The sequence below is a fragment of the Hyphomonas jannaschiana VP2 genome (assembly GCF_000685215.1).
GTDB lineage: Bacteria > Pseudomonadota > Alphaproteobacteria > Caulobacterales > Hyphomonadaceae > Hyphomonas > Hyphomonas jannaschiana.
In genome coordinates, this window is record NZ_ARYJ01000016.1 from 1 (window position 1) to 55010 (window position 55010).

At 60.8% G+C, this 55010-nt stretch carries 57 protein-coding genes, 2 tRNA genes and 2 pseudogenes (1 of these 61 running past the window's edge); 25 read left to right on the top strand and 36 right to left on the bottom strand.

All coding sequences use genetic code 11. The features are described 5' to 3' along the window. Positions 1-329 precede the first annotated feature (329 nt). Together HJA_RS18245 and HJA_RS16295 are read left to right on the top strand one after the other, a co-directional pair. Positions 330-659 carry a YkgJ family cysteine cluster protein gene (locus HJA_RS18245; protein ID WP_051597808.1) on the top strand — a complete coding sequence of 110 codons (330 nt, stop codon included), beginning with the start codon at positions 330-332 and terminating at the stop codon, positions 657-659. A gap of 59 nt (positions 660-718) precedes the next feature. Continuing rightward, positions 719-1339 (top strand): hypothetical protein, encoded by a 621-nt coding sequence (locus tag HJA_RS16295; protein ID WP_035584337.1) that lies wholly within the window; start codon positions 719-721, stop codon positions 1337-1339. Between the two features lie 145 nt (positions 1340-1484). Here HJA_RS16295 and HJA_RS16300 read toward each other — a convergent pair whose 3' ends face one another. From HJA_RS16300 to HJA_RS16330, 7 genes are all read right to left on the bottom strand, one after another. After that, on the bottom strand, positions 1485-1967 hold the full coding sequence (locus HJA_RS16300) for a nuclear transport factor 2 family protein (protein ID WP_035584340.1): 483 nt from the start codon (positions 1965-1967) through the stop codon (positions 1485-1487). Between the two features lie 3 nt (positions 1968-1970). Beyond that, positions 1971-2417, bottom strand: coding sequence for a phage tail protein (locus HJA_RS16305; RefSeq protein ID WP_035584343.1), 447 nt, complete (start codon positions 2415-2417; stop codon positions 1971-1973). A gap of 121 nt (positions 2418-2538) precedes the next feature. Then, positions 2539-2763: a SlyX family protein gene (locus tag HJA_RS16310; protein ID WP_035584345.1), complete on the bottom strand. Its 225-nt coding sequence runs from the start codon at positions 2761-2763 to the stop codon at positions 2539-2541. 223 nt (positions 2764-2986) lie between these two features. Beyond that, positions 2987-4255, bottom strand: a complete 1269-nt coding sequence (locus tag HJA_RS16315) for an AAA family ATPase (protein WP_081814773.1) — start codon at positions 4253-4255, stop codon at positions 2987-2989. 37 nt (positions 4256-4292) lie between these two features. Further along, positions 4293-6236: a phosphomethylpyrimidine synthase ThiC gene (gene thiC, locus HJA_RS16320; RefSeq protein WP_035584351.1), complete on the bottom strand. Its 1944-nt coding sequence runs from the start codon at positions 6234-6236 to the stop codon at positions 4293-4295. Continuing rightward, positions 6233-6667: a DUF1801 domain-containing protein gene (locus HJA_RS16325; protein ID WP_035584354.1), complete on the bottom strand. Its 435-nt coding sequence runs from the start codon at positions 6665-6667 to the stop codon at positions 6233-6235. Before HJA_RS16325 ends, thiC begins: the two co-directional genes overlap by 4 nt. Further along, a complete protein-coding gene (locus tag HJA_RS16330; RefSeq protein ID WP_051597809.1) occupies positions 6664-7392 on the bottom strand; it encodes a hypothetical protein in 729 nt (242 codons plus the stop codon). Before HJA_RS16330 ends, HJA_RS16325 begins: the two co-directional genes overlap by 4 nt. A gap of 218 nt (positions 7393-7610) precedes the next feature. Between HJA_RS16330 and HJA_RS16335 the strand changes: the two genes are divergently transcribed. Next, positions 7611-8420, top strand: a complete 810-nt coding sequence (locus tag HJA_RS16335; RefSeq protein WP_051597810.1) for an arylamine N-acetyltransferase family protein — start codon at positions 7611-7613, stop codon at positions 8418-8420. 42 nt (positions 8421-8462) lie between these two features. On the opposite strand, the gene HJA_RS16340 is transcribed toward HJA_RS16335, so the two are convergent. Then, the gene (locus HJA_RS16340; protein WP_035584357.1) at positions 8463-9458 is read right to left on the bottom strand and encodes a hypothetical protein; all 996 of its coding nucleotides are present in this window, start codon (positions 9456-9458) and stop codon (positions 8463-8465) included. A gap of 238 nt (positions 9459-9696) precedes the next feature. Here HJA_RS16340 and HJA_RS16345 point away from each other — a divergent pair, with 238 nt between their 5' ends. Then, entirely contained in the window at positions 9697-10503 is an 807-nt protein-coding gene (locus HJA_RS16345) for a hypothetical protein (protein ID WP_051597811.1), read from the top strand. A gap of 3 nt (positions 10504-10506) precedes the next feature. On the opposite strand, the gene HJA_RS16350 is transcribed toward HJA_RS16345, so the two are convergent. The 6 genes from HJA_RS16350 to HJA_RS16375 all read right to left on the bottom strand — a co-directional run bounded on the left by HJA_RS16350 (position 10507) and on the right by HJA_RS16375 (position 14064). Continuing rightward, complete coding sequence (locus tag HJA_RS16350; RefSeq protein ID WP_035584360.1) at positions 10507-10875, bottom strand: MmcQ/YjbR family DNA-binding protein; 369 nt, start codon at positions 10873-10875, stop codon at positions 10507-10509. Positions 10876-10885: 10 nt separating this feature from the next. Next, positions 10886-11281, bottom strand: coding sequence for a hypothetical protein (locus HJA_RS16355; RefSeq protein WP_155840086.1), 396 nt, complete (start codon positions 11279-11281; stop codon positions 10886-10888). Positions 11282-11434: 153 nt separating this feature from the next. Then, on the bottom strand, positions 11435-12193 hold the full coding sequence (locus HJA_RS16360; protein WP_035584367.1) for an SDR family oxidoreductase: 759 nt from the start codon (positions 12191-12193) through the stop codon (positions 11435-11437). Between the two features lie 168 nt (positions 12194-12361). Then, a complete protein-coding gene (locus tag HJA_RS16365; RefSeq protein WP_035584370.1) occupies positions 12362-12844 on the bottom strand; it encodes a GNAT family N-acetyltransferase in 483 nt (160 codons plus the stop codon). Between the two features lie 5 nt (positions 12845-12849). Continuing rightward, entirely contained in the window at positions 12850-13203 is a 354-nt protein-coding gene (locus HJA_RS16370) for an ArsC/Spx/MgsR family protein (RefSeq protein ID WP_035584373.1), read from the bottom strand. 102 nt (positions 13204-13305) lie between these two features. Next, entirely contained in the window at positions 13306-14064 is a 759-nt protein-coding gene (locus HJA_RS16375; protein WP_035584376.1) for a phosphodiester glycosidase family protein, read from the bottom strand. 376 nt (positions 14065-14440) lie between these two features. Here HJA_RS16375 and HJA_RS18645 point away from each other — a divergent pair, with 376 nt between their 5' ends. After that, on the top strand, positions 14441-14857 hold the full coding sequence (locus tag HJA_RS18645; RefSeq protein WP_051597813.1) for a PadR family transcriptional regulator: 417 nt from the start codon (positions 14441-14443) through the stop codon (positions 14855-14857). A gap of 83 nt (positions 14858-14940) precedes the next feature. Continuing rightward, entirely contained in the window at positions 14941-16437 is a 1497-nt protein-coding gene (locus HJA_RS16385) for a tryptophan halogenase family protein (RefSeq protein WP_162177086.1), read from the top strand. On the opposite strand, the gene rlmN is transcribed toward HJA_RS16385, so the two are convergent. Continuing rightward, positions 16438-17610 (bottom strand): dual-specificity RNA methyltransferase RlmN, encoded by a 1173-nt coding sequence (gene rlmN / locus HJA_RS16390; RefSeq protein WP_035584382.1) that lies wholly within the window; start codon positions 17608-17610, stop codon positions 16438-16440. Between the two features lie 172 nt (positions 17611-17782). Here rlmN and HJA_RS16395 point away from each other — a divergent pair, with 172 nt between their 5' ends. Next, entirely contained in the window at positions 17783-18421 is a 639-nt protein-coding gene (locus tag HJA_RS16395) for a YiaD family glycine zipper/OmpA-like lipoprotein (protein ID WP_035584479.1), read from the top strand. A 162-nt stretch (positions 18422-18583) separates the two neighbouring features. Further along, positions 18584-19210 (top strand): 1-acyl-sn-glycerol-3-phosphate acyltransferase, encoded by a 627-nt coding sequence (locus HJA_RS16400; RefSeq protein WP_051597815.1) that lies wholly within the window; start codon positions 18584-18586, stop codon positions 19208-19210. A 4-nt stretch (positions 19211-19214) separates the two neighbouring features. Here HJA_RS16400 and HJA_RS16405 read toward each other — a convergent pair whose 3' ends face one another. From HJA_RS16405 to HJA_RS16420, 4 genes are all read right to left on the bottom strand, one after another. Continuing rightward, positions 19215-19736 (bottom strand): invasion associated locus B family protein, encoded by a 522-nt coding sequence (locus HJA_RS16405; protein WP_035584484.1) that lies wholly within the window; start codon positions 19734-19736, stop codon positions 19215-19217. Between the two features lie 197 nt (positions 19737-19933). Beyond that, positions 19934-20434, bottom strand: coding sequence for an RNA methyltransferase (locus tag HJA_RS16410; RefSeq protein ID WP_035584385.1), 501 nt, complete (start codon positions 20432-20434; stop codon positions 19934-19936). 4 nt (positions 20435-20438) lie between these two features. Further along, positions 20439-20759, bottom strand: a complete 321-nt coding sequence (locus tag HJA_RS16415) for a hypothetical protein (protein ID WP_035584388.1) — start codon at positions 20757-20759, stop codon at positions 20439-20441. Further along, on the bottom strand, positions 20756-21625 hold the full coding sequence (locus tag HJA_RS16420) for an isoaspartyl peptidase/L-asparaginase family protein (protein WP_035584391.1): 870 nt from the start codon (positions 21623-21625) through the stop codon (positions 20756-20758). The genes HJA_RS16415 and HJA_RS16420 overlap by 4 nt, the downstream gene beginning before the upstream one ends. 96 nt (positions 21626-21721) lie before the next feature. On the opposite strand from HJA_RS16420, the gene HJA_RS16425 reads away from it, so the two are divergent. The 3 genes from HJA_RS16425 to pip are packed head-to-tail and all read left to right on the top strand — an operon-like array spanning position 21722 to position 24294. After that, a complete protein-coding gene (locus tag HJA_RS16425; protein ID WP_034765367.1) occupies positions 21722-22714 on the top strand; it encodes an NADPH:quinone oxidoreductase family protein in 993 nt (330 codons plus the stop codon). A 26-nt stretch (positions 22715-22740) separates the two neighbouring features. Continuing rightward, positions 22741-23322 (top strand): DUF2199 domain-containing protein, encoded by a 582-nt coding sequence (locus tag HJA_RS16430; RefSeq protein WP_162177087.1) that lies wholly within the window; start codon positions 22741-22743, stop codon positions 23320-23322. Positions 23323-23337: 15 nt separating this feature from the next. Further along, positions 23338-24294: a prolyl aminopeptidase gene (gene pip / locus HJA_RS16435; protein ID WP_035584394.1), complete on the top strand. Its 957-nt coding sequence runs from the start codon at positions 23338-23340 to the stop codon at positions 24292-24294. A gap of 79 nt (positions 24295-24373) precedes the next feature. On the opposite strand, the gene dnaK is transcribed toward pip, so the two are convergent. Next, a complete protein-coding gene (gene dnaK / locus HJA_RS16440; protein WP_035584397.1) occupies positions 24374-26278 on the bottom strand; it encodes a molecular chaperone DnaK in 1905 nt (634 codons plus the stop codon). 362 nt (positions 26279-26640) lie between these two features. Between dnaK and HJA_RS16445 the strand changes: the two genes are divergently transcribed. Both HJA_RS16445 and HJA_RS16450 read left to right on the top strand, forming a co-directional pair. Then, positions 26641-26865 carry a DUF2061 domain-containing protein gene (locus HJA_RS16445; protein WP_035584400.1) on the top strand — a complete coding sequence of 75 codons (225 nt, stop codon included), beginning with the start codon at positions 26641-26643 and terminating at the stop codon, positions 26863-26865. A gap of 22 nt (positions 26866-26887) precedes the next feature. After that, entirely contained in the window at positions 26888-27730 is an 843-nt protein-coding gene (locus tag HJA_RS16450; RefSeq protein ID WP_035584403.1) for a protein phosphatase 2C domain-containing protein, read from the top strand. Here HJA_RS16450 and grpE read toward each other — a convergent pair. The 5 genes from grpE to HJA_RS16475 form a co-directional block, all read right to left on the bottom strand. Further along, positions 27727-28287 (bottom strand): nucleotide exchange factor GrpE, encoded by a 561-nt coding sequence (gene grpE, locus HJA_RS16455; protein WP_155840088.1) that lies wholly within the window; start codon positions 28285-28287, stop codon positions 27727-27729. The genes HJA_RS16450 and grpE overlap by 4 nt on opposite strands. Further along, the gene (gene hrcA, locus HJA_RS16460; protein ID WP_035584409.1) at positions 28284-29372 is read right to left on the bottom strand and encodes a heat-inducible transcriptional repressor HrcA; all 1089 of its coding nucleotides are present in this window, start codon (positions 29370-29372) and stop codon (positions 28284-28286) included. Before hrcA ends, grpE begins: the two co-directional genes overlap by 4 nt. A gap of 42 nt (positions 29373-29414) precedes the next feature. Beyond that, positions 29415-30128 carry an SdpI family protein gene (locus tag HJA_RS18255; RefSeq protein ID WP_051597818.1) on the bottom strand — a complete coding sequence of 238 codons (714 nt, stop codon included), beginning with the start codon at positions 30126-30128 and terminating at the stop codon, positions 29415-29417. Continuing rightward, positions 30125-30421 (bottom strand): autorepressor SdpR family transcription factor, encoded by a 297-nt coding sequence (locus HJA_RS16470; protein ID WP_035584412.1) that lies wholly within the window; start codon positions 30419-30421, stop codon positions 30125-30127. The genes HJA_RS18255 and HJA_RS16470 overlap by 4 nt, the downstream gene beginning before the upstream one ends. Before the next feature lie 73 nt (positions 30422-30494). Beyond that, on the bottom strand, positions 30495-32165 hold the full coding sequence (locus HJA_RS16475) for a formate--tetrahydrofolate ligase (RefSeq protein WP_035584415.1): 1671 nt from the start codon (positions 32163-32165) through the stop codon (positions 30495-30497). An 89-nt stretch (positions 32166-32254) separates the two neighbouring features. Here HJA_RS16475 and rph point away from each other — a divergent pair, with 89 nt between their 5' ends. Beyond that, positions 32255-32980 carry a ribonuclease PH gene (gene rph / locus HJA_RS16480; RefSeq protein ID WP_035584418.1) on the top strand — a complete coding sequence of 242 codons (726 nt, stop codon included), beginning with the start codon at positions 32255-32257 and terminating at the stop codon, positions 32978-32980. A gap of 11 nt (positions 32981-32991) precedes the next feature. Here rph and HJA_RS16485 read toward each other — a convergent pair whose 3' ends face one another. Genes HJA_RS16485 through HJA_RS16495 form a run of 3 tightly spaced genes read right to left on the bottom strand, consistent with a single transcriptional unit; the run spans position 32992 to position 34143 of the window. Next, the gene (locus HJA_RS16485) at positions 32992-33369 is read right to left on the bottom strand and encodes a lecithin retinol acyltransferase family protein (RefSeq protein ID WP_035584422.1); all 378 of its coding nucleotides are present in this window, start codon (positions 33367-33369) and stop codon (positions 32992-32994) included. A 2-nt stretch (positions 33370-33371) separates the two neighbouring features. Further along, complete coding sequence (locus tag HJA_RS16490) at positions 33372-33611, bottom strand: helix-turn-helix domain-containing protein (RefSeq protein WP_035584424.1); 240 nt, start codon at positions 33609-33611, stop codon at positions 33372-33374. Between the two features lie 10 nt (positions 33612-33621). Next, positions 33622-34143 (bottom strand): DUF2975 domain-containing protein, encoded by a 522-nt coding sequence (locus tag HJA_RS16495; protein WP_051597819.1) that lies wholly within the window; start codon positions 34141-34143, stop codon positions 33622-33624. 134 nt (positions 34144-34277) lie between these two features. On the opposite strand from HJA_RS16495, the gene rdgB reads away from it, so the two are divergent. Both rdgB and hemW read left to right on the top strand, forming a co-directional pair. After that, positions 34278-34883 (top strand): RdgB/HAM1 family non-canonical purine NTP pyrophosphatase, encoded by a 606-nt coding sequence (gene rdgB / locus HJA_RS16500; protein WP_155840090.1) that lies wholly within the window; start codon positions 34278-34280, stop codon positions 34881-34883. Then, the gene (gene hemW / locus HJA_RS16505; protein ID WP_035584427.1) at positions 34880-36055 is read left to right on the top strand and encodes a radical SAM family heme chaperone HemW; all 1176 of its coding nucleotides are present in this window, start codon (positions 34880-34882) and stop codon (positions 36053-36055) included. Before rdgB ends, hemW begins: the two co-directional genes overlap by 4 nt. Positions 36056-36067: 12 nt before the next feature. On the opposite strand, the gene HJA_RS16510 is transcribed toward hemW, so the two are convergent. Continuing rightward, on the bottom strand, positions 36068-36655 hold the full coding sequence (locus HJA_RS16510; protein WP_035584430.1) for a thymidine kinase: 588 nt from the start codon (positions 36653-36655) through the stop codon (positions 36068-36070). A 20-nt stretch (positions 36656-36675) separates the two neighbouring features. Next, a complete protein-coding gene (gene ggt, locus HJA_RS16515) occupies positions 36676-38505 on the bottom strand; it encodes a gamma-glutamyltransferase (RefSeq protein WP_035584433.1) in 1830 nt (609 codons plus the stop codon). Positions 38506-38585: 80 nt separating this feature from the next. On the opposite strand from ggt, the gene HJA_RS16520 reads away from it, so the two are divergent. The 4 genes from HJA_RS16520 (at position 38586) to HJA_RS18685 (ending at position 41240) form a co-directional block, all read left to right on the top strand. Continuing rightward, on the top strand, positions 38586-39587 hold the full coding sequence (locus HJA_RS16520) for a P1 family peptidase (protein WP_035584436.1): 1002 nt from the start codon (positions 38586-38588) through the stop codon (positions 39585-39587). Between the two features lie 29 nt (positions 39588-39616). Further along, positions 39617-40624, top strand: a complete 1008-nt coding sequence (locus HJA_RS16525) for a S1 family peptidase (RefSeq protein WP_155840092.1) — start codon at positions 39617-39619, stop codon at positions 40622-40624. A gap of 86 nt (positions 40625-40710) precedes the next feature. Further along, positions 40711-40787: transfer RNA gene (locus tag HJA_RS16530), tRNA-Arg, on the top strand. A 54-nt stretch (positions 40788-40841) separates the two neighbouring features. Further along, positions 40842-41240 (top strand): hypothetical protein, encoded by a 399-nt coding sequence (locus HJA_RS18685; RefSeq protein ID WP_035584441.1) that lies wholly within the window; start codon positions 40842-40844, stop codon positions 41238-41240. Positions 41241-41425: 185 nt separating this feature from the next. Here HJA_RS18685 and HJA_RS18795 read toward each other — a convergent pair whose 3' ends face one another. The 3 genes and pseudogenes from HJA_RS18795 to HJA_RS16550 all read right to left on the bottom strand — a co-directional run. After that, a complete protein-coding gene (locus tag HJA_RS18795) occupies positions 41426-41770 on the bottom strand; it encodes a hypothetical protein (protein WP_035584444.1) in 345 nt (114 codons plus the stop codon). A gap of 43 nt (positions 41771-41813) precedes the next feature. Beyond that, positions 41814-42367, bottom strand: a pseudogene (locus tag HJA_RS18800) (transposase); the annotation flags it as partial. 107 nt (positions 42368-42474) lie between these two features. Further along, a pseudogene (locus tag HJA_RS16550) lies at positions 42475-42645 on the bottom strand (transposase); the annotation flags it as partial. 394 nt (positions 42646-43039) lie between these two features. On the opposite strand from HJA_RS16550, the gene HJA_RS18445 reads away from it, so the two are divergent. Both HJA_RS18445 and HJA_RS16560 read left to right on the top strand, forming a co-directional pair. Further along, on the top strand, positions 43040-47788 hold the full coding sequence (locus HJA_RS18445; RefSeq protein ID WP_081814776.1) for an RHS repeat-associated core domain-containing protein: 4749 nt from the start codon (positions 43040-43042) through the stop codon (positions 47786-47788). Between the two features lies 1 nt (position 47789). Further along, entirely contained in the window at positions 47790-48176 is a 387-nt protein-coding gene (locus HJA_RS16560) for a hypothetical protein (protein WP_035584452.1), read from the top strand. Between the two features lie 970 nt (positions 48177-49146). Here the strand turns inward: HJA_RS16560 and HJA_RS16565 are convergent. Both HJA_RS16565 and HJA_RS16570 read right to left on the bottom strand, forming a co-directional pair. Next, complete coding sequence (locus HJA_RS16565; protein ID WP_051597820.1) at positions 49147-50238, bottom strand: glycosyltransferase family 2 protein; 1092 nt, start codon at positions 50236-50238, stop codon at positions 49147-49149. 1 nt (position 50239) lies between these two features. After that, positions 50240-51517 carry a glycosyltransferase gene (locus HJA_RS16570; RefSeq protein ID WP_035584455.1) on the bottom strand — a complete coding sequence of 426 codons (1278 nt, stop codon included), beginning with the start codon at positions 51515-51517 and terminating at the stop codon, positions 50240-50242. 190 nt (positions 51518-51707) lie between these two features. On the opposite strand from HJA_RS16570, the gene HJA_RS16575 reads away from it, so the two are divergent. Both HJA_RS16575 and HJA_RS16580 read left to right on the top strand, forming a co-directional pair. Further along, positions 51708-52886: a glycosyltransferase gene (locus HJA_RS16575; RefSeq protein WP_051597821.1), complete on the top strand. Its 1179-nt coding sequence runs from the start codon at positions 51708-51710 to the stop codon at positions 52884-52886. A 23-nt stretch (positions 52887-52909) separates the two neighbouring features. After that, positions 52910-54415 carry a lipopolysaccharide biosynthesis protein gene (locus HJA_RS16580; protein ID WP_035584458.1) on the top strand — a complete coding sequence of 502 codons (1506 nt, stop codon included), beginning with the start codon at positions 52910-52912 and terminating at the stop codon, positions 54413-54415. A gap of 52 nt (positions 54416-54467) precedes the next feature. Here the strand turns inward: HJA_RS16580 and HJA_RS16585 are convergent. Further along, positions 54468-54544: transfer RNA gene (locus HJA_RS16585), tRNA-Arg, on the bottom strand. Between the two features lie 141 nt (positions 54545-54685). On the opposite strand from HJA_RS16585, the gene HJA_RS16590 reads away from it, so the two are divergent. Then, positions 54686-55010, top strand: partial view of a TraB/GumN family protein gene (locus HJA_RS16590; RefSeq protein ID WP_051597822.1) — the 5' end (the start) only. The gene runs 674 nt beyond the window's last position; only the first 325 of its 999 coding nucleotides appear in the window; it begins with the start codon at positions 54686-54688; the stop codon falls past the right edge of the window.

The following is a 55010-nucleotide window of genomic DNA, read 5'->3' on the forward strand; positions in this document are numbered from 1 at the left end:
AAGTAGCGTTGGAGGTCAGGATGCATGCCTCATAAAGTGGAGGCGCGTGCTGTCAGACGAATTGGGACCACCCCCGATGTGTCATCCCGGAACTTGCGGAGCAAATATCCGGGACCTTGTTTCTGGTGTGCGCATTACAGGAACAAGGTCCCGGATAAACGCTTCGCGTTTTCCGGGATGACATGGGATGAGTGTGGGAGAGACGGCGGCATGTCCGCCCGCACTGTTGAAAATCCCGCTTGCGGGACAGGCAATTCAGACGTAAATCCCGCGCGCCGCCGACCGCTGCGACAGGCACAAACGGGCGGCCGGAGCCTACTGCACCCTACATGTCCGATCCGTCGTTTGACTGTGTGTCCTGCGGCGCCTGCTGTTTCAGCAGGAACCCGCGCTATCTGCAGCTCTTGCCCTGGGATGCGTCCCGCAGCCTGCCGCCGGAGAGCCTCTTCACCGAAAGCGGCTGCACCTATGTAAAGTTCGAGGGCGGTCATTGTGTCCATCTGGACCTGTCGAACGGCAAGGCCGCCTGCCAGGCCTATGAAGACCGCCCCGAGGCCTGCCGTGCCTTCCGGGCGGGCAGCTTCGAATGTGTGAAGGCGCGCCGCGCCAATGGCATCATGGGGGAGAAGGTCCGCCGCCCGGTCAACACACCCGCTTGACGATGCTCCCTGTGGCTCGCATTGAAACGTCTGGAATTTATTGCTCCGGGGGACATTTCATGACGCGTGCTTTTCTCTGTGCCTGCCTGCTGGCGGGCCTGTTTTCAGGACCAGCCCTGGCACAGGAAGATTACACTTCGCCGCTGGCGGGCATCAAATCGATCGACGATCTGGTCAATGGCGCAGGCGCCCCGGAGGAAGCAAACGAAGATGACGGCGCCTTTGACGGCCTCTGGTTCGATGATGCCGGGTCCGACGGCGCGCAGCAGCGTGCCGCCGCACTGGTGGAGGCGGCGGGCTGGGTCTGTGATGCCTGGCCGATGGAAGGCGGGGACCCGATGCGCACGCAGATGTTCGCTGCCTTCATGGACAATGGCGACCTGTTCATCCGCGAAGAAAATTTCGCGTCGATGGACGGCCAGACCCTCCAGGTGACCATCGAATACACGGCCGATGTGGTGACCGATGAGACGGAGACGGAGGTTACCGTCGGCACCAAGTCCAGCAAGGTAACGGGCGTGACGGGCCTGCCGGAGGGCGTGTCGCTGAACGACCCGGGTCCGGTGGAGCTGACGTTTCAGGTCGCACCCGCCGACAACCCGATGGACGGTTACGTCATCCAGGGCTTTTCCGAAGCTGGCGGGGAAACCTCCATGCTCACCTGCATCCCGGGGGAGTAGGGCGCTTTAATCGGTGAAGCACACTTCCGTGCCGTCGCCCTGATCATAGCAGTCGCGGCGGCATCCTTGCGGGCCTGTTCCTTTGCGGCCTGGTAATCCTTGTCTCAGCCCTTCTTGGCCGCTGCGTTGGCCTTGCGCGGGGCTTTTACTCTTCCGCGCCGTCGTCCGGCAGGAAGGCGACCGTCGTCGCGCGGACCTTCCACGCTCCCTCCACACGCACCAGATAGTCCGTCCCGGCATAGCGCACCGTGCGGGGCGAGCCGTCGGCTTCCATCAGGGATTCGGTGGCGTTGAAGCGGGCGAGCGCCGTATCGCCGAGCACGGTGATGTCGGCGAACTCCGCCTCATAGCTGACGACGCTGGCGCCGCCGTCAATATAGTCCCGCACCAGCTGCATGTGCGGGGCCTTGGCGCGGGGCTCGGTCTGGCCGGCGAACCAGACCGTCCAGTCGTCATGATATTCAGACGCCCAGGCCTCGAAATCTGTCTCGATCCCCATCGGCCCGTTGGAGAGAAGGTCAGCGATGGCCTGCTGGTCGGCGGACCAGCCCTGCTCGCTGGCGAGGGCGGGCAGGGTGGCGAGTGTCAGGGCGGCGGAGAGTCCGGCGATTTGAAGGAAGCGTTTCATGATTTAGTTCCTTGACGGATAAATTCCCTGCGTCACGATGCATTGCTTCAGGGCGATGTAAGGCAGCGGCTCGCCGCTGGCGGGCCTGGCGCCCGGTGCGCCGTTCTTGCCATTGTTGGACTGGCTCCCGGCGGTGCCCGTCTGGCCAATCGTATAGTTTGGCAAGCCCGGGCCTTGCCCCGCGCCGATGATTGTGCGCCCGCGCAGATCCGGCAGGGCAAAATTCGTCCGCCTGTCACCGCCATACTGGGTGCCGAAGAGGGAGAAGAGCGCCTGGTTTTGATTGATCGGCAACAGCCGCCCATCCGCCTCCAGCGTGCCGCGCGGGCAGAAATTGAAGCCCACCGTGACGATTTCGCCGATATATTCCTCCGGCCCGGCATGGGCCGCAGGCGCCGCCGCAAGAAAAGCCCCGGTGAGCGCAGCCGTGATGACAGATGTCCGTCGCATCGCGTGTCCTCCCTTTTTTGTACGGAAGACCCTAGAGCCTGGGGCCGGAGAGGCAAGGGCAGACCCGTGCGCGGCGGAGCCGTCCCTTCTGGCGCCGGCCGGAAGGCCTAATCATGCGGCTCTAATAGTGAGGGGGAGGCCGGTCCACGGGGGCGGCCTGGCCGGCGGACTGTTCGGCGTCAGCGACGCGCTCGGCAAGGTGCTGGACCTGACGCTCCAGCCGGTCGATCAGCTTCCATTGCGCCGTGATGGCCTCGTTCAGCTCCTCAATCGTCTGGTCCTGATGGACCACACGCATTTCAAGCTCGTCGAGGCGGGCGGAGTCCGGTGAAGCGCTGTCAGTCATGAGGGAGGGATTAGCGCTGCTGGCGGGACGTGGCAATGACTTAGGAACGTTGAAACGTGGCGGGGTAGGGTGGGTTGAGGCAACGCCGATACCCACCATCCGGACCCGCCGCAGACATCGCCCGGTGGGTATCGCTCCGCTCAACCCACCCTACGCTTGCGATACGACAAAGTCATGTGCGGTAAAACGATGCGTGCGGTTGCTAGAAATTGGACAGCTGTGGCTAAGGCTGCGCGTCTCTGCGTCGCTTCTTAAGGTCGGCGATGAGAAGATCCAGCCGTTCAATCTTCTCGCCAGACTCCAACAATGACCCCCTAATGCAGATTTTCATTTTAGGGCTGACAAATCGGTAAGTATCGCCCCTCGGAGACTTTCGAATGATGGGATGAGGATCTGCAGCAAGTTCGCTTAGTATTTGGCTGACATTGAGCGTTTTCTGGTCAGTCGTGTTCGGAAACAGGCGCCTCACTTCTGTCTCTACGTCACGATAACTAAAGTCTCCCTTCTCGAACTGAGACATAGCGAAAATCACCTGATTTCTGCGTCCGACTTTCGTCGACTTTGAGTTCATTTTGCTGAGCATCGCAGTATGATCAGAGGTGAATGACGAGCTTATCCAATCTCCAACAGCAAATTTGAGATCCGATTCAGTTATTTTCTCTTTGTCCTCTGCCTTGAGTTCCACGGCTATTGCCAAATTAAGTCCAAGCTCATGAATGTATTGGGGGATATAGTCCGTGTACTCGGCAATCTTCTCTAAAGTGACGCCTGTAGGCTGCAGACCTAATTGTTCGACCAAACCTTTCCGCAAGAGTTCAACTGCATCGCTTTCTTCGAGGCGGGCAACCTCCGGAATTTCTACTATGCGATTCGAGATGGTTTGTGCATTTTTGGTCTGAGAGAAATACGACTGCATATCATTCGGAACACCAACGATCAGAATACGGACATTATACTTTGCGTAATCGTCGTCATCCAAAAGAATTAGGATGTCTGATACTTGGTTGACCAACTTTTGATTGCCGAGAATGGCTTCCATGTTTTCGAAGACCAAGAAGCTGGGCTTGCCATCTTTGTCAGCCACCGCTTCCAAAAGTTGTTCAAATGGTTCCTTTCGAAGCCTCTCAATCTCCTCAATCTCCTCAGCGCTCACGCTTAGAAAGCCAATGCTCCCTTTGCCGCCACCTTTGGAGGTCACCTTGCGGACTACCTCTGTTTTTATCGAAGCGAATTTATCCGCTAAAGCTGCGTTCACATCATTAAATCGTGCGGCCACAGCCATATTTACAGCTGTAAAAGGTACGCCTTCTTGAGAAAAGACGTGCTTATATAGCCAACTTTTTCCAGATCCGCTTTCTCCGTGAATCAGCAGGTGTTTATTTGTGCTGAGATTTGTAACCAGTGCGTACTCCTGAACTACACGACGGATGTACATATCCGCATTCACTTCTGGTGAGCGAGGTGTGAAAACATCATGCGCTTTAAATTTCATGAGAGCAGTCCGGTTTGCAAAAGTTTGATCGTCGGTTTTATGCCTTATCCAAATAAATCTCCCCGCCTTTTGATTTAAACTCAAGCGATTTTTCTTCCATCCCCTTGCGCGCCTCGGCGGCCTGCTTCTCCAGGTCCAACCGTTCGTTCTCGCTCATACCCGCCGCATACTCCCGCACTTCGGCGGTGATCTTCATGCTGCAGAATTTGGGGCCGCACATGGAGCAGAAGTGGGCCACTTTATGTGCTTCCTTGGGAAGGGTCTGGTCGTGGAAGTCGCGGGCGGTTTCGGGGTCGAGGGAGAGGTTGAACTGGTCTTCCCACCTGAACTCAAAACGCGCGCGTGAGAGGGCGTCGTCGCGCACCTGCGCGGCGGGGTGGCCCTTGGCGAGGTCTGCCGCGTGGGCGGCGAGGCGGTAGGTGACGACACCGACTTTCACATCGTCCCGGTCCGGCAGGCCCAGATGTTCCTTGGGCGTCACATAGCAGAGCATGGCCGTGCCATACCAGCCGATCATCGCCGCGCCGATGCCGGAGGTGATGTGGTCGTAGCCCGGCGCAATATCCGTGGTGAGCGGCCCGAGGGTGTAGAAGGGGGCTTCGCCACATTCGCGCAGCTGTTTTTCCATGTTCACCTTGATCTTGTGCATCGGCACATGGCCGGGCCCTTCGATCATCACCTGGCAGCCCTTGGCCCAGGCGATCTTCGTCAGTTCCCCGAGCGTTTCCAGCTCCGCGAACTGGGCCGCATCATTGGCGTCTGCGATGGCGCCGGGGCGGAGGCCATCGCCGAGGCTGAACGAGACATCATAGGCGCGCATGATGTCGCAGATTTCCTCGAAATGCGTGTAGAGGAAGCTTTCCGTGTGATGCGCCAGCATCCATTTCGCCATGATCGAGCCGCCGCGGCTGACGATGCCGCAGACGCGGTCTGCCGTCAGGTGGATATAGGCGAGGCGCACGCCGGCATGGATGGTGAAATAGTCGACGCCCTGTTCGGCCTGTTCGATCAGCGTGTCACGGAAGACTTCCCAGGTGAGGTCTTCGGCGACGCCGTTCACTTTTTCCAGCGCCTGATAGATCGGCACCGTGCCGATTGGTACCGGCGAGTTGCGGATGATCCATTCGCGCGTGTTGTGGATATTGCGCCCGGTCGAGAGGTCCATGACATTGTCCGCGCCCCAGCGGATCGCCCACACCATCTTGTCGACTTCTTCCTCCACCGAGGAGGCGACGGCCGAGTTGCCGATATTGGCATTGATCTTCACAAGGAAGTTCCGGCCGATGATCTGCGGTTCCAGCTCCGCATGGTTGATATTGGCCGGGATGATGGCGCGGCCCGCGGCGATTTCCTGGCGCACGAATTCCGGCGTGATGTATTCCGGAATATGCGCGCCGAAGCTTTCGCCCTCGGCGATGCGTTCCGCGGCGCCTTCGGCGGCTTTCGCCCGGCCGAGATTCTCGCGCGTGGCGACATAGATCATCTCTTTGGTGATGATGCCGGCCTTGGCGTATTCGTACTGGGTGACGAGGGGCTGGCCACGGTCATTCAGTGGCGGGTCCAGATCCATCGAGCAGGGGGAGGAGGCGACCTCCGTCTTGTCGATACGCGCCATGCCGCGCAGCGGGCGGTGCTTCACCGGGAATTCGCGGGCGAGGTGTTTGCCGCTGGCGCCGCCATTGTCTTCCGGCTTCACGTCGCGGCCGTCATATTCCTCGACGCCGCCGCGTTCCAGCACCCAGTCACGCCGCGTGCGGGCGAGGCCTTTTTCGACGTCGATGGTCACCGACGGGTCCGTATACGGACCGGACGTGTCATAGACCGGCACCGGCGGCTCATTGGCGCTCGGGTGCAGGTCGATCTCGCGGTGCGGCACGGCGAGGTCCGGCAGGGGGTGGGTGTACACCTTGCGGGAGGCGGGCAGCGGCCCGGTCGTGACCTGCGGGGTGGCGAATTCGGACTGGCTGGAAGGCTTGTTCATGATGCAGGCTTTCTCTGGTGGTAGGTCAGCGCCATGGCGAGGCAATGGCGGATGGGGTCTGCGGGAAGTGTTTCGCCGACGGGCAGGCGGATTTCGCGGTGGCCGACAAGGTCAAGCACGCCGCCGTAAAGGCCGCGCCACGCGTCCAGCAGTGTCGTCTGGCAATTAACGAAAATGCCGACAGTTTTTGGACGCTTCGGCGACCAGGCGAGGCGGATCGTCGTGCCGCTTTTCGGGGCGCTGGTCAGGTAAGCCGGCTCGCCCCATTTGAGGGTTTCGGTGATACGGCCCGCTTCGGGCAGGGCAGCGGCAGTCTCAAAGATCATGTCGCGGATGGCGAGCAGCAGCTTGCGTGCCGGAGCCGGATAAGCGGCGTACACGTCGGCAACATCGGCGGGCAGAGCGGGGGCGGGGAGGCTGGCCGTCTTCATGACACCAGATTTCCCGTCTGTTCCGGCGTCAGCTCGATCCACAGCGTGTCGGCCTGCGCCAGCAATGTGCCGTCTGCGGCGTAGAGGGCGGTGCCGGCAAAATGCTTCCGTCCTTTGCTCCACTCATGCCAGGCATGAATGATCACCGGCGCGCCGGTCGGCACGGGCCTGTGCTGCGCCGCAACCATTTCCCCCAGCAGATAGGTCGTCTCGATCTCCGGCAGGGCAAAGCCGCCGGGGCAGTCGAGCGCTGCCCAGACATATTCCGGGCGGACATGGCCATGCCCGTCATCGAAATTGGCATGCGGGGTCCAGACGGCGGCGGCTTCCAGCTTGTCGCCGAGCCGGCCGCAATGGATGTGCAGGCCTTCGCCTTCCTTGCGGTTCCGTCCGCAGACGAAGCAGGTGGAGACGCCGCCTGCGCCGAAATAGGTCGGGTTTTGCCCGGCTTCCTGCGCGGCCTCCATGGAGGGTGGGGCAGGCGGGGTGAGTGTCACGCCGCCGGGGCGGGCGGTGAGGATGGGCATGCCGCCGGAGGTCGCGACCAGCTTGTCGTCCTGCCGGGTCACGGCCAGGGCTGTGTCCAGCGGGATCGGCGCAGAGATGCGGACAATATGCGGCGCCTCGAACAGGCGCGACAGCACGCCGGCCGCATAGCCGCCATTGCCCGAAGAGGGCGGGCCGTTAAAGGCAGAAGCAATGGTGATGTCGCCGACCGGCTGCATGGTTTCCGCTCCGTCCCTCGCGCCGGCCACGCCGCTTGTCGCGGCATTCCCCGGATCAGGTTCAAAGGGTAAAGTCTCAGCCCTGCCGGCTCATTCCGGTCAGGACACCCCTCGGATGGCGCCACCCTAGTGAATCTGACCGGACTTGGAAAGGGTGAAGCCGTATTGACGGAAGGCGTGCGCGTCCCGACATATCCCTTCTTTGACGAGCATGTGTCATGCATCTGAAAGCCTATTTCGCGCGGATCGGATATGACGGAACGCCAGCCGCGGATCTGGAAACCCTTCGGGCGCTAAGCCACCTGCACCCGCGTGCCATTCCATTCGAGAATCTCGATGTGCAGCTGAAGCGCCCGGTCAGCATGGCGCCGGAGGTAGTGTTTGACAAACTGGTTACCCGGCGCCGTGGTGGCTGGTGTTACGAGATGAACGGCCTGTTGGGCTGGGCGCTCGGTGAGATCGGCTTTGATGTCCGGCGGGTAGAAGGCGGCGTTATGCGGGAGGTGAGGGGCGACGAAGCGTTCGGCAATCATCTCTGTCTTGCAGTCCGGCTGGACGGGAGGGACTATCTGGTCGATGTCGGCTTTGGCGGCAGCCAGACCGCGCCGATGGTGATTGCGCCGGGCAGCGACGCGCAGGTGCCGTTCGACCTGGAACTAGTCCCGCTGGAGAATGGCTACTGGCGCATGGTTCAGTACACGCTGGGCAAGCCGTTCTCGTTCGACTTTCACCCTGACCGTTGCAACGAAGCCTTGCTGGCCGACAAATGCAACTGGCAGCAGAGCGATCCGGCGTCGGTTTTTGTCCAGAACCTCGTGGCTCAGAAGCGGACCGGAGATGCCCATGTCACCTTGCGCGGACGGGTCTTCACCCGGCTCGAATCCGGCGCAGAGGAAACGCGCCTGCTGCAGTCAGGCGCTGAACTTGTGGACGTGCTGAACGACGAGTTCGACATCAATGAGCCGGAAGCGGAAGCCTTGTGGCCCGCCATCTGTGCGCGGCACGAGGCATTGTTTCCGCAAGCCTGAGGGCAAACTCAAGCAGCGCGCCACCCTCCGGTGTCCATTCGTCTATTCCGCTGCTTCGGAATCGAGTTTTTTGACCGCCTTGTCCCAGTCCCGGACCTTGTCCAGTTGGCCATTGTAAATCCGGATCTGGTCGTCCGGCGTGTGCATCAACACGTCGATATGGGACCGGGCTTTGTCAGCCAGCGGGCGGGCGATGGCCTCCAGTTCGGCCTTCTTCTCTTTCATTTGCGAGTCATCGTCATAGGTTTTTTGCGGCAGGGCCGGATTGGTCCAGATCCAGCCGCCATTCCCGAAATTGATATTCTCCAGATAGACATGTTCCCAGCGGGTCAGGCGTTCGACTTCCTGGCCGTAGAGACGGGCCAGGTAGAATTCGATCTCCAGCTTGTGGGCGGGGCAGGCGGCGTAAAGCGACTCGAGGCGGTTGCCGGCCCAGCCGAAGCCCGGATGATCGTATTTCGTCCTGATCGTACGGTCCCACAGGTTCGCTTCTTCCTGTAGCCGGAAGTTTGCATGGTCGGCAAAGGGACAGGCTTCATAGGCCGCGCCTGAAATCGCCGGATGGATGCGGCCTGCTTCGGCCAGCCGGATCATGTAGGGCAGGGCGTATTTGAGCAGCGACGTGGTCGCGGCGTTGTAACCGAAATAGTTCTGCTCGCTGCCGTCCGGCTGTTTCAGCACGCTCGGCGTCTGTTTCGTGTTCCACGCGTAATCGTTCTGCGTGATCGCGGTCAGCGCCAGCGTGATGTATCGCTCCAGCGTGTCCAAATCCGTGGCAGATCCCATGACAGCGCTGGACAGGGTCGAGGCGATGGCCTGCGCATCCGGCCGGTCCGGGCAGGTTTCGACCGCCCATTCCGCGAGTTCGAGGATCGCGGCCAGATCCGTCTGCGTGCCCTGACGGATGGCCATTTCCATGTCGTAGAGTGTCTGCTCGGCATCGGCCGGACAGGTGGCGGCAGGCTCTGCCAGGGCAGGCGCCCCGAGAAGTGCTGCGATGGCGAGCGAGGCTGCGGCAAAGATCCGTTTGAGATGCATGGCGGTGCTGGAAATTCCTCAGGCGTGGTGGGAGGGGGGGTGAACGGTGGCTGCGTATCCTCCTGCTATTCCATCCGGCCTGCCTCCCCGCAACAGGGGAGGCCGCTGTATTTCATGCAGAATGCCGCCGGCGCCTCTGCACAGGATTAACAGCCTGCGCAGTTCCATTAACCTTCTGTCGACACGATTGGTCCAAGTCTGGGGGCAGACACTGAACACCCGGACGGGAGACCCGCCCATGGCCTTCGATGCTGCCCTTGCCGCCGCCCCAAAGACCGAGACGAAGCCGACCAAATGGCAACGTTTCAAGGTCGATCTGTGGCTGACAGACCTGAACCTGACCGAAACCGGTATCATGAAGCATACTCAGCATGAGGCTGAGTCAGACCAGTTCACCAAGGATATGGAGATCATCGGCCAGATCCGCGAAGACGGGAAACGCTCCGGCATCGTCGCCTACCGCAAGGAGTTGTGGAAAGACGGCAAGGACATGAAGCGCCGGCTGGTGATCAAGCTGTTCTCGGAGAACATGCGCTGGCGCGGCACGATGGAACTGATGATGGGCCGTTCGCTGCAACTGTCCATCGGCGCACGCGGCGTGCCGGTCACGGCCTTCTCGATGAATTTGTCGCGGTCGAAACAGCTGATCCAGCTGGAACGTTCGGCGCAAAAATGGCCGCTCTTCCCGGAAAAGTTTTCCTTCTTCATCGAAACCTCGCGGGGGCCGCGCTTCTACCGCCTGCGCCGCAATGTGATCGGTATCGGCGCGGACTACACGCTCTATGACGACAAGAACCGGAAGATCGGTTCGCTGGATCACCGGATCATCAATCTCGGCGGCAGCTGGAAGGTGAAGCTCGATGCGGCGCATTCCTATGCGGCGCTGGAATCGGTGCTGCAGATGTTCTGTACCATGCTGCGCTTCAACGGGGCCGTGCGCCGTCATGTGTCGCATGAAGTGGAAATGGTCAGCCGCGGCCGCGCCGTGCGCGAACTCGACCATCAGGAGTCGGACCTTTACCAGAATCCGCGCCGCCGGCGCTGAGGCCTATTTGCCGTCCTTCAGGAAGCCCAGCTCCCGCTGCAGCTTTTTTGTAAGCCCTGCGGCCACCAGCTGGTAGGAAGCTTCGATATAGGCTTTGAGGTCATCGTCGGAGAGGGTTTCGGCACTGTAGCGCTGGATCCATTTCATCCCGCGTGAGGCGAGATAGGGCGCGGGCTGGCAGCCGGGCTGCTCCTTCAATATGTCGTAGCTCATTTCCGACACCTTGAACGAGCAGACCATCTCGCCGTCTTCTTCCCGGCCCATGACGAAGACCTTGCCGCCAATCTTCCAGACCGTCGCCTCACCCCACTGGATGACACTGGTCGTGTGCGGAAGACTGCCGCAGAACTTGTTGTAGGTCTTTAGATTCATGGCTTGAAAATCAGAGCCCCTTGGCCTTGTCGCACATATTGGACACAAGCGCTTCGGCGAAGGGCCGGGGCTGGTCCTTGCCGCCGAATTTGACACGGGAGAGTGACAACTCATCCCGCGCCTGATCGTACAGGACTTCCAGCGTCGCCGCCGTATTCACGCCGACATAGAGGATCTCGCCTTCGGCCGTGACGCGCACCGTATCCGGATCGTCCGTGCCATAGGCGGTCCACAGCGTCTTCGCGTCGAAATCATTTATGAAATAGCCATTGACGATCTTGCCCAGCGACTGGCCCGGGCATTCGGGCAGATAGGCATCCTTGGCATCGTCGATCACCGAATGGCCCCCGCATGCGGAGAGTGTGCAGGCAAGAAGGCCAATCGTGAAGCATGTTTGTATTTTCATCATTCCCCCCGGAACTGACTGGTCGATTGATCACGGAGTATAGGGCCGGAGTCGAGAGCTTGGCCAGACAGAAGACGGATCGCACCGCCTGGTTGTTTGCGGGGAAGGGGATTCCCGCCGGGAAGGGGAAGGCCCGGCGGGAAGACAGGCAATTCAGCCCTGGTAGGAGTCGTTCAGCATCTTGAAGACCTGATCGAAATTGCCACTGGCTTCGGCGCCCCGCAGGAGTTTCGCGCGCTGGACGCAGACTTCCGCGGGCGTGTCCTCGATGCCGAAGCTTTCCATCGTTTCAGCGATGAAATCTGCCAGCGGCATGTAGCCTTCGCGGGTCTCCTGGCCTGGGGTCAGGCCGGTCTGGACGCCAGGCGGCGCAAGCTCGATCACTTCGACACTTGTATCCTGCAGCTGATAACGCAGTGATTGCGTCCAGGCATGCATGGCCGCTTTCGAGGCGCTGTAGGCCGGCGTGTGGGCCAGCGGCACGAAGGCCAGACCCGATGTCACGTTGACGAGACGCGCGGCGGGCTGTGCGCGCAGGTGCGGTAGAAGGGCGGCCGTCAGGCGCATCGGTCCGAGAATGTTGGTTGCCACGGTCGCTTCGGCGACGGACAGGTCCACCGGGTCTGCCAGCCAGTCTTCCTTCGCCATGACACCGGCATTGTTGAAAAGGACGTTGAGTTCCGGGAAGTCCGCAATGAGCGCCTTTGCGAAGCGGGCGATGTCGTCACCGTCCTGAACGTCGAGCGTGCGGGCGTGCATGCCTTCGCGTCCGGCAATTGTTTCATCGAGGCTGGAAGCGGTGCGCCCCGCAACGATCACCGTATTGCCGAGAGCGTGGAATTCCCGGGCGAGCTCACGGCCAATGCCTGACCCGCCGCCTGTCATCAGAATTGTGTTGCCTGAAGTTTTCATGGTCTCTCTCCTCGTCCGCGGGATCGTCCCGTCGCGGGTAGATAGGTCGCTTCCTTGTGTTCGGAAGGGGCGGGTAACGATTTCCGGGATCACAATAAAAGTGATTGGACACGCTGAGTCGAAGCGCCCTTCAGGATTGCGGCGCATTCGATTTGTATACTGAGAAAATCAGAGGGCTTTCTCGAAGAACAGCGCCTGACCCTTGTCCGGATCGAGCTCATAGGCGCGGTAACCGGCGGCTTCGTACACGTCCCGGGCACGCGTATTGCCGGACAGGACTTCCAGCGTAAGCTTGCAGCAGCCACGGCGGCGCGCTTCGGCTTCGGCCGCGTCCAGCAGAAGCTTGCCGATGCCCTTGCCGCGATGGTCCGGATGTACGGCAATGTCATGCACGTTGAGCAGCGGCTTGCAGGCAAAGGTGGAGAAGCCTTCGAACGCGTTCAGCACGCCCGCCGGCACGCCGTCTGCGAAGGCGAGGAACGAGACGGCATAGGGGCGGGCCGCCAGCTCTGCGGCCAGGTGTTCGCGCGTGTGGGCGCTCAGCGGTTTGCCGCCGCCCATCGGGTCGCGCGCATAGACGTCCAGCAGGCCGGTCAGTGCAGCGGCGTCTGCAGCATCGGTATAGTCGGCCTGGCGGACGTGAGTGTTCATAACGGTCAGCCGAGCAGGACGCCCTGCACGTCCTTACCCCAGCCGACATGGACATCGCCGCCAGCTTCGATGACCGGGCGTTTGATCAGGGTCGGATGCTTCGCCAGCAAGGCTTTTTCGCCATTGGTGCCGGCCTTTGCCTTTTCGGCATTGGTCAGATTGCGCCAGGTGGCGGAGCTCTTGTTCACCAGCTTGTCGGGCGCCGCCTTCAGCCAGACAGGCAGCTTCGCCGCAAGGTCGGCTTCGTCGCGGATGTCGACAAATTTCACCGGTGTACCGGAGGCTTCCAGCTCGCGTTTCGCTTTACGGCACGTGTCGCAATTCTTCAGTCCATAAAGGGTCAGCGCCGGTCCGGGCATGGTCTGTCTCCGGTTAGAAAGAGGCGCGTTCCTATCCCCAAAGGCGAGTGGGCACAACCGGACAAAGACGCTGCGGCGCAGCACCGGGCGGGTTTTCTCAGATCAGGGTGCGGCGCGGGCAGGCCTGCGCACAATTGCGACGATCGGGCCCATATCCGTGCCGCCATCGTCCCGGTCGAGGACGGGCGCATAGAGGCGCGAAACGGTCCCGTCGAGATAGAGCGCATCTGTGGCGCCGAGCTGATCGCGGAAGAGGCGGGCGAATGTATCGAAGTTCACCGGTACATCGCTGATCGCGAACCAGAGCGTTTCCCCGTCTGCGGAGAGGCCGACGCCGTTGCGCCGTTTGCGGCTTGTGCCGTCCGGATTGAAGGCCGGGTGCAGTGCGCCATCGATGACCAGCATCGGGCCGGACTGGGTGGCGTAGCGTGCTTCGGGCGCCAGTGCCTCATAGGCCAGCGTCTCGGTGACATGGGCGGCGCCGTCCGCATCAATCCAGAACACACCGTTCGGCAACAAGCCGAAATTGCCGGGCCCGGCGCGCGTCACCAGGCCCGCCTGCTGCCCGCCATCTTCGATATAGAGCCCGACCGGCCGGCGGTCGTCATGATACATGCCGGCATTCATGGCGAAGACCAGCTCGCCGCCATCGGCTGCAATCGTTTCGGCCAGCCGGCTGAAATCCGCAAAGGGGGCGCCGTCGGGATGCGTGCGGAACAAGGCGAGCCCCGGATCGTCCGCCGCGAACCGGCAAACCGTGAAGGGCTGCTCGTCAAACCGGATAGCTTCGCACGCCTGCGCCGTTTCCTCCCGGCAGCCGGGAAGCAGGCAGAGAATTAGCAGGGGAAGCATGGCGCGCATGGATGTAGCCTAGCTGGCCGCCTGCCTGCCTTCCAGAGCGGTTGTCAGCCTTCCAGATATGTTTCGATATATCTATAACTTGCATATTCGATATATCTAAACTATATGAAGTTCAGATATATCGAAAGGAAAGAAAATGAGATATCGAAACAGACATTCAGATCGCGGTGCCGCCAGGCACTTCTTTGCCGGACAAGGCGAGGATTGCACCGGCGGCTGCATGGAGCGGAAAGGCAGAGGTATGCACCAGGGACGAGGTGGACATGGACGTGGTCAGGGCAGGGGCCCGGGACGCGGAGAAGGAAGGGGACGCGGACGGGGCCATGGCCGCCGCCGCCCGCTGGATCATGGCGATCTACGCCTCCTGATCCTGAAATTGATCTCGGAAGAGCCGCGCCACGGCTATGACATCATCCGCGAGATCGAGGCCCGCACGGGCGGTGCCTATGTGCCGAGCCCCGGCGTGATCTATCCGGCACTTGAAGCGCTGCTGGATCTCGGCTGGGTCGAGGCCGAGGCGGATGGCGCGCGCCGTTCCTTCAAGCTGAGCAAGGAAGGCGAAGCGGAACTGGAGGCCGAGGCGGAAACGCTCGCGCGGATCGAACAGCGGCTGGCCGACCTGCTGGACAGTGACCGGCCGGAAGACCCGCAGGATGTGCGCGGGGCGATGTGGCGCCTGCGCCATGCCGTTCAGGAAGCCGTCCGTGCCCAGCCGGACGACCTGGACCGCCGCAAGGCCGTCGCCGACATCCTGACCGAGGCGCAGGAAAAAATCGCCGGCCTGAAGGACTGATACCCACCGGCTGAGCCTTGCAATTGACCCGCCCGCTGATCCTGTGAAAACTGAAAATGGGAATTCCGGAACAGAGGGCGGGCATGGTTCAGTCAATCCTGGTCGTGGGCGGCGGCAGTGCCGGCTGGATCACGGCCAATCTTCTCAACGCGCATATTCGCCGCGCCGGCCGGCCGACGACGGTCACGCTGGTCGAATCTCCCGACATTCCCACCATCGGCGTGGGGGAGGCGACGGTTCCGACCATCCGGCGGACGCTCAGCGATATTGGCCTGCCGGAACAGGACCTGCTGACTTCGGCGGAGGCAACGTTCAAGACGCTGATCCGGTTTCGGGACTGGAACCCGGGAGAGAGCTACGACCATCCATTCGACCGGCGCCAGCGCCCGCATACGGATGCGGCGGTCAGGGGCTGGACGGCACAGAATGGCCAGGCCTTCGACCGGGCCTTTTCAACGCTCACCCAGCTGGCAGACTTCAACATCGCCCCGAAATCCCCGCACGCGCCGCCATATCGCGGCAATTTTCCGTATGCCTACCACCTCGATGCGATCAAGCTGGCGAAACGTTTGTCGAAATTCGGACAGGCGCGCGGCATCCGCCACAAGCTTGCCAATATCACGGAGGTGAAAGTGTCCCCTGAAGGGCAGATCTCCTCGGTGGAGACAGATCAGGGCGAGACGCTGACGGCAGATCTCTATGTCGATTGCACCGGCTTCCGCTCCGCCCTGCTGGGCAAGGCGCTGGACGTGCCGATGAAATCCTACGCCAAATATCTCCTGTGCGACCGCGCCGTAACGATGCGTGTGCCTTATGAGGTCTACAAGCCGGAGCGGATCCTGACCTACACGCTCGCCACCGCGCGCGAGGCGGGCTGGCAATGGGACATCAACCTGCAGTCCCGCCGCGGCATCGGCTATGTCTATTCCAGCCAGTTTCTCAGCGACGATGCGGCCGAAGCAGCGCTGCGCAGATATGAGGGTCCGCATAGCGACACGCTGGAAGCGCGGCATATCAAGTTCACCAGCGGCAAACGCGAGATGAGCTGGAAGGGCAATTGCGTGGCCGTGGGGCTCAGCGATGGTTTCCTCGAGCCGCTGGAATCGTCCGGCCTCTACTTCATCGAATTTGCTGCCCTCGCTGTCGCCAGTATGCTGGAGGATTATGCTGCCGCGCCGGAGGCGACGGTGCGTTACTACAACCGGATCAGCAATGAACTCTTCCAGGAGATCCTGGGCTTCATCAATTTGCACTATGTGACATCCAAGCGCCGGGACACGCCGTTCTGGCAGGCGGCAACAGCCGACGAGGCGGTCCTCGATGATCTGCGCGACCGGCTGGAACTGTGGAAGCGGCGTTCCCCGACGCAGTTCGACTTTCCGGGTGCGGACAGGCTGTTCGCGCAGGACAGCTACGAGTTCATCCTGCATGGCATGAAATACGTCGAAGGGCCTGCGGGCACTGCGCCGATGCCGCCGGATCTCAGCGGCATGGTTGCAAAAAGCCGGAGCGAATTGCCCGAACACGAGGCATTTCTGGCGCTGGTGCAGAAAGCAGCGGCTGCGCGCCCTGCGGGGTGATCAGCCCGCCTTGCCGCCTGCTTCTGCGGCAAGCGCTTCGCGGCGTTTCTCGGCGGCGGATTTCTTCACGCTTTCCGAACGTAGCTGGCCGCAGGCGGCGAAGATGTCCCGGCCGCGCGGTGTGCGGATGGGGCTCGCATAGCCCGCCCGGTTCACAACTTCGGCGAAGGCCTCGATCGTCTCCCAGTCGGAACACTCATAGGGCGCGCCGGGCCAGGGGTTGAACGGGATGAGGTTGATCTTCGCCGGCACACCCTTCAGCAGGCGGACAAGGTCGCGCGCTTCGGCCAGCGAGTCGTTCACGCCTTTCAGCATGACATACTCAAACGTCACGCGTTTCGAATTGCTGAGGTCCGGATAGGCGCGGATCGCATCGAACAGGGTCTGCAGATCGTATTTGCGGTTGATTGGCACAATCTCGTTGCGCAGATCATCATGCGTCGCGTGCAGGGAAATGGCGAGCGCGGCGCTGGTGCGGTGGCCCAGTTCCGGGATCTTCGGCGCCACGCCTGCGGTCGAGACCGTGATGCGGCGGCGGCCGATGGCGATGCCGTCGCCGTCAGAGATCGTGTCGATGGCTTCGGCGACATTGTCGAGATTATAGAGCGGTTCGCCCATGCCCATGAAGACGATGTTCGTCAGGCGTCGGTTTTCGGTCGAAGTCGGCCATTCGCCCAACTCGTCCCGCGCGATGAGAACCTGCGCGACAATCTCCTGGGCCGTCAGGTTGCGGACCAGTTTCTGCGTGCCGGTATGGCAGAAGGTGCAGTTCAGGGTGCAGCCGACCTGGCTCGAAACGCAGAGCGCACCGGCCTTGCCAACGTCCGGGATGAAAACGCTTTCGCCTTCGATGCCCGGGCCGAACCGGGTCAGCCATTTCTGGGTCCCGTCGCGGCTCACCTGGTGGTCGGCGATTTCCGGGCGGGTCAGGATGTAGCGTTCCGCCAGCTGGGCGCGCAGCTCTTTCGCGACATCGGTCATGTCGGCGAAGTCCTGCGTCCCGAAATGATGGATCCAGCGGCGCAGCTGCTTTGCGCGCATGCCGGATTTCTTCGGGTCGACGCCCATCGCCTCCATCTCTGCTTTCAGCGCAGGCAGGCTCAGCCCTGCCAGGGATGGCAGAGCAGTAGGGGCCGCGTCTGGGCGGCGGGAGAGGTCCAGTTCGATCTTCATGTCGCGGCGCCTATATCACGGTTGGGTGACAGGCGGAAACCACCAGAACACTTATGGTTCACAAGGGGTTCATGTGCCCGCCCTCAAAAAGCCATGAGTGGAACATATGTCTCCGCGGCGCGTTGTTACGCGTCCCGATAAGTGGGCTGATCCAGATATGGAGCTGATAATCATGAAACGTCTCGCCATTGCCGTCTGTGCTGTCTCAATGCTTGCCGCCTGCGCGGAAGGCCCCAGCCGTAACGTCTGGACCGGTGCTGCCGCCGGTGCAATTCTCGGAGCCGGAGCCGGTACGCTCGCAGGCGGGGACGACGGCCGCAATGCTGCAATCGGTGCAGCAGTGGGCGCCATCGCCGGTGCTGCCGTCGGCGACTATATGGACAAGCAGGAACGCGCCCTGCGCGAACAGACTGCCGGCACCGGTATCGGTGTTGAGCGCCAGGGCGACCAGATCGCGCTGACCATGCCGTCCAACATCACGTTCGATGTCGATAGCTCGACCATCAAACCGGGCTTCTATGCCACGCTGAACGATGTCGCCACGACGCTGGTCGACTATCCGTCGACCGCTGTGGACGTCATCGGCCACGCTTCTTCCGATGGCCCGGATGACTATAACATGCAGCTGTCGCAGCGCCGTGCCGCCTCTGTCCAGAACTATCTGGTCAATCAGGGTGTCGCCTCGGTCCGTCTGCGCGCCATCGGTATGGGTGAGACCCAGCCGATCGCCGACAATTCGACGGCTGCCGGCCGCGCCGCCAACCGCCGCGTGGAAATCATCCTGACGCCGGTGACGCAGGACGGCTACTAAGCGGGCCTGACCCTTTCAGGGTCTACCAAACAGAAAAGGCCAGCCGGACAGGTCCGGCTGGCCTTTTTCTTTGGGCGCTCTCTCTGGCGCCGGGCCAGGCGGTATTTGCACGACTTCTGTGTCCGGAAAGTCTATGGTCCGGGCAGGAAAGGGGGCGCCGCGATGAAGGAAAAGGCTCCGATGCAGCGTGCACGAGGAAGCTTCGGCAAGCCCGGCCCCTATCGGGGCGTCTTTTCCGAAGGCGTCAGGGGCCTTTCCTGGCTGTTCCTGAAGGCGGCCGGCTGGCATGTCGCGACAGACTGGCCGGGTGTCACGAAATCCGTGGTCGTCGCCGCGCCGCATACGTCGAATTTCGACGGCTTGTTGATGCTGGCCATTGCCGGCTGGTACCGGCAGAAGCTCAGCTGGATGGGCAAGGCCTCACTGGTGTCCGGGCCATTTGGCGCCCTGGTGCGCCGGGCCGGCTGTGTGCCGGTCGACCGGTCCAGGTCGGCGGATGTGGTGTCCCTGATGCGGGAGGCTTTCGACAAGGCCGACACGCTTCATCTCGCCATTTCACCGGAAGGCACGCGCGATGCGAACCCGAACTGGAAAACCGGTTACTGGCACATCGCGAAATCGGCCAATGTGCCCTTGCTGATCGCCGTGCTGGATTTCGGCACGAAGGAGATGCGGTTTGAAGGGCCGATGATGCCGGGCGAAAGCATCGGCGCAGACATGGCCGAGATCGTCTCGCACTATCGCGATGCCGAAGGCAAGCATCCGGAGAAATTCGTCCTGCCGGACTGAGGCGTCAGCGGCAGGTGGCGGCAGCCTTGTCGATCGCGGCGGCAGAGCCGCTCAGCGAGAAGTGATAGGCGACCTGCGTGTTGCGGGCCGAGACGGCCTGGACACGTAGCTCAGATCCTTTCTTCAGTGCCGTGACAATGCGGGAATCGTCGGAATCGTCGGCAAAGGCTTCGCGGCCCACGGCGAACAGCGTCCAGCTGGACCGGCCCACCTGCGCTTTCGGGGCCATGTCTTCACGCAGATTGTAGCCGACTTTCAGGCTCGGCTGGTTGCGGGCCCGGCCGGACTTCCAGCTGGTGACATAGAACCAGACATCCCCATGGTCGGCATTCTTTGGCGCCTTGTCCGTTGCGGGCGTTGCCGCATAGCAGATGGTTTCGCCGCCCGTCGTGTCGGTGAAGACCGACCAGTCCTTGTAGCGGCCGACAGCGGCCGGTTCGGCGCTGGCCAGCGGGGCGGCCAGAACGAGGGCGGCGGCCAGAAGCCCCGAAAGGCGGAGGCCGGAAAGTCGGGAGGAAGGGGTCATGTCTTTATGCATCTTCTATACAGCGTCTGGTCCGGATCGGTTTCTGCCGCCAGTGTAGGTGTCATAGAGTTAAGGCCAAACTTCGGCAAATTGAATGACACCGGATTCCGGCAACTGAATTTCTGTTTCTTCACCCTGCCACAGGCGGTCTGAGCAGCGGATGAACCTCGCAGTTGTGCGCAGTTCAGGAAACCGGCTCAGCCCGGCAGCTTGCCGTCGCCCGGCACACCGCCCGGCATGATGGGGCGCGGAGCATAGGCGCCGAGGGCGAGGTGGCGGTCATACATGACCAGCGCCCCGGCAAGGCTGAGATTGATGCAGAATTTGGTCGGGATCTTCACGACATGGTCACAGCGGGCCAGCGTCTCCGGTGACAGGCTGCCGCGCTCGGGCCCCAGAATATAGGCGGCCTGCACCGGGTGGCGGAAGGTCGGCAGCATCACCGCCTCGTCGGTCAGCTCCACCCCGACCAGCTGGCAGCCGCGCGGCAGCTGCATCTCGTCGATCGTGTCATACTGGTAGTAGGGGATGTGCCCGGCCGTCTTGGATGTGTCGGCGGCATAGGCCGCCCGCAGGCGGTGTTCGGCGTCGATGGAGAAGAAATAGCTCGCCCCGAACGCATTCGCCGTGCGCATCAGCGCGCCGAGGTTCATGGCCTTGGAGATCCGCTCCGACCCGATGGCGAAATAACCGCGCATGGTCTCAGAACGCTCCTACGGCGAAGCGCAGCCAGGCAAGTGACAGGAGAATGGCCATGGGCGCTGTATAGGTCACCCGGCGGGCGAGGCGCAATTGCGTGAGCTGGGCAGGATAGGTCTCGATCAGCCAGGCGAGGTGTTCGCCCGGCGTGTCGGTCTTGCCGGAGGAAGCAACGGCGTCGCGGTAGGCGGCGTCGCGATAGTCTCCGCCGAACTTGTCCGCCAGCGCCCGGCGCAGCGAGACCGAGATCAGCATCCGCATCTGCGCTGCCAGCACGAAGGCAAAGCCCGACAGGCCCAGAACGATCCATCCGGCAATCATCATGCGAAGGTCGCCACTTCGAACCGGCCTTCGGAATCCATCAGGCCGCGCTTCAGGCCGCCGGAATTCGAGCCCGCAACCAGCGTACCGTCGGCGCCGACGGCGATCATGCCGCCTTCGCCGCCGAGGTGTTTCACATCGTCCAGCGCGCCCTGAACGGCATCTTCCAGCTGCGCCCCGCCATAGCGGATGCGGGCGGAGACGTCTGCGGCAGCCGCGGCGCGGATGAAATACTCGCCAAGGCCGGTGCAGGAGATCGCGCAGCGCTCGTCCGCCCAGGTGCCGGCGCCGATCAGCGGCGTGTCGCCGACGCGGCCCGGCGTCTTGGACTTCACCCCGCCTGTGGATGTGGCAGCGGCAAGGTCGCCATACTGGTCCAGCACGACCGCGCCGACCGTGCCCATGGCCCGGGCCGGCAGCAGGCAACGCTCCTCCACCGGCTGGTAATAGGTGTCCGGGTCGCGCACTTCCGGCAGGCCGTATTCGGTGGCCAGTGCCCAGGCGCCTTCGCCCGCGATCAGCACGTGCGGCGTACGCTCCATGACGATGCGCGCGGCGGCGATCGGGCTGATGATGCCGGAAAGGGCCGCCACGGCCCCGGCATTGCGGGTGCGCCCGTCCATGATCGCCGCGTCCAGCTCGTAACGTCCGTCGGTATTGGGCGCAGCGCCCTTGCCGGCCAGGTGCAGGCCGGATTCTTCCAGCGCTGCGACCATGGCTTCCACCACGTCCAGCGCGGCCACACCGGCCGCCAGCCGCTTGCCGCCTTCGCGCAGCAGGTCAGCCATGTGCGCTTCCTCGCGTGAATAGTCGCGTCCGAAGACAGGTCCGGCGCCGCCATGAAGGGCAATGGCCCATTTCCTCGCCATAGCTGGTAACACTCCCTTACGTCAGGCTTGGATTATGAAGGCCACACCGCTACCGTCTGGCGCAGCAAACAACAAGACAGGAAGGGAAGCGCGCTCATGAAAGCTGTGCTGTCGAAAGAAGTCGGCGGACCGGAAACTCTGGTCCTCGAAGAGATCGCCTCGCCGGAATACGGCAAGAACCAGGTTCTGGTGCGGGTGAAGGCGTGCGGGGTGAATTTCCCGGACTCGCTGATGATCAAGGACATGTACCAGTTCAAGCCGCCGCGCCCGTTCAGCCCGGGCGGCGAAGTGGCCGGTTTTGTCGAAGCAGTCGGGGAGGGCGTCACCCATGTGAAGCCCGGCGACCGCGTGCTGGCGTCCATCGGCAATGGCGGTATGGCGGAACTGGCCGTCGCTGCGGCCCATTCCGTGATGCCCATCCCGGACGACATGCCGTTCGCAGAGGCAGCCGCCTTCATGATGACCTATGGCACGTCCTATTATGCCCTGAAGGACCGGGCCGACCCGAAAAAAGGCGAGAAGCTGCTCGTCCTCGGCGCGGCTGGCGGTGTCGGCATCGCGGCCGTGGAGCTTGGCAAGGCGATGGGCCTCGAAGTCATCGCGGCCTGTTCCAGCCAGGAAAAGGTGGATTTCTGCCTCGGCAAGGGCGCCGACAAGGGCCTTGTCTATGCCCGCGAGCTCGACAAGGACGGCATGAAAGCCTTCTCGAACGACATCAAGGAAATCTCCGGCGGCGGCGTGGACATCATCTATGACGGTGTCGGGGGCAATTATGCCGAACCGGCGCTGCGCGCGATGAACTGGGAAGGCCGCTTCCTCGTGATCGGCTTCCCGGCCGGTATCCCGAAGATCCCGCTGAACCTGACCCTGCTGAAAAGCTGTGACATCCGCGGCGTGTTCTGGGGGGCCGCCGTGGCGCGCGATCCCAAGGCCCATGCGCAGAACGTCAAGGAACTGTTCGAGCTTTACACCGCCGGCAAGATCCGCCCGCACGTCTCCAACACCTACCCGCTGGAGAAGTCGGCCGATGCCATCCTTGAACTGACGGAACGCCGGGCCCAGGGCAAGGTCGTCATCGTCATCGATTGATGTCAGCTGAAGCGCAGCTGCGCGCAATGGTCGAACAGCCGTGGCGCTGTTCGAATTGCGAGCAGCTGCACCACGGCTTGTTCGATCTGGCTTGCTTTGCTCCGGACTATTGGAAGGAGGAAGAGGTCTATGAGCCGAACGCGTCTCTTCGATTGGACGGCGATTTCCTCTCCGAAGACTTTTGTGTCTTGGGCGGAGAGTATTTTTTCGTCAGATGCGTTGCCCTGATACCCGTCGTCGGAATGAAGGAGACATTCGGCTTCGGTGTCTGGTCGTCATTATCCCGTACGAATTTTGAGAAGTATATCGAGAAGTTCGATACCGGGTTTGATGTTGATCAGGGACCTTGGTTCGGCTGGTTGTCGAACCGCCTGAAAAATTATCCCGACACTTTGGCACTGCCATGCGACGTGTATCCGCAACCAAAACGTAAACGACCGCACCTGGTCGTTACGGGCTATGAGCACCCCCTCGCGCTCGATATTCGCGACGGTATGGCGCCGGAAAAGCTACTCGAAATTTACGAAGCCAACGGGCATTGCCCTGAACGGCCTGCAGAAAAGCCAAGCAGTCATGGCTGGAGAGGTTTATTCGGATTGCGGAAGTGAATCCGGAGAAACGCCATGACTGACCTGCGCACGCTTTACCCTGAGATTGAGCCCTTCGAGACCGGCTTCCTCGACACCGGCGATGGCCACCGCGTCTATTGGGAACGCGTCGGCACGAAGGGGGCGAAGCCCGCTGTTTTCCTGCATGGCGGGCCGGGCGGGGGCTGTTCGCCCAGCCACCGGCGCCTGTTCGATCCGGCGCTTTACGACGTCACCCTGTTCGATCAGCGCGGCTGCGGGCGGTCCACCCCCTTTGCCAGCCTCGACAACAACACGACCTGGCATCTCGTCGCCGACATTGAGCGCCTGCGCGAGATGATCGGCGTGGAGAAATGGCAGGTGTTCGGCGGATCTTGGGGCTCCACACTGGCGCTCGCCTACGCCGAGACGCACCCGGAACGCGTCAGCGAGCTTGTCCTGCGCGGTATCTACCTGCTGACCAAGGCCGAGATGAACTGGTACTATCAGTTCGGCGTCTCGGAAATGTTCCCGGAAAAATATGAGGCCTTCGTCGCGCCGATCCCGGAAGCCGAGCGCGGCGATCTCGTCACCGCCTACCGAAAACGCCTGACCGGGGATGACCGGGAAGAGCAGCTGCGCTGCGCGAAAGCCTGGAGCGTGTGGGAAGGGGAGACGATCACCCTTCTGCCGGAGCCTTCAACGTCTGACCAATTTCACGACGCGGAGTTCGCGCTCGCCTTTGCCCGGATCGAGAACCACTACTTCATCCATAAGGGCTGGTTCGAAGACGGACAATTGCTGCGCGATGCGGGACGGCTGAAGGAGATCCCCGGCACGATCGTGCATGGCCGCTACGACATGCCATGCCCGATGCGCCAGGCCTGGGAACTGCACAAGGCCTGGCCGAAATCGGAGTTCTATCCCATCGAAGGGGCGGGCCACGCCTATTCGGAGCCCGGCATTCTCGACAAGCTGATCCGTGCCACCGACAAATATGCCGGCAAGGCCTGACGCTGCCGCCAGCTGAGGCCCAAATGAAAAGCCCGCCGGATCGCTCCGGCGGGCTTTGTCTTTTCCGTTTTGGAACGGATTATTTCTTGTCGTCGTCGACTTCCTCGAAGTCGGCATCGACCACATCGTCGCCATCTGCAGCGGCATCGGCTGCTGCGTCAGCATGGGCGGTGGCCTCCTGCTGGCTGGCATAGATGGCCTCGCCGAGTTTCATGGCGGCCGACATCAGGGCCTGATGCTTGGCCTGGATGTCTGCGAGATTGTCCGTTTCGCGGGCTTCTTTCAGCTCACCAACGGCTTTCTCGATCTCGCCTTTGACGTCCTCGGAGACCTTGTCGCCATGCTCTTCGAGCTGCTTCTCGGTCTGGTGCACCAGGGCTTCGGCGTGGTTCTTCGCTTCGACCAGTTCGCGGCGGGCCTTGTCGGCACCCGCATTGGCTTCAGCATCGGCCATCATGCCTTTGATGTCGTCTTCCGAGAGACCGCCATCGGCCTGGATGGTGATGACCTGTTCCTTGCCGGTGGCCTTGTCCTTGGCGGACACGGACACGATGCCGTTGGCGTCGATGTCGAAGGTCACTTCGATTTGCGGCACGCCGCGCGGGGCCGGCGGAATGCCTTCGAGGTTGAACTGGCCGAGCATCTTGTTGTCAGCGGCCATTTCGCGCTCGCCCTGGAAGACCTTGATCGTCACGGCCGGCTGATTGTCGTCAGCGGTCGAGAAGACCTGGGACTTCTTGGTCGGGATCGTCGTGTTGCGGTCGATCAGGCGGGTGAACACACCGCCAAGGGTTTCGATACCCAGCGACAGCGGGGTCACGTCGAGCAGGACAACGTCTTTCACGTCGCCTTGCAGGACACCGCCCTGGATTGCGGCGCCGATGGCAACCACTTCATCCGGGTTCACACCTTTGTGCGGTTCACGGCCGAAGAATTTCTTCACCGCTTCCTGCACGGCCGGCATACGGGTCATCCCGCCGACCAGAACGACTTCGTCGATGTCAGAGGCTGACTTGCCCGCATCCTTGAGGGCTTTCTCGCACGGCGCGATGGTGCGCTTCACGAGGTCCTCGACCAGGCTTTCGAACTTGGCGCGCGAGAGCTTGATGTTGAGGTGTTTCGGGCCGGAAGCGTCGGCCGTGATGAAGGGCAGGTTCACTTCGTATTGCGAAGCGGACGACAGCTCTTTCTTGGCTTTCTCGGCTTCTTCCTTCAGGCGCTGGAGGGCCAGCTTGTCTGCCTTCAGGTCGATGCCCTGATCCTTTTTGAACTCTTCGGCAAGGAAGTCGACGATCCGAAGGTCGAAGTCTTCACCGCCGAGAAAGGTGTCACCGTTCGTCGACAGAACTTCGAACACGCCGTCGCCGATTTCCAGCAGCGAGACGTCGAACGTACCGCCGCCAAGGTCGTAGACAGCGATTGTCTTGTTCTCGCCCTTGTCGAGGCCGTAGGCGAGGGCCGCGGCCGTCGGTTCGTTGATGATGCGCAGCACTTCGAGACCGGCAATCTTGCCGGCGTCCTTGGTGGCCTGGCGCTGGGCGTCGTTGAAGTAGGCCGGGACCGTGATGACGGCCTGGGTCACTTCGCTGCCCAGATAGGCTTCAGCGGTTTCCTTCATCTTGGTGAGGATGAAGGCGGACACTTCCTGCGGGGCATAATCCTTGTCGCGGCCTTTGACCCATGCGTCGCCATTCGGACCTTTGACGATCTCGAAGGGCGAGATGGCCTTGTCCTTCTGCGCGGTCGGGTCGTCGAACTGACGGCCGATCAGGCGCTTGATGGCGTAGAACGTGAAGTCCGGGTTGGTCACGGCCTGGCGGCGGGCAGGCATGCCGATCAGGCGTTCGCCGCTTTCGGTGAAGGCAACAACGGACGGGGTCGTGCGCGCGCCTTCGGAATTCTCGATGACCTTCGCCTGGCCGCCTTCCATGACGGCGACACAGGAGTTTGTGGTCCCGAGGTCGATACCAATAATCTTGCTCATACTAAGTCTCTCTCTCCTTTAGCCGCCACCTGCCCCGTTCGCGCGGTCTGCTCAGCAGCCCCGCAAGGCAGATAGCTCTGCAAGTGACGTTTTGAGTAGGCGAATGGAGGGGTTGAACCTGTTCGCCCGTTCGGTCTGGGATATGGGGAAATTTCAACGCGTCACAAGAGGCCTGCGACGCCTTTTCCATGTCTGGCTGTGCTTTGCGGCCATAGATCGCGCCTATATCCGCGTCTTGCAGGATTTATTTGAGAATCGTTCGCATTTAGGCCAGATTGGCAGGAAGAACAGACCGTCTTCATGGTCTTTATATGGTCTGTTCATGGTGTTCTTCATGGTCTGGAGCGGGAGTTATCCAACACATGCCGACGCATGCATTCAAGACGCTGACCTACAGCCTCATGCACTTGTCCGTGGCGATGACGGTGGCCTTCATCCTGACCGGCAGCTGGCACGCCGCGCTCGCCATCGGCCTGATCGAGCCGCTGGTCCAGACGGCCGCCTACACGCTGCACGAACGCGCCTGGGCGCGGGCCAAATTCCCAAATGTCTCAAAGCGTTCATGTGCGGTGCCGGGCGAAGCGTGATACGCTCCTAGATTGAGGGCGCATGACAAAAGGCGGGGCGATGCGGCTGGATGTCGTCAGCACGGTGAATGATCCCGGTGTACCGGGCAAAACAGGCGATGACCGGGCAGGCTTCGATGCAGCCGCCGGCACGGCCTGGGTGCTGGATGGCGCAACCGATGTGACCGATCTGCGCCCGTTCCCGGCCTGCGAAAGTGGCGCGGCCTGGATTGCTGAGGCGCTGTCAGACCGGCTGATGCAGGCGCCTCAGAGCGGCGAAGCGCCGGAGACCTATTTTGCCTCCGTCCTCGCCGATGTGCGCCAGCGCGCCGAGGCTGAAAGCCAGATTCCTTTGGATAAATTGCCGGGCGAAGCCCTGCCGATCGCCTCCGGAATCTGGATGTGGTTGCAGGGTGAAGAGGCGGTGTTCGTCTTCATGGGCGACTGCATGGCGCTGATCCGGTCCGGGGCAGGCGTGCGCCTGATCGGTCATGCGGAAAAGGCTGAGGACGAGACCGCCGCCGCGCGCCGCGTCATGGCCCTGACACAGGAAGAGCGCATGGGCTGGCTCCGCCAGAGCCGTCGGTTATCGAACGAAGTCGGAAGCGCCTTCGGTCTCGGACCGGCGGTCGCGGCCAATCTTCATGTTGAGCGTGCGACGCTGAAACCGGGCGACGAGGTCTGCCTGATGAGCGACGGCCTCTACCGGCTCATTTCGCCCTACGCGACGCATGACCTCGACAGCCTGATGGCGGACCTGTCGGAGAAAGGCCTGCTCGCGCTGGTGCGCATGCTGCGCGATTTCGAAAACGCTCCCGAAGGCGACATCCCGCGGATCAAGCGCAGGGATGACGCCTCAGCGGTTTACCTGAAAATCGAAGCCTAGTTCGTCGAGCCTGCGCTGACGGCGACCATGGCGGCGCGGAGGACGCGATCGCCGATCTTCCAGCCGGTCTGGAAAACGTCATGGATCGTGCCGGGCGCCTGCGGGGAGGGGACATTCGCCACCGCCTGGTGCAGGTTCGGGTCGAAGGCATCGCCAGGCAAGGCTGCGATCACGGTCACGCCGTTGCGGGAGAGCGCCGTGTGCAGCTCTTTCTCCGTCATCTCGATGCCGCCGAGCAAATTCTTGCCGGCTTCCGAAAGGGCATCGCGGTCGCCGTCCGGCAGGGCAGCCAGCGCGCGGGCGAGGTTGTCGGAGACGCTGAGAAGGTCGGCAGCGAATTTCTCGATGGCGTAGACGCGCGCATCGGCGACCTCTTTCTGGGCCCGCTTGCGGGTGTTTTCGAGGTCCGCCAGCGTGCGCAGCAGCTGGCCGCGCATCTCTTCCTTTTCCGCTTCAAGGCGGAGAATCGTATCTTCCGGCGTCGCCTCTTCCGGGGCGGCGTTTTCAGGCGTTTCGACAGATTCTGTGTCTTCAGTCTTCGCTTCGTCGCTCATCATTTTCCGTCCTTGGCGCGGCGGCGGGAGAGGATCTCGCCCACGACCTTCGCTGTATAGTCTACCATCGGGATCACCCGTGCATAATTCAGCCGCGTCGGCCCAATCACGCCAAGGGCGCCGATAACCTGTTTTCCGCCACCCATATAGGGCGCCACAATCACACTTGAACCTGATAGCGGGAAAAGCTGGTTTTCGGAGCCGATGAAGAGTCGCACCCCGCCGGCTTCCTGTGTCGTGTCGAGAATATCGAGCACGTTCTGCTGGCGCTCCAGTTCATTGAACAGCTGGCGCACCCGGTCGAGGTCCTCCGCCGCCTTGGCGTCTTCCAGCAGGTTCGCCCGGCCCCGCACGATCAGCGAGCGGCCGCGTCCGGGGGTTTCGCCGCTCCATTGGGCCAGGCCCTGTTCGACGAGACCTGCGGCGGTCACGTCCAGCTGCGCCCGGCGTGAGCTCAGCTCTTCGCGCACATCCTGCGCCGCCTCCGAAAGGGTGCGGCCCTTCATGCGGGTGGAGAGGTAGTTGCCGGCTTCGATCAGGGCGGTTGAGGGCAGGCCCTCCGGCACTTGTATGAAGCGGTTTTCGACATCGCCATCCTCGGTCAGCAGGATGCAGATCGCATCGCGCGGGCCTAGCGGCAGGAATTCGACATGGCGCACGGCGGCGTCGCGTTTTGGAGAGGAAACGAGCCCTGCGCCGCCTGCGAGGCCGGAGAGAATGTCGGAAGCTTCGGACAGGACGTTTTCAAAGTCTGCCCCGGCCGATTTCAGGCGGTCGTCGATGGTCTGGCGGTCGGCCCGGGCAGGCTCTCCGATTTCGAGGAAACCATCCACAAACAGGCGCAGGCCCATATGGGTCGGCGCGCGCCCGGCGGAGATGTGCGGCGCGTCCAGCAGGCCGAGATCCGTCAGGTCCGCCATGACGTTCCGGATCGAGGCCGGGGAGAGGGCAATGCTGCCCTTGGACAGGGTGCGCGAGCCGACAGGCTCCCCCGTCGCCAGATAGCCCTCGACGATCTCGCGGAAAATATCCCGCGAGCGCTGGTCGAGGCGCTGCATCAGCGATTGGGTGTCGGCAAGCGGTTGCATACCAAAATGGATAGGGGGCCGGTGGCCTGCATTCAATAGGCCTCACACCGTGAGGTTGGTGCCATGTTCCCGGTCGGACGCATTGCGCCAGGCAAAATAGGAATAGATCACGGAGATGATCGCCGCGAGCCCGGCCCAGCCGGTCAGCTGGACGGCCAGCAGGATACCGTTGAAGATGAAGGCGCCGACAAGGCCCAGCGCGCCCGCGATCATGAACAATGGGCCGGCGAGCCGGTGCGTCTTTTCCCATGCCGTATCCGAGGACAGCGTCCACGGTGTGCGGATACCGAAGAAAAAGCTGGACCGTGTCTTGGGCAGGTAGTTGCCGACGATAATGAACATGATTGAAGCGCCGGCGATGACCCAGCGCACCATCTGGCCGGAGCCTTCCGCGGCCTCTCCGGTCCGGATCATCTGCAGGGCGACGCCGCCATGAATACAGGTCAGCAGCACCATGACCGCCAGCCAGATCGCGACATAGCCGCGCCGGCCTTTCTCGATATTCCCCTTGCGCGGATCGATTGAGGGCACAGCGGCCAGAAGCAGGCCGACGCCCAGCGTGATCGCCGGCATGGTCCAGAGATAACGGATGGCCCCGGTGCGATCTGTCCAGCGGTCGGGTGCGCCTGTCGGGCCCCAGTGGACCGGAAACTCCCCGTTCGTGGGCAATGCCTGCGTGGCGGCCAGTGAGATCGCGGCCCCGGCAATGGTGGCGCCCAGGGTGATCAGAAGACCGTTGCGGATAAAGGGTTTCATTCGGCTGCCTCCTTGAGGGGGTCGTCACCGTCGTCCCGGCCGATCAGGCCGAGCAGGGCGGTGGCAGCGTCTTCCAGGACGCTTGTGTTGATGCGGTAGAGGATCTGGTTGCCCTGCCGCTCGGCGGTCACCAGTTCGGCGTCTTTCAGGACGGCCAGGTGCCGGCTCATGGTCGGCCAGCTGGTGTCGAACTCTGCGGCGAGGTCACCGGCCAGCTGAGGCCCCTTGCGCAGGAGCGCCAGGATCTGCCGGCGGGCAGGGTGGGACAGGGCCTTGAAGACGGCGTTTTGCATTTCTGCTAATTAGCAAAACTGCTAAATATAGTCCAGCATCAATTTCGGCGTCACGGAGCCCGGGCGCGCGGGGTCAGTAGAGGCCTTCGATTTCCCCGTCGGAATTGAGGGAGATGCCCTCTGCCGCAGGATGCCGGGGCAGGCCGGGCATCGTCATGATGTCTCCGCAAATGCCGACAACGAACCCTGCACCTGCCGAGAGGCGGACCTCCCGCAACTGGAGGACATGATTTTCTGGCGCGCCGACCAGTTTCGGATTGGTCGAGAAACTGTACTGCGTCTTGGCCATGCAGACGGGGAGGTGTCCATAGCCTGCTTCCTCCATCCGTCGCAGGGCCGCGCGGACGTTATCAGACGTCTCGACCCGTTCGGCGCGATAGATCTCGCGGGCGACCGTTTCGATCTTCTCCAGCAACGGGGCTTCGTCGCGGTAGAGCGGTTTGAACTGGGACGGGTTGGCGTCAATCGTGCTGACGACTTTCTGCGCCAGATCTTCGGCGCCGCGGCCGCCTTCGGCCCAGTGGGTGCAGACCGACACCGGAACGCCAAGCTCGTTGCAATAGGCTTCCACGGCATTGAGCTCGCTGGACGTATCGGACGTGAAGCGGTTGATGGCGACGATGACCGGCACACCGAACTTTTTCAGGTTCTCGATATGCCGACCGAGATTGGCGAGGCCGTCTTTCAGTGCATCATACCCGACCGAGGCGGATTCCTTCAGCGACAGACCACCATGCATCTTCAGGGCACGGACCGTGGCCACGACCACCGCGGCAGACGGGGTCAGCCCGGCCTGGCGGCATTTGATGTTGAAGAATTTCTCCGCGCCCAGATCGGCGCCGAAGCCGGCTTCGGTCACGACATAATCCGACATCTTCAGGGCGGCCTTGGTGGCGATCACCGAGTTGCAGCCATGGGCGATATTGGCGAACGGGCCGCCATGGACCAGCACCGGGTTGTTCTCCAGCGTCTGGACGAGGTTGGGCAGCATGGCATAGCGCAGCAGCGCCATGATCGCGCCGACAGCGCCGATGTCCTTCGCCGTCACAGGCACGCGGCCGCGCTTGTAGCCGATGACGATCCGTTCCAGCCGCTGTTCCAGATCGTGTGCGTCCTTTGCGAGGCATAGAATGGCCATGATCTCGGAGGCCACAGTGATGTCGAATCCGGACTCCATGGGCGCGCCATTGCCGGAGCCACCGAGCCCGGTCACGATCTGGCGCAGGTTGCGGTCGTTCATGTCGAGCACGCGGCGCCATGCAACACGTGTGGATTCCAGTCCGGACTCCGCGCCCCAGTGCAGATGGTTGTCGATCATTGCCGCCAGCAGATTGTGCGCCGAGGTGATCGCGTGGAAGTCTCCGGTGAAGTGGAGGTTGATGTCGTCCATCGGGACGACTTGTGCCCGCCCGCCGCCGGTTGCGCCGCCCTTCATGCCGAAGCAGGGGCCGAGCGACGGTTCGCGCAGGCAGAGCAGGGCGTTCTTCTCCAGCCGCTTCAGCGCGTCGGCCAGGCCGATCGAGGTTGTGGTCTTGCCTTCACCGGCAGGCGTTGGGTTGATCGCCGTGACCAGGATCAGCTTCCCGTCTTTCTTTTGCTTCAGGCTGGCTAGGTAATGATTGCTGATCTTTGCCTTGTCGTAGCCGAATGGAATGAGATCCATCGCGTCGATGCCGAGCCGCTTGCCGACCTGTCCGATAGGCAGTTTCTTTGCGCCCCGCGCAATCGTGATGTCGTTGCTCATGAGCCCCGCTTTCTTTTCCCTCGGTGATCCGGTGTAGACAGGTGCGCCAAAACCCGCAATCAGGCGTGGCACCAAACAGGAGGTCCCCCATGAGCCAGCTCGTCCGTCCATCCGGCCGCCCATTTGACCAGATGCGCGAGATTGTCCTCGAGACCCAGGTGACCCGCTACGCCGAGGGCTCCTGCCTTGCGAAATTCGGCAATACGCATGTCCTGTGCACTGCCAGCTGGGAGAACCGTGTGCCGGGCTGGATGAAGGGGCAGGGGCGTGGCTGGGTGACGGCGGAATACGGCATGCTGCCGCGCGCAACACACACGCGCGGGCGCCGCGAAGCCGCCGCAGGCAAGCAGTCCGGCCGGACCCAGGAAATCCAGCGACTGATCGGGCGTTCGCTTCGGTCCGTCTGTGACCTTGCCGCATTGGGGGAAAACCAGATCACCATCGACTGCGATGTGCTGCAGGCCGATGGCGGCACGCGGACGGCCTCCATCACCGGCGGATTTGTTGCTCTGTCGCTCGCCTGCAAATACCTCGTCGATGAGGGCGTGATCCCGGCCAATCCGATCATGAAACAGGCCGCAGCCATTTCCGTCGGCGTGTATCAGGACCATCCCGTGCTCGACGTCGATTATCCGGAAGACTCTGCGGGCGAAGCCGACATGAATGTCGTCATGAGCTCCGATGGCGGGTTCATCGAGGTGCAGGGGACTGGCGAAGAGCGCCCGCTATCGCGCGCCGAACTCGATGAAATGCTGCGCCTGGCGGAGAAGGGCTGCAACGAACTCTTTGCCGCCCAGCGCGCCGCGCTCGCCTGAAACAAGACGCTTTAATAGCGTCGCTTCGGCCCACCCAGCATGTCGCCGACAGTGCGCACAGTCGCGGCTGCCACCTGCATCGGCGTCGGCTTGCGGCGATGGGCGTGACGGACAAAGTGGCCGCAATTCGATCCGAACAGGTCGTATTCCTTGCCCAGATGCTTCCGGGCCCTCTGCTCGACATGGTAACCGTCAAGGTCGCTGTAGCGGCCGTGCAGGCGGATGCTGCGGCCGGCGGAAAAGGCTTCGAAACTCTGCTCCACGACGCCGCCATGCAGGCGGGAATTGCAGATCACAGTGCCGCGGCCTGTGATCACGCCATAATGGCGCAGCACACCGCCGAAACGGATCGAGACAACATCTCCGGCGGCGTAGAGATCGTCCCGCATGACTATTCCGCCGCCACGCGTTCGGTGGCGCCATCGTCCTCGCTGTCGAAGACGAGAATGTCACCCGGCTGGCAGCCGAGTTCCCGGCAGAGCGCTTCAAGCGTGGAGAAACGGATGGCCTTGGCCTTGCCGGTTTTGAGAATGGAGAGATTGGCAAGCGTCACGCCGACACGTTCCGACAACTCCGTCAGGGACATGCGGCGATCCAGAAGCACACGGTCGAGGGTGACGCGAATAGACATGGCTACCCTCCTATATGGTCATTTTTTCTTCGTCGCGAAGGCGGGTGCCTTCCCGGAAGACTTGGCTGAGAATGAACAGGGCTGCCACTGAAGCCCAGGCGATGAGGTCGACAGAAAACTCTAGCGAGGTGCCGGTCACCATGAGCCCTACGAAGATCGCGATCACGTAACGCATCAGCTGGGTGATGGCGATGGCAATGGCGATCCGGGTCAGGCGGACGGCGTTTTCTGGGACGAAAGGGTCGCCTGCGGCCAGGGTTGCCAGGATCTTGCGCAGCTCCAGGCTGACAAAGACCACGGCACAGACCACGACGAGGACGCCGATCAGGCCAGCGGCCAGTTCCGGAACGGAGATGTCGTGATCGTCGACCTTGATCGCGCCGATGCTGATCGGCGAGCCGGAGATCATCGAGATCAGCTCAATGCTGCCGGCGAGGAGAACGATGGCGCCGATGGCGGCCGTCATCCACATGACGACGGTGACCAGAACCGTCATGATCGCCGCCATGGAATTGCGCGTTTTGCCTGTCATGCCTTCTTCTCTTCATCCTTTCCGCTGGATGATCTATGCCGGACGGGTCGTTGCTATTGCGTGAACCCTTACCGAATAACGATATAGGTATTTGTGACGAAAGCAAGAATGGAACCATTTCAGAAGGGCGAAATATGACACACCGCACCCTGTCCCCCGGCAGGTTGATCGCCGCGACCCACAACAAGGGAAAAGTGAGAGAACTCAAGGACTTGTTTGAACCTTTGGGCCTCGAAGTCGTCTCTGCGATCGACCTGGACCTGCCCGAACCGGAAGAAACGGAAAGCAGTTTCGCAGGCAATGCACTGCTGAAAGCGCGTGCCGCTGCGGAAAAAACCGGCGCACCGGCCTTGTCGGATGACTCCGGCCTGTCGGTTACTTTGCTGAACGGTGCGCCTGGAATTTACTCGGCTCGCTGGGCAGGCGACCCCCGGGATTTCGGTGTTGCAATGGCGCGTGTGGAGCAGGAACTGCAGGCCGCCGGCAATTCCGACCGCTCCGCCAAATTCGTCTGCGCCCTCGCCATGGTCTGGCCGGACGGGCATGAGGAGGTCTTCGAGGGTGAGGTGCATGGAGAGCTGGTCTGGCCGCCGAGAGGGGACAGGGGCTTCGGCTACGACCCCATCTTCGTTGCGGACGGCGAGACGATCACATTCGGCGAAATGGACCCGGACCGTAAGCACGCCATGAGCCACCGCGCCGATGCGTTCCGCAAGCTGAAGGCGGCGCTGCTGCCGTGACAGACGAGGCGCTTCATCCTTTCGGTCCGCATTTCGGGTTTGGCCTGTATGTACACTGGCCATATTGCACGCGCATCTGCCCGTATTGCGATTTCAATGTCTACGCCGCGAAAGACCGTGATCCGTCGCTGCTGGTTGAGGCGATCTGTGGTGACATTCGGGCGCATCGCCAGCGCATGCCGGATCATGGCGCGCTGGATTCAGTCTATCTCGGCGGCGGCACGCCATCGCTGCTCGCCCCGGCCGATGTCGAACGGATCCTGGCTGCGGCGGATGAGGTGTTCGGAATCAGACCCGGTGCGGAAGTAACGCTGGAGGCAAACCCCAACGATGTCATGCGGGCAGATCTCGCAGGCCTGAAGAATGCCGGCGTGAACCGGCTGTCCGTCGGCGTCCAGTCGCTGCGTGATTCCGCGCTGGCTTTCCTCGGGCGTGACCATGATGCCGACGGAGCGCGGGCAAGCGTCGCGCGGGCGTTGCGTGTCTTTCCGTCTGTCAGCGTGGACCTGATCTACGCCCGCCCGGACCAGCAGGCGGATGACTGGCAGAGCGAGCTCGAAGACGTGCTGGCACTCGGCATGCCGCACCTGTCGCTATATGAGTTGACCATCAAGGAAGGGACGGCCTTCGGTCTCGCCGTCGGGCGTGGGCAGATCCAGCCCATGCCGGATGACGATCAGGCCGACATGTTCGAGCTGACGCAGGACATTCTGGAGAAGGCCGGCCTGCCAGCTTACGAAGTCTCCAATCACGCGATGTCTCCGGAACACCAGTCCGTACACAACATGATCTACTGGCAGGGCGGGGACTGGATCGGCGCAGGGCCAGGCGCGCATGGGCGCGTGACCGTTGGCGGCCACCGCTATGCTTATGAGGCGCACCGCCGCCCGGAAGTCTACATGGCGAATGTGCAGACGCTCGGTTCAGGCTGGGGCGAAGCAGAGCGGCTGGACCGCAACGCCATCGCGCAGGAATTGCTGGCCATGGGCCTGCGCCCCGCGACCGGGATCGACATTGCCCGCGTTGAGGCGGTGGCAGGACAGCCTGTGTCTCGCGAGAAGATTGATGTGTTCGTGGATCAGGGGTGGCTCACTTTCGACCAGGGGGTCCTGTCCCTGACGCCGTCGGGCCGGTTACTGGCGGATGCGCTGACAGCGCAGCTGGCACCCTGACTGAGGCAAGGCTCAGGCAGGCGGAAAGCGGCCCATCTTCTCTTCCCAATGGCGGCGGCAAAGCGACACATAAGTCGACTTTCCGATGGAAACCTGATCGCCTTCCGTGGCGGCTTTTCCATCCGGACCAAGCCTGACGACCATGGTTGCCTTGCGGCCGCATTCGCAGATCGTGCGCACTTCGCGCAACGAATCCGCGATGGCGAGCAGGGCGGATGAGCCTTCGAACAATTCGCCGCGAAAATCGGTGCGCAGCCCATAGGCCAGTACCGGCACGTCCAGATGGTCCGTCACGCGGGCCAGCTGCCAGACCTGGTCCTTGGTCAGGAACTGAGCCTCGTCGACGAAGATCGCATCGATCCGGTGATCCGCCTGGCGGTCCCGGACGAGGGCGAGCAGGTCTGTCTTGTCTGTGTACAGTGTTGCGTCGGCGTTGATGCCGATGCGGGACGAGATGTGGCCGGCATCGTCGTCCTTGTAGAGGGCAGAAGTGAGCAGGAGGACGTCCATCCCCCGCTCACGATAGTTGTACGCCGCCTGAAGCAGGAGGGTCGACTTGCCTGCATTCATGGCGGCGTAGGAGAAGTAGAGCTTGGCCATCCCGGATGAGGCGTGCCCGTCTATTCGAGGGCGAGTGCCACCCCGTCACGGCGCGGGTCTGCCCCGCCTTCCAGGCCATCCTCGCGTACGATGATGACATGCAGGCCGGAGTTTTCACCCTGACGCTCTTCGACATTATAGCCCATCTCACGCAGGGCTTCGGCCGCTTCCGGTCCGCCTTCGCGGTCGACTTCCACGCCGACCACATCGCCGCGGGCAATGATGTTCGGCAGGTTGATGGCTTCCTGCGCCGACTTGCCCCATTCGAGCACACCGACCAGCGTCTTGGCGACATAGGCGACAATGGAGTTGCCGCCCGGCGATCCGGTGACCATGAACAGGTCGCCTTCCGGATCAAAGACCAGCGTTGGGGACATGGACGAACGCGGGCGCTTGTTGCCGGCGACGGCATTGGCCACCGGCTTGCCGCCCTTTGTCGGTTCGCGTGAGAAGTCGGTCAGCTGGTTGTTCAGCACGAAGCCGTGGACCATGACGGAGTTCCCGAAAGCGGATTCGACCGTCATCGTCATGGAGACGGCGTTGCCATAGGGGTCGATGATCGAGAAATGCGTCGTGCCCGGACGATGATCGGTCGGGTCTTCGCCCCACATCTGGCGCATCGGGCCACGTCCAAGGGCGATCCCCGGATCCCCCGGCGTTGCATGCTCATCCGGCGCGAAGGCTTCGGTCGCCCGCACATCGAGATAGATCGGATCGATCAGCTCGGCCGCCGGGACCGGGACGAAATCCGCATCCGCGACATAGTGGTCACGGTCGGCATAGGTCAGGCGCTGGGCATCGACGAAGGCTTTCAGGAATCCTTCCTCGGTCGCTTCCTCGCCCGTCGGCTTCAGGCGATCATAAAGGCCAAGGATCATGTTCTGCGTCACACCGCCGGAAGACGGCGGCGGGGCCGAACAGACCTTGTAGCCATCCGGTTCGACCCCACAGAGAGCCGGACGAACGGCGACTTCATAGTTTGCGAGATCTTCCACTGTCATGGCGCCTGGCAGGGACGGGTCGTGGGATACGGCATAGGCGATCGATTCAGCAATCTCACCGGAATAGAAGGCAGACGGGCCTTCAGTCGCGATCCGCTTCAGCGTTTCGGCATAAGCCGGGTTGGTCTTGATCGAACCTTCTGCCAGCGGCACGCCGTCCGGATAGAAATAGGCGGAAGATTCCGGAAGGTCATCCAGACGGACATATTGCTGAAGCCGGTCGCTGGCCAGCGTGGCGGCGAGCTTGCGTTCCACCACGAAGCCATCTTCGGCGAGCTTGATGGCTGGCTGGAAGAGGTCTTCCCAGTCCAGCTTGCCGGCTGCGTCATGCGCCGATTTGTAGAGAGCAACCGCGCCCGGAACCCCGACTGACCGGCCTGACTGCCAGGAGGAGATGAAATCCATTACCTCGCCATCTTTCATGAAATATTCCGGCGTGGCCGCGGCGGGAGCGCGCTCGCGGCCGTCAAAGACGGTGATTTCGCCGCTGGCATGGTCGTAATAGACCATGAAGCCGCCGCCGCCGATGCCAGAGCTTTCAGGTTCGACCAGGCCGAGCGCGGTGTGCACCGCGATCGCCGCGTCGACGGCCGTTCCGCCTTCGCGCAGGATTTCAAGGCCGGCTTCCACAGCTTCCGGATTTGCCGCGGCCACCATGGCGCCCTTGGTCCATGCGTTCACATCGGCCGCTTCCTGTGCGGCGTCGGTGGTTTCGCTGGCGGCTGCTTCTGCCGCGCTCTGCGCCGCTTCCGAAACCGAGACGTCCTGTTTTCCGTCCGGCGCTGCGCAGGCGGACAGAAGAAGGGCGGCAAGGAAGGGGGCGGCAAGGAGGGGGCGGGCGATCTTCATGGGAATGTCCTTGGCTTGCGTGAGTCGCGGCGGACCTTAAGAGAGTGAATTCCAAAGGGAAAGACCGACAGGACATTGTCATGGCCACAACAGCCGGGAAACGGAATCTCATCACCGATGTCAAAGGACTGCGCGTCGGGCAGGCACATGACGTGCGCGTCAACACCGGTGTGACCGTCATTTTGCCGGATCAGCCAGCGGTTGCGGCCTGCGCTGTCGCCGGAGGCGGGCCGGGAACGCGGGAAACCGATCTGCTGTCAGCCGGCGCAATGGTGGACCAGGTGGATGCGGTTTTCCTGTCGGGCGGCAGCGCGTTCGGTCTGGGCGCAGCCGATGGCGTCATGGCCGGTCTCAAACAGGCGGGCCGTGGTTTCAGCCTTGTCGAGCGCCCCGGCGTGCCGCCGACGCCGATTGTTCCCGGAGCGATCCTTTATGACCTTGCCAATGGCGGCGACAAGGACTGGGACGGGATTGCGCCTTATGCGGCGCTGGGCTTTGAAGCCTTCAAGGCGGCTTCCGGCACATTTGCGCTTGGCCGGGCAGGGGCAGGGCATGGCGCCCTGGCCGGCCAGTTTCCTGGCGGAACCGGCTCGGCCAGCGTTGTCATGCCGGAAGGGATCACTGTCGGTGCGCTGGCTTGCGTGAACTGTTTCGGGTCTGTGCTGATGCCCGGAACAGACGCCTACTGGGCCTGGCCCTATGAAGTGGCAGGGGAATTCGGCGGCGCCCGCCCGCCTGCGGATTTCTCCATGGATGCAGAAGACTGGGGCGCAGCGAAGGCCAATCCGGGCCTTGGACAGAACACCACGATTGCCTGCGTCGCCACAGATGCCGCCCTCACCCCGTCTCAGGCGCAGCGTGTTGCGCAGATGGCGCTGTCAGGATTTTCCCGCGCGATCCGCCCGGTATTTGCCCCTTTCGACGGCGATGCGGTTTTTGTGCTATCAACCAAAGGTGTGCCGCTGCCTGATCCGGATCCGTTAATGGTGACCCGGATTGGAGAGCTCGCCGCCTCGACGCTCGCCCGGGCCATTGCGCGCGGTGTGCATGAGGCGCGCGAACAGTCGGGTGCGGTGGCCTGAAGGGAAGACAGCCGGGGAGGTATGTCGGCGTGAAACAGGTCTGGAAGTGGGCGAGTGCGGCAGGGATGCTGGCTCTCGCTACGGCATGTGTCATCGGTGGCCGCGAGGCCAACCCGGAGGACTGGCCGGGCGTCGTCTCTCTGCAGTCCCAGCAGGGCCGGAACATCTACCATGAGTGCGGCGCCGCAATGATCTCTGCCGAATGGGCGCTTACAGCGGCGCATTGCGTCGAGACGATCCGTATCGATTCCGATCTCGGCCGGGCCGTGCAATACCTGCCGGATGGGCGGGGTGAGCTGAAAAGATTCGGCCCGCTCCAGCTTGTGGTCGGCGCCGGGACGCTTCTGGAGACGCCGAAAGATGCAACCTTTCCGGTCGACCGGATTGTCATGCATCCCGGCTATGAGGCCGGCCATGCCGAACTCGGCAACGATCTGGCTCTGATCCACATCGTGGGGCGCTGGGATGGCCCGCTCTCACGGCTCGATGGGCTGACGGGGCGGTCGCCGGACCTCAGCGTGCCGGAAACAGAAGTCGTGGTGGCCGGCTACGGCAACACGGAAGAACAGGGCAGTCAGGAAGAAGGCTTCAACCGGACTGGCCGGCATGTCAGCGCACCAAGCCTCGCGCTGATGGAAGGGATCGTCCCGCCGGTCGACCCGCAGACCTGTCGCCAGCAGATCGCCACGCTCATCGACAAGTACGGGCTCGATGAGGAGTTTGCAGGCGTCAGTATCGATCCGGCCCTGCAGATTTGCGCAGGGACAGGCGGAACCGATTCCTGTCAGGGCGACAGCGGTGGCCCCCTTGTCGCCCGAACCTGGGCGGACGGCCCGGTGCAGATCGGTGTGGTGAGCTGGGGACTGGGCTGCGCACGGCCAGACAGTCCGGGCATCTATATGCGGGTTTCGGCCTATTCAGGCTGGATTGCCGACGTGACCGGGATTGAACCGGACCTCGACACACCGCCTGCGCATCACCCCGAATATGACCGACCTGCCGGCCGCGAGACCGGAACGGAAGACGCCGGTGATTAGGTTACGTCCGGTCTGCTGCACAAGGCCGGGAAAACGGGCTTGCATCCCTTGGGGGCTGACTGTATGTGTCCGCCTTCTTTCGGCCGGCACCGGTAGCTCAGTTGGATAGAGCACCAGACTACGAATCTGGGGGTCGGGGGTTCGAATCCTCCCCGGTGCGCCATTCCTGTGCAAAAGCAGGCACCAACTCACTGCTAGCGGCAAATGACATGGCCTGATGGGCGATAGCGTCCTTTGGGCCGCTGATTCTTATTTGTTTTTCGCCAACTTCGATCTTACTGACGAGCGTCCGGACATAGGCTTTGGCAAACTGGCGATTGTCCGGATTTCTGAGTGCCTGCGAGACGGCGATCCCGAATTTCTCCACAACCTTGTCGCCAAGCTTATCAATGGGCGCACTCCGCTCCCGATCCAGCAGCGCGATCTGCCGTTTCAGACGCTCAACCTTGTCCTGTTGTTCGTGGATGTGTGCCGACAAGGTACCGTCCATCGACAACTCGCCGCTGCCAACCATCGTGTAAAGGTTCGTGACCTGGGCTTCGGCTTTTCGCTTCTCACCATCCTGCCTTTTGCGCTGCTCCTTAGCAGAGCGTCCCCGCTCCTGCGCGCGGGCTAGAAGCATTTCCGTCATTTTGCGCAAACGCTTCGGTTCAAGAACTGAGCCTTCCAGCGCATCGATGACGATATCGTCCAGTTCCTGCATCGGGATCGACACACCCTTGCAAGCGGTCTGCCCGGCATCGGGAACAGTGCAGTATGAGTGGGGATCGCCAGTGCTGAATCGATGGAGGCGATCCGTTGCTAACGGTCCCTTTTCGTCACTTCTGCAAGGGACAATTTGGCTAGATGCTGAGACACAAAGGCCCGGAATTCATCAAAAGGCTCCCAGGTGCGCTTATCCAAAAAGCCGAGTTTGACCACGGCACGGACAATCCCGGTAAACTCGGCATCCGAAAATTGCCTTATGAGCAAGTCTGCCAAGTGAGGCGCGTAGCGAACATCGGCTTGTTCCTGAAAGATGGCTCTGGCATGAAAGAAGGTGTTTGCAATGACGAAGCCTAGGAAAGCCTCTTTGTCTCCGAGCCAGACAATAGAGTGCTCCAGCGGAGACGCTCGCAGCCTTAGAACCTGATCGAGGTCGTTCAAGGCGAGGAGGAAGCGCTTTTGATTCTGCTAGACTTGCGACAACGCGCTTCCGGCCTCGGCGGCGTTTTACGGCCAGCCCGTAGAGGCGCCTCAGTTTCTTGTGGTTCATGGTGATGCCTTCCCGTTCGAGCATCAGGCCGATGCGGCGATAGCCGAACCGGCGCCGTTCAGAGGCGATCTCCCGCATGCGGCTTCGGATCTCCGGATTATCCGGTTCCGGCTCTCGCCTGACTGTTTTCGGATCGATGCTGACCAGCCGTCAGGCCCGGCGTTGAGAGATGTCGTAGGTCTCCATCACCTTGAGTGCCGCTGCCCGTTTCGTCTGGGGCGTCGTCAGTTCTTTCCCAGCAGATCTTTCAGGATCGACACATCAAGCATGCTGTCCGCCAGCAGTTTCTTCAGCCGGGCGTTCTCTATCTCAAGTGTCTTCAGCCGACGCGCGTCCGAGACGTCCAAGCCTCCGAACCTCGCCTTCCATTTGTAGAAGGTGGCAGAACTGACGCCGTGACACCGGCAGACCTCCGCCGTCGCCATCCCACGCTCCTGTGCCGCCAGGATCGCGATGATCTGCTCTTCGCTGAATTTGCTCTTCCGCATTGTCTGTCTCCTTGCGACAGACTCTCCATTCAAATGCGGGACCAGACGAGGCTCAGGTCAATACGGTTTCAGACGTGGCCAGCCCCGCTGCGCCGATCCTCGAGCCAGGCTTCGAGGAACTCTTTCGACCACGTGTAATACAGCCCCTGGGCAATCCCCTCGCGCCGGCACGGTTCGGCAATCGAATATTCGCCGCGCAAGCCTTCCGGCACGATGCGGACCTTCTCTTTGGCGGAGAATTTGCGCCAGGTCTTCAGGCGGATATCTTCAACAATCATGCGGCTTAACCGACATTCATCACAGACTGAGCTGCTCAGTTTTATGATTAGGTTTCGTTGGGCTCCCGATCCAACAGCGCAATCATCTGAATTTGATGACTTGATTGCGAATATGTCTGCGGAATTCCAGCAGTGGGACTCTTCAACTCATTAACTTGAGTACTGAAATGCTACCCGAAGCTTCTGATTACAGGAGAAGCGCTAAATGCCATCAACGATCACCTCTTGCGAGTTCTGAGGTTTTCCAGTGTCAAAATTCGACGTCCTGATTGAGGGGCTAGGCTGGTATTCTGTGCCAAAAGTATTCGTTAAAATTTAATTCAATTTCCCTCTTGAGTAATATTTTCTGTGTGGTCTTCTAGTGCAGATTTCTATTCTGTGGGGGCCTCTAAAAATGTCTTTTGCTGTCCGGGCGCTTTGTGCGTTCTCGCTTAGCCTGTGTCTGAGTGTCAACGCAGAGGCACAAACAGGCCAGGCTGGAGACGGGACGGCTACCTCAGAGTCCATCGGCGATTTTCAACAACAGCTATCTCTGTTCCCGGGCGGTGGCACGGTAACGCCCGTTCCAATTGTTGAATGGGAAAAGCGGCAGGATTCTGAAGCGCGTTTGACCGCATTTGGGGACGACATGTTTGGGGACCAGATCGACCCCAATACGGGCGCGTTGAGTTTTACCCAGACAGATGTCTCAATACCGGGAAACAGCGCTTTGCCGGTTGCGCTTGTCCGACGCCGGTCTCAAGGACGCCTTTACAAGGCATATACAAACGCTGAATTTGGTGATTGGGAATACGTCGTCCCACGGATGAAAGCCCTGACTGCCGGGAGCAATACTTGGACGGGCGGCCGGTGTTCCGCATCGTTTTCATCTCAGTTTCCTGATGTTTATCACCAGGGAAGTGGCTTCCAGCATGATCATACCTATTCGAATGGTATTACCGTTGAAGTAGGTGGGTCCGCAGACCAGCTGCTGGAGGTGCCTCAGGGTAGCCAGTGGCCGAGTGGTGCCACACATGTCACCAAAAATAATTGGTACTTTACCTGCGCCAATAGTGGCACGACTTTCCTAGGCTATGATCCCAATGGCAACGAGTATCGGTTTGACCGCCATATTGTCCTTGATGGTGATCCGCTAAGCTATGTCGATGCTCGATCGCTGACCCGTAAACAGAATATTTTGGCGGCCACACAGGTGACCGATGTTCATGGGAATTGGGTGAAGTATGAATACGATACATCAGGCCGTCTTACGCAGATTCATGCTAATGATGGCCGATCAATTACGTTGAGCTATTCAGGGTCTTCCAGACTCGTTTCGACTGTGTCAGCCCATGGTCGGACCTGGAGCTATGCTTATCGTCAGAGCACCTACCAGTTGCCGTTGTGGCAAAGTGAACTCGGAGAGCCTGGTGACGGACAAGTACTTAACACTGTTACCCAGCCGGATGGCCGACAATGGACGTTTACACTCGATGAAATGACGGCGGAGCCCGGGCCTTCTCACCGATGTATATTTTTAAGGGATGTAACTCTTGTGCATCCCAATGGCGCGACCGCGACATTCCGATTGTCTCAGGTTGCGCACAGGCAATCGATTGGAACAGTCATTGCCATGCAAAGTATCTGCCCTACGGCGCTGGACCCTCATGAGACCAACCCTTTCCCAAATCCCCTGCGATATAGTGAGCCGAGTGTGGCGGCAGCTATGATCAGCGTGACGGCAAAAGAAATCACGGGGCCAACCATACCGACTGCAGCATGGTATTACACATATGAAAGGGATGAAGACACGGACGACCCAGATGGCGATCGCACAAACTGGACGAAAGTGATCGGGCCGGGAATTCATCTGACCTATTACCACAAGTGGATGCGGGAACCTTTAGGGGGGAGCCAAGTAAAAGTTGAAACTCGGGCGAGTGCGTCCGGTCCGCTTCTGCAAACCGTGAGCTCGACATATGTCTTGGAAAATGATGTCGGGTCACCTGCCGCGCCAACACCCGGAGATCCACAGCACCGAAATCGCCGGTTTTTGACAGCCCAACAGCTCACGACGCGTGGATCGGATACCTACACCACGGATTATACATATAATACATCATTTTCGTCTTCGAACTATTCTTACGGGTTTCCAATAGAAATTGATGAGTCGACGAGCACGAGCGCACAAACCCGCCAAAGCTCGGCCAGCTATATCCACAAGACCAATCCATGGGTCTTAGGGCTTGTCAGCGTTGTCACACGCAACGGCAAGGAGTTAGAGCGTCATACATATGATGGTAATGGCGGCCGTTTGACGACCAAAACCTTCGGTTCTTCGTTTGCATCGTCCACGTACACGTACAATAGCAATGGCACACTCGCGACCTACAAAGACGGGCTCAACAGAACCACGTCATTCGGGAGCTACAAGCGGGGGATTCCACAAACGATTACACTGCGCGATGGCAATACGATCACTAAGGCTGTGGACAATAAGGGATGGGTCACCAGTGAGACCAATCCGCGTGGTTATACGACGGGTTTCATTTATAATAATATGGGATGGCTGACCAACATCACCCGAACAGGGTCTTGGGCTGATACATCTTTATCCTATACCCTCAATAACAATGGTGTGACGCAAACGATCACACGTGGGAATAACCGCGAAATCGTCACGTATGACAATCTACTGCGTCCAACAAATGTTCAGGCGGTCGATTTAAAGGGTTATGCCTCATCAATCTTTACCAAGACGACCTATGATGCTTTGGGGCGCCAGATTTTTGTTTCCTTTCCATCGAGCACATCAAATCCTTCTGCCGGAACAAGCACAAGCTATGATGCCTTTGGACGGATCACGCAGACGGCGGAAAATGTTTCTCCCTATGCAACGACTAGTATGGCGTATCTGGCGGGTAACAAAATTCGGGTAACGGACCCCGCAAACGCCCAGACAACAACGACATACCGCTCCTTTGGCGCGCCGGGGACTGATACGGTCATGAGCGTTCTGGATGCGATGGGAACCACAACGACATTCACGCGCGATATTCATGACAATCTGACATCTCTGAACCAATCAGGAACAACAAGCGGATATAATGTAAATATCACCCGTAACTTTTGGTACGATAACCGCTTCCGGCTATGTCGGCATTACGCGCCTGAGTTTGGGCATGAGCTATTCGCTTATGACAATGCAGATCAGATGAAGTATTCGTCCCGCGGCGAAGCTGGCGGGTCATCTTGTGCGACGCCGTCCAGCTCTATCCGTACTGCCTTCACCTATGATGCCATGGGGCGGCAAACAAATGTGAGTTTCCCCTCTGGAACACCGAATATCGTAAAGACCTACGATGCCAACGGTAATCCGCTTACGGTCAACAGAGGGGGAGTAAACTGGACGTATGCCTATAACGAATTGGACCTGCTCACGTCCGAAACCTTGGCAATTGATGGCCGGACCTATGCGCTAAGCCACGGGTACGACAGTACTGGCAGCGTATCTTCTCGCACTTTGCCAGACAGCACGGTGGTCACTTTTGATCCGGATGGATTTGGCCAGCCCACCGAAGCCAAAGTTGGATCGACAGCGTATGTCGACAGCATCTCGTACCACCCAAATGGTGCAGTGAGTGCGGCAAGTTATGGAAACGGTTACAACTATATACAAACACTCACCGATCGCCTTATGCCCTATGACATCAAGGTGCAGAAGACGGGCAGTTCACTGATCCATCTGCGTCAGGCATATGACGCGCGTGGCAAGATTACATCGATAACGGACTATGTCGTTAGCGGGCAGAACCGCAGCTTCACATATGATGCCAAGGGGCGTCTCAAAACGGCGAGCGGATCATGGGGGAGTGGCAGTTATAAGTATGATGCCCTTGATAACATCCGCAAGAAAGTGTTGGGCAACCGGACGGTAGACATCGAGTACTACACCAACAACCTCGTCAAACGGGTTAAAGATACGGCAGGTGCCGGAACCTGGCAGACCTGGTCACATGATGGACGGGGTAATGTCACGATCAATGGTCCGCTGGCATTCAGCTACGACTTTGCCAATCAGCCTGTTGCTGTAACAGGCGCGACGACTGCCAGCTTCACGTATGATGGTAATTTGAAACGGGTGAAGAGTGTCTCTGGTGGCAAAACGGATTACTGGGTTTATTCTGCGCTGACAGGTACACCTGTGTACCGAGATCGTGCATCAGCAGGCAACTTAACCTCGTTCCTTTCCGTGGGCGGAGCTCAGATCCGGATTCAGAACGGTTCGCCTTGGTACACCTATCTCGATCATCAAGGGTCCTCGATTGCGCAGACCTGGGCTGGCGGAGGTTTGAGCTGGCGTGAGCATTACACACCCTTCGGTGAGAAGATCCTTAATCCCAACAACAACTCAGACCGCCCCGGTTATACCGGGCACATTCAGGACGACGCCACCGGCCTCACCTACATGCAGGCCCGCTACTACGACCCCGTCGCAGGCCGGTTCCTCTCAACCGACCCGATCGGGTATCAGGACCAGCTGAATCTGTATGCTTATGTCGCAAATGATCCGATCAATGCGACGGACCCGACCGGGCAGTTTGTGGACATTATCGTGGCGCAAGTTGCCGGTCATGTGTGGCGCAACAATGTTTCAGCGGAAACTAAGGCGAATGTACATACAGCATTGGACGTCGGTGGGCTGACGCCCGTCGTCGGAATTGCTGCTGATGTTGCGAATACAGTTCTTTATGCGGCTGAAGGAGATTTAGTGAATACGGCCGTCGCTGCGGTCGCCATGGTGCCTGTTATTGGCCAAGGCGCGACCGGTGGAAAGTTGGCGGTAAAGTACGGCGACGATGTCGTATCAACATTGAAGCCTGGTCCCTATGCTAAAGGCTCAATACCAGCAAGCAGCACGGGTCGTGCGACAGCAGCCGAACAGCGCCAACTAAACGATATGATGGCAAAAGATGGCTGCCATACCTGTGGTACCACAAGCCCAGGAACCAAAAGCGGAAATGCAATTGGTGATCATCAGCCACCGACGGCACTGAACTCTTCTGGAAATCCTCAACGCCTATATCCACATTGTGATAGTTGTAGTCGCCGACAGGCGGGCGAAGTAACACAAGAAGTTCTGCGTCGCAAAAAAGAGAGATAGCATGCCGAAAATTCAAACGTCAGTACCTAGAGGGATGCTGTTTATTTATGATCGCAACACTGAGGGCATAGTGATTCCTGAATACTCGCCAAAATTCGTAGTAAATAGTACTCCAACTTCTTTGTCGATTGCCACACAATCCGAAGAGGACGGGGAAGTTGAGATAGACTTGCTCCCGCTATCCTGCTTCTCCCTAGAGGAAAAGAGCCTTGTATTTGAAGGAAAATTAATGTCTGCAGATGGTTGCATATCGATTTGCTTTATGGCGGATGAGGAAATAGCGTCTATTTCTTCAAAGCGGGGCGCTTGCACAATCAAGATTGCGGCCGATTCCCCGCAATTTCCCACCGCGGTTTCTGTTTATGTCGAACAGCAGGATATCGATTGAGTTCGGAAGCTTGAGATCAGTATACGGCAACGGCAAGATAAAGCGAGTTTTCCCTTCGGGGTAAACTCGTAGCTAGCGCCCTTGCGGATACGATATTATGTTTGGTGCCAGATTGGTTCCATGTGGGTGGAACTGGGGCTTATGTGTTACCAGTTTGGCACCTGTCTAAGGCGGGCTTTCGGTCCGGCATTTGCAGGGGCTGATCCGTGGCAGACGACAAGGACTTGTTTGGCCAGTCGGGTGACCGGTGCTGAGGACGGCTCCGAGGGCGCACGCGAGCAAGGGTACAAATCGCTACTCCGAATCCAAACCCAAGACGAGCCGTTTCAACGCCCGGGGCCGCAGAGCGTAGGCGCACCCGAAATATCTGCAAAGAGACGGCTTCGACATTGTGCGGCAAACCGACAAGCACGGCAACACCGTTGAACGCTAGCGCTCAGGCCGCTTGTATGACCCCTTCTTGAACGAAGTGGAGACCGGGACTTCCTGGAGCGGACGGAGCAGAGCTTTGACGGCAAGGGCGACCTGCCCAGTTCCGGTTGATCGTGTCGCCTGAATAAACGGAGCTAACGCCGGGCCGACCTGCTCCCCCCCGGCGCCTAAGTCGGCATCACCCCGTTAGACGTTTTTGTCTTTTAGTAAAGCGCTATCCCAACACATTTGATTGAACCGCAAGTGATAGTGCTTGGTCTAATTAGGAGATCCAGCTTTAGATTGAAAATGTAGCCTGCCGCCTAGACCTTTTGGGAATTTACATAGTGCCGGGCTGAACAAAAGTGGATGTGGAAGCAGCTATTGATGCGACCGTTTTCGCGGGAGTAGCCGTTACCGGCCCATGAGACCGAACAAAGAGCTACAATTCTACGAAAACAAAATAGCCGTTCTCTTCTTCACCTCCCCGGTGCGCCATTTTTCCCTTTTGAAAGAACGGATGCCTCTCGTGAGAGGCACCCTTTGTGGAATGGCGTTGTCAGGCGGCTGCGCTGGCGGATTTCTTGTCCGTCACACCGGAGGCAGGCGGCGGCGTGCCATCTGATGGGCGGTAGTCCTGTCCTTGTTGATCTGCCAGGCGGGCGCCGACGAATTTCAGCAATGGCATCAGGAGGAGCGACCCGGCCTGTTGCACCTTGTAGCTGTGTCCCACGAAGGGGATCTTCCGGATCAGCGGCTTGGCGACGCCTTCGCGATAGCGCCAGCCGGTCAGTTTCAGGTAGCGGTCGAAATAGGGATCATTCTCCAGTTTCCACTTTTTCTGGAAGTGGCTGAGGCTCTGTCGCTGCCACTTGGGGGACCAGCGCAGCAGGAAGAAGGCCCGGTCCATCGGCTCGACCGGATGAACGCGGCTCGGCACGCAGAAGGTCACAACAGAGGTCGGCTCCAGCATGATCCGGCCGCCCTTGCTCCAGACATTGACGCTGAAGTCCACATGATCCTTGGAGCAGGGCATGTTCTCGTCGAACTCGCCCAGCCATTCGAAGGCGTCCCGGCGCACGAGGAAACAGTGAACTTCCGTGACCTGCGTTTCGGTGCGGGAAAGCTCCACATCGCCGACCTGTTCGCCCTGATGCCAGAGATGGCTGTCGGACAGGCGGCGCTGGTCTTCGGTCCCATTGAAGAAGGCATCCATGTCGTCTGTGAAATTGCCGCCAGCCTGGTGAATTTCCGTATGAAGCGGCGTGCCCTGGCAGATCAGGGGCTGAACCACTTCGGCGCCGGTTTCCTCGGCGCATTTCACGAGGTTTGCCAGCCAGCCGCCGGTGACGAGCACATCATTCTCGCAATAAACGACATAAGGCGTGGCCGACAGGCGCAGGCCGATATTACGGGCCTGGCAGGGGGCCAGGAAATGGTCATAGCGCAGATAGCGGAAGCCGTTTTTCTCGCAGACGGCGCGGATTTCTTCTGCAACATGTTTCGGGCTGCCACCATCTACATAGATAAGCTCATAGGGGCGGGCTGTCACCTCGGCGATCTCGTTCAGTGCCCGGACGGCCATGCTGAACCGGTCGCGCGCGGTCATGATGATGGTGGCCTTGGCGTCGGTGGTCATTGCTTCAGTCATATCAGGCTACTTTCCTTGAAGGGCGGGTAGGGTTTTCGGGGGAGGGGGCTGCCAGAATGGCAGTATAGATGTCGATCAGGTCTTCCGTCGTGCGCGGCAGCGCGTAGGTATTTTCAACGACAGCGCGGGCGGCCTTCAGCATTTGTGGCCAGTTGCCCTGAAGGCTGAGGATGCGGTGAACGGCCTGTTCGAGCGCGTCGATACTGCCTTCCTCGCAAAGCAGGCCCGTTTCTCCGTCAAGCACCAGTTCGGAAATGCCGCCATGGCGGGTGCCGATGACCGGGCGCCCGATGGCCATGGCTTCCTTCAGCGTGTTGACGGGGCCGTCCTGGCTGCCTTTGGAACAGGTCATGGAAGGCGCAATGAATACATCGCAGTGGCGGATGAAGTCTGCGATCTCGGTATGGCTCCGGGCGCCGTGGAACGTGACGCAGCCGCCAAGCCCGCAGTCCTGCGCAAGCTGCTCGAGATCGGTCCGCAACGGGCCGTCGCCGACGATGTCGACATGGACCCGGCGCCCTGAGGCGCGGGCAAAACGTGAGAGGGCCGGCAGGGCAATATGAAAGCCTTTGCGCTCGATGAGGCGCCCCACCATCAGGAAACGCATGTCGCCTGACGGCGCTTCCTCGATTGGCTGGAACGGAAAACTTTCCAGCCGCATGCCTGACCCCACCACGCTGATCCGGTCTTCCGGGCATCCGATGGCGATGGCGCGCTGGCGGAAATAGTCGGAGTTCGAGATGAACGCATCGGCTTCCGGCCATATGTGATCGTAGAGATGTTCTCCGTGCAGGGTCACCAGTTCCGAAATGTCATAGCCCCGGAAGTTCACAACGAGGTGACCGGAGAGGAATCCGGCGCGGCGGTGCTTTATCACATGCTCCGCAAGCGGAGCGAACTGGCAATGAATGATGTCATAGGCGCCATCGGCAGGCATTTGCGATGCCTGGTAAAAGGCGGAGAGATCCATGAAGGTGCGCCGGTAGATGCCGGGCCTGATCCGAGCCAGGCCAGAGACTCCATGTTGACCAACGAGACGTCCAAGCGCAGCGGGCAAGCCTTTCCAGCGCCCGGCGGATGTGTCCGGCCAGCGCATGTTGGTTGTCGACTGTTCCAGCTGAAGAGGTTCCGCTTCCGGAACTGACAGGCCGGTCGCATCAACATTGCCAATACCGTAAATGTCGACACTGTGCCCGGCTTCGATCAGGGCGGCCGCACTGTTCACGATGAAGGCTTCCGACATCATCGGAAACGCGTTGGTAAAGAACGCAATCTTCATTCCGCCTCCTCTCAATTGGAATTCGGTCACCTTGGGGTAGGGCCTGCTGATTTTTTGCCGTCTTCTGGCATGCGGGTTGCAGGTTCGGCGCTATGTGACGAAGCCAATTTGTGCCTAAACTCAAGCAAGACCAATGCCAGTCGACAACCGCTTGAGTCAGGGGACACTCGATCGACCAGAAGGAAGATGCATGCCTGCCAATTCGGTTACTGTGCTGATCCCCACGTTTAACAGGGCGCATCTTCTCGTGGAGACGCTGGACTCAATTCTGGCTCAGACGCGGCGGCCTGACGAGATCATCGTGATCAATGACGGCTCCACCGATGACACGCTGGCGAGGCTTGAGCCTTACCGGGACGACATCAAAATCCTGAATCAGGACAATGCAGGAAAGTCGGCGGCGCTGAACAAGGCGCTCAGCGTCGCGAAAGGGGACCTGATCTGGGTTTTCGACGATGACGATATTGCTGAGCCCGATGCCCTGGAAACCCTGCTTGGCCTTCTGAAGGCCAATCCGGATGCCGATTTTGCCTATGGCCGCCACGACCGGTTCGAAGTCCGCCCGGATGGCCGGGTGAAGTGGAGAGACACAGGCTATTGGCGCGAAAGCCCGCCGGAAGACTTCCTGTTTGAATCGCTCCTCGACATGTTTGCCCATCAGCCTGCCATGCTGGTGCGCAAGTCGCTTTACCTCAAAGCAGGGGCGTTCGACGAATCCCTCGTCCGGTCTCAGGACTATGACATGCTGCTGCGCCTGGCGCGCCATGGCCGTCCGGTCCCGACAGAACAGGTCCTGTTCCACCAGCGCCAGCATGATCTTCCGCGCGGTACGGCCGCGAAAGTGGTTGAAGCCGCAGAACGAGATGCCGTCTGGCAGCGATATGACCGCCGGATCTTCGGGATCACCTATCAGGCCTTGCCGCTCGGCAAATACCTGCCGGCCGATTGCTCACTGACCGAGCCGGGCATGACCCGCCGGGCTCTGATCCGGCGCGGCATCGTGATGGCTCGCAAGAATTTCTGGAAAAAAGCCGGAGAAGATTTCAGCCGGGCGGCCCGCATCTCAGACCGGCCGCTGACCCGCGAAGAGACAGCGGACCTGCGCAAGACCTTCATGATGAAATACGGGTGTGACGAATGCCTGATGGATGCGGACGTGCAGGCCCTGTTCTTTGAAATCAAGCATGCCTCTCCGGTTGGCGCGCAGATGGCCCGCGCCGCTGCCCGGGCCATGGTTTGGCGGGTCCGCCTTGCCCTGCAGAATGGGAAACCTTTCCTCGCGTTCAGGCTTGCTTCACTCGTTGGCCGTTTGACTGTCCCGAGCAAAAATGTTTCCCGGGAGGTTCCGTCCTCCTTCGTCAGAAGGTAGCCGGTCCCGGCGCGGAGTTTCCCATGGCACCCAACCTGCTTCGAAAGGCTGGACAGGCGGTCGCGCTGAACGCGATTGCGAACTGGACCACGCTGATCGGCTCGTTCCTGTCGATTGTCATCATTGCCCGGATTCTGACACCGGAAGACTATGGCGTGTTCGTCATGGCATTGATGGTGGTGATGCTGCCGGAGGTGATCGCCTCGGGCACACTGGGCGATTCCCTTGTCCAGAGGAAAGACTTGCGCCCGGGGCACATCAATTCGGTTTTCCTGCAGTCGATGACGCTTTCCATCGCGGCCTGGGGACTGCTGGTACTGCTGGCACCCTGGATCGCGCACGCATTCGGTGAACCGTCGGTCGCGCCCGTCCTGATCGTGACCGGCGCCATCTTGCCGATCGGCGCGGTGATGTCTGTGCCGGCCGCCATTCTGCAGCGTGATTTGCGATACAAGGAAATCACGGTCATCGACATTCTGGGCACCGTGACAGCAGCGATTGTCGGAATCATCCTGGCCCTGATGTGGCGGAATGAATGGGCGCTGGTCGGGATGGAACTGTCCCGCCGCATCGTGCGGGTTTTCGGTTTTCTCTATTTCGCGAAATGGGTGCCCAATACGCGTTCCAGCTGGCCGGACTTTCTCGAACTGATCCGGTTCAATCTGGCCAATGGCGCGTCCAAGGTTCTGCAGACATTCGACCAGATGCTGCCAAAGACATTGATCGGCATGACGCTCGGCTCGCATGCGGTCGGGGTGTTCAATCTGCCGGAACGGCTCTTTCAGCAGGCCAACCAGGCGCTGATCGCGCCTTTCGCTGCCGTGGCTATGCCGGTCGCATCGGCCATGCAGGACAATCGCGAGACGCTTCATCAGGCGATGGACAGTGCCATCCGCATGTCGGCGCTGCTCGCCTATCCGACTTTCATGGGCGCCTTTGTCGTGGCGCCGGTCGCGATCCCGGTTGTCTTCGGCGAGCAGTGGGCGCCGAGTGTGCCGATCTTCCAGATCTATATGGTCATTGGCCTGCGCGCGCCGATCACGGCGATCATTCTCGGCGTGTTCCGCGGCGTGGGGCGGCCGGATGTGGTGGCCTGGATCACGCTGACTTCGATCATTGCGACCTCCATTCTGCTCGCCTTCACTTATCAGTATGGCATCGTGGCCATCGCGCTGGGCCTGCTGGCCAAGCAGGTGATCACCTTCGTGCTGAGTACCTGGATGATCCAGCGCGTGGTCGGGTTCACGGTCATTCGCCAGCTGCTTGCAGGCTCTGCGGCCTTCTTTGCCTCCTGTGTCATGGGGCTTGCCGTTTGGCTGTTCATGGATTTCGTGCCGGATCTCGCCCATCCGCTGCTCCATGTGGTTGCCACAATCGTGCTGGGGGCGCTGATCTATCCGGTGGCTCTGTACTTCTTCATGCCCCGCCTTGGCCGTCACATACTGAGAGCGGTGCGCATTCTCCTGTCGGGCCAGCCGCGCGAGGCGCTCAAAACAGTCCGGGGCGCCCTGACGGAGCAGGGGATCTGATCGACGCGCTCGGGTCGCCCTGTAGTCAGGTGCCTGTCCGGATTGGAGAAACTGGCGCACCCAAGAGGATTCGAACCTCTGACCTCTGCCTTCGGAGGGCAGCGCTCTATCCAGCTGAGCTATGGGTGCCAAGCCGAGGCCGGTGAATAAGACAAGCTGGCGCACAGTGCAATGGCGCAGTGCCGCTGGCGGTGGCTGCAGTTGCGGTGCTTCCCCGGCGGGGAGGGCCGGTCTAGGGTGCCGGCAGTCTGGCAGAAGAGGTTTTTCTCCATGAAACAAGCGGGTTGGGCGGCATTTGCCGCCGCGGCGATGATGCTGGTTCTGGCCGCGTGCGGTGGCGGCGGTACGGTCGAGGACAAGCCGGACCTTTCCCCGGAAGCCGAGCGCGCCGCGCGGATGGCCGAGCAGGAAGCGCTTTACGAGGCCGCCCTTGCCGCTGCCGAGGCGAGCCATGGCGCGGGCGAACCGGCCGTCTGGACGCTGGCCGATGAGGACACGACCATCTACATCATGGGCACGGTCCACCTCCTGCGCCCGGATCTCGACTGGCGGTCCGACGAGATCGACACGGCCCTGGCCGAAGCCGGCACGCTGG

Excerpts from the sequence above, each read along its gene's own strand:
- HJA_RS18245 (WP_051597808.1), top strand. The coding sequence starts at position 330 with ATGTCCGATCCGTCGTTTGACTGTGTGTCCTGCGGCGCCTGCTGTTTC.
- HJA_RS16295 (WP_035584337.1), top strand. The coding sequence starts at position 719 with ATGACGCGTGCTTTTCTCTGTGCCTGCCTGCTGGCGGGCCTGTTTTCA.
- HJA_RS16300 (WP_035584340.1), bottom strand. The coding sequence starts at position 1,967 with ATGAAACGCTTCCTTCAAATCGCCGGACTCTCCGCCGCCCTGACACTC.
- HJA_RS16305 (WP_035584343.1), bottom strand. The coding sequence starts at position 2,417 with ATGCGACGGACATCTGTCATCACGGCTGCGCTCACCGGGGCTTTTCTT.
- HJA_RS16310 (WP_035584345.1), bottom strand. The coding sequence starts at position 2,763 with ATGACTGACAGCGCTTCACCGGACTCCGCCCGCCTCGACGAGCTTGAA.
- HJA_RS16315 (WP_081814773.1), bottom strand. The coding sequence starts at position 4,255 with ATGAAATTTAAAGCGCATGATGTTTTCACACCTCGCTCACCAGAAGTG.
- thiC (WP_035584351.1), bottom strand. The coding sequence starts at position 6,236 with ATGAACAAGCCTTCCAGCCAGTCCGAATTCGCCACCCCGCAGGTCACG.
- HJA_RS16325 (WP_035584354.1), bottom strand. The coding sequence starts at position 6,667 with ATGAAGACGGCCAGCCTCCCCGCCCCCGCTCTGCCCGCCGATGTTGCC.
- HJA_RS16330 (WP_051597809.1), bottom strand. The coding sequence starts at position 7,392 with ATGCAGCCGGTCGGCGACATCACCATTGCTTCTGCCTTTAACGGCCCG.
- HJA_RS16335 (WP_051597810.1), top strand. The coding sequence starts at position 7,611 with ATGCATCTGAAAGCCTATTTCGCGCGGATCGGATATGACGGAACGCCA.
- HJA_RS16340 (WP_035584357.1), bottom strand. The coding sequence starts at position 9,458 with ATGCATCTCAAACGGATCTTTGCCGCAGCCTCGCTCGCCATCGCAGCA.
- HJA_RS16345 (WP_051597811.1), top strand. The coding sequence starts at position 9,697 with ATGGCCTTCGATGCTGCCCTTGCCGCCGCCCCAAAGACCGAGACGAAG.
- HJA_RS16350 (WP_035584360.1), bottom strand. The coding sequence starts at position 10,875 with ATGAATCTAAAGACCTACAACAAGTTCTGCGGCAGTCTTCCGCACACG.
- HJA_RS16355 (WP_155840086.1), bottom strand. The coding sequence starts at position 11,281 with ATGAAAATACAAACATGCTTCACGATTGGCCTTCTTGCCTGCACACTC.
- HJA_RS16360 (WP_035584367.1), bottom strand. The coding sequence starts at position 12,193 with ATGAAAACTTCAGGCAACACAATTCTGATGACAGGCGGCGGGTCAGGC.
- HJA_RS16365 (WP_035584370.1), bottom strand. The coding sequence starts at position 12,844 with ATGAACACTCACGTCCGCCAGGCCGACTATACCGATGCTGCAGACGCC.
- HJA_RS16370 (WP_035584373.1), bottom strand. The coding sequence starts at position 13,203 with ATGCCCGGACCGGCGCTGACCCTTTATGGACTGAAGAATTGCGACACG.
- HJA_RS16375 (WP_035584376.1), bottom strand. The coding sequence starts at position 14,064 with ATGCGCGCCATGCTTCCCCTGCTAATTCTCTGCCTGCTTCCCGGCTGC.
- HJA_RS16385 (WP_162177086.1), top strand. The coding sequence starts at position 14,941 with ATGGTTCAGTCAATCCTGGTCGTGGGCGGCGGCAGTGCCGGCTGGATC.
- rlmN (WP_035584382.1), bottom strand. The coding sequence starts at position 17,610 with ATGAAGATCGAACTGGACCTCTCCCGCCGCCCAGACGCGGCCCCTACT.
- HJA_RS16395 (WP_035584479.1), top strand. The coding sequence starts at position 17,783 with ATGAAACGTCTCGCCATTGCCGTCTGTGCTGTCTCAATGCTTGCCGCC.
- HJA_RS16400 (WP_051597815.1), top strand. The coding sequence starts at position 18,584 with ATGAAGGAAAAGGCTCCGATGCAGCGTGCACGAGGAAGCTTCGGCAAG.
- HJA_RS16405 (WP_035584484.1), bottom strand. The coding sequence starts at position 19,736 with ATGACCCCTTCCTCCCGACTTTCCGGCCTCCGCCTTTCGGGGCTTCTG.
- HJA_RS16410 (WP_035584385.1), bottom strand. The coding sequence starts at position 20,434 with ATGCGCGGTTATTTCGCCATCGGGTCGGAGCGGATCTCCAAGGCCATG.
- HJA_RS16415 (WP_035584388.1), bottom strand. The coding sequence starts at position 20,759 with ATGATGATTGCCGGATGGATCGTTCTGGGCCTGTCGGGCTTTGCCTTC.
- HJA_RS16420 (WP_035584391.1), bottom strand. The coding sequence starts at position 21,625 with ATGGCGAGGAAATGGGCCATTGCCCTTCATGGCGGCGCCGGACCTGTC.
- HJA_RS16425 (WP_034765367.1), top strand. The coding sequence starts at position 21,722 with ATGAAAGCTGTGCTGTCGAAAGAAGTCGGCGGACCGGAAACTCTGGTC.
- HJA_RS16430 (WP_162177087.1), top strand. The coding sequence starts at position 22,741 with ATGGTCGAACAGCCGTGGCGCTGTTCGAATTGCGAGCAGCTGCACCAC.
- pip (WP_035584394.1), top strand. The coding sequence starts at position 23,338 with ATGACTGACCTGCGCACGCTTTACCCTGAGATTGAGCCCTTCGAGACC.
- dnaK (WP_035584397.1), bottom strand. The coding sequence starts at position 26,278 with ATGAGCAAGATTATTGGTATCGACCTCGGGACCACAAACTCCTGTGTC.
- HJA_RS16445 (WP_035584400.1), top strand. The coding sequence starts at position 26,641 with ATGCCGACGCATGCATTCAAGACGCTGACCTACAGCCTCATGCACTTG.
- HJA_RS16450 (WP_035584403.1), top strand. The coding sequence starts at position 26,888 with ATGACAAAAGGCGGGGCGATGCGGCTGGATGTCGTCAGCACGGTGAAT.
- grpE (WP_155840088.1), bottom strand. The coding sequence starts at position 28,287 with ATGATGAGCGACGAAGCGAAGACTGAAGACACAGAATCTGTCGAAACG.
- hrcA (WP_035584409.1), bottom strand. The coding sequence starts at position 29,372 with ATGCAACCGCTTGCCGACACCCAATCGCTGATGCAGCGCCTCGACCAG.
- HJA_RS18255 (WP_051597818.1), bottom strand. The coding sequence starts at position 30,128 with ATGAAACCCTTTATCCGCAACGGTCTTCTGATCACCCTGGGCGCCACC.
- HJA_RS16470 (WP_035584412.1), bottom strand. The coding sequence starts at position 30,421 with ATGCAAAACGCCGTCTTCAAGGCCCTGTCCCACCCTGCCCGCCGGCAG.
- HJA_RS16475 (WP_035584415.1), bottom strand. The coding sequence starts at position 32,165 with ATGAGCAACGACATCACGATTGCGCGGGGCGCAAAGAAACTGCCTATC.
- rph (WP_035584418.1), top strand. The coding sequence starts at position 32,255 with ATGAGCCAGCTCGTCCGTCCATCCGGCCGCCCATTTGACCAGATGCGC.
- HJA_RS16485 (WP_035584422.1), bottom strand. The coding sequence starts at position 33,369 with ATGCGGGACGATCTCTACGCCGCCGGAGATGTTGTCTCGATCCGTTTC.
- HJA_RS16490 (WP_035584424.1), bottom strand. The coding sequence starts at position 33,611 with ATGTCTATTCGCGTCACCCTCGACCGTGTGCTTCTGGATCGCCGCATG.
- HJA_RS16495 (WP_051597819.1), bottom strand. The coding sequence starts at position 34,143 with ATGACAGGCAAAACGCGCAATTCCATGGCGGCGATCATGACGGTTCTG.
- rdgB (WP_155840090.1), top strand. The coding sequence starts at position 34,278 with ATGACACACCGCACCCTGTCCCCCGGCAGGTTGATCGCCGCGACCCAC.
- HJA_RS16510 (WP_035584430.1), bottom strand. The coding sequence starts at position 36,655 with ATGGCCAAGCTCTACTTCTCCTACGCCGCCATGAATGCAGGCAAGTCG.
- ggt (WP_035584433.1), bottom strand. The coding sequence starts at position 38,505 with ATGAAGATCGCCCGCCCCCTCCTTGCCGCCCCCTTCCTTGCCGCCCTT.
- HJA_RS16520 (WP_035584436.1), top strand. The coding sequence starts at position 38,586 with ATGGCCACAACAGCCGGGAAACGGAATCTCATCACCGATGTCAAAGGA.
- HJA_RS18685 (WP_035584441.1), top strand. The coding sequence starts at position 40,842 with ATGGGCGATAGCGTCCTTTGGGCCGCTGATTCTTATTTGTTTTTCGCC.
- HJA_RS18445 (WP_081814776.1), top strand. The coding sequence starts at position 43,040 with ATGTCTTTTGCTGTCCGGGCGCTTTGTGCGTTCTCGCTTAGCCTGTGT.
- HJA_RS16560 (WP_035584452.1), top strand. The coding sequence starts at position 47,790 with ATGCCGAAAATTCAAACGTCAGTACCTAGAGGGATGCTGTTTATTTAT.
- HJA_RS16565 (WP_051597820.1), bottom strand. The coding sequence starts at position 50,238 with ATGACTGAAGCAATGACCACCGACGCCAAGGCCACCATCATCATGACC.
- HJA_RS16570 (WP_035584455.1), bottom strand. The coding sequence starts at position 51,517 with ATGAAGATTGCGTTCTTTACCAACGCGTTTCCGATGATGTCGGAAGCC.
- HJA_RS16575 (WP_051597821.1), top strand. The coding sequence starts at position 51,708 with ATGCCTGCCAATTCGGTTACTGTGCTGATCCCCACGTTTAACAGGGCG.
- HJA_RS16580 (WP_035584458.1), top strand. The coding sequence starts at position 52,910 with ATGGCACCCAACCTGCTTCGAAAGGCTGGACAGGCGGTCGCGCTGAAC.